The sequence below is a fragment of the Saccharopolyspora karakumensis genome (assembly GCF_004349225.1).
Lineage (GTDB): Bacteria > Actinomycetota > Actinomycetes > Mycobacteriales > Pseudonocardiaceae > Saccharopolyspora > Saccharopolyspora endophytica.
The window spans coordinates 1-56,192 of the sequence record NZ_SMLA01000032.1 but is presented as its reverse complement, the minus strand read 5'-3'; the positions used below and the strand labels follow the sequence as shown (position 1 = coordinate 56,192).

Annotated in this window: 54 protein-coding genes (1 of these 54 running past the window's edge); 29 read left to right on the top strand and 25 right to left on the bottom strand. The window is 70.0% G+C overall.

The window, feature by feature from the left end; all coding sequences use genetic code 11:
* The 4 genes in view from E1202_RS20020 to E1202_RS20005 are tightly spaced (each overlapping or abutting the next) and all read left to right on the top strand, a layout consistent with a single transcriptional unit that may run on beyond the window.
* A protein-coding gene (locus E1202_RS20020) for an extracellular solute-binding protein (RefSeq protein WP_132684683.1) crosses the window boundary here: on the top strand, positions 1–946 show its 3' portion. Its footprint begins 338 nt before the window's first position; 946 of the gene's 1,284 nt are visible here — the last part of the coding sequence; the start codon falls outside the window, past its left edge; it ends in the stop codon at positions 944–946.
* Complete coding sequence (locus tag E1202_RS20015; RefSeq protein ID WP_132684682.1) at positions 943–1,824, top strand: carbohydrate ABC transporter permease; 882 nt, start codon at positions 943–945, stop codon at positions 1,822–1,824. The genes E1202_RS20020 and E1202_RS20015 overlap by 4 nt, the downstream gene beginning before the upstream one ends.
* A complete protein-coding gene (locus E1202_RS20010; RefSeq protein WP_132684681.1) occupies positions 1,821–2,660 on the top strand; it encodes a carbohydrate ABC transporter permease in 840 nt (279 codons plus the stop codon). Before E1202_RS20015 ends, E1202_RS20010 begins: the two co-directional genes overlap by 4 nt.
* Positions 2,657–4,123, top strand: coding sequence for a beta-N-acetylhexosaminidase (locus tag E1202_RS20005; RefSeq protein ID WP_132684680.1), 1,467 nt, complete (start codon positions 2,657–2,659; stop codon positions 4,121–4,123). The genes E1202_RS20010 and E1202_RS20005 overlap by 4 nt, the downstream gene beginning before the upstream one ends.
* A gap of 52 nt (positions 4,124–4,175) precedes the next feature.
* Here E1202_RS20005 and E1202_RS20000 read toward each other — a convergent pair whose 3' ends face one another.
* Positions 4,176–5,624 carry an alanine/glycine:cation symporter family protein gene (locus E1202_RS20000; protein ID WP_132684679.1) on the bottom strand — a complete coding sequence of 483 codons (1,449 nt, stop codon included), beginning with the start codon at positions 5,622–5,624 and terminating at the stop codon, positions 4,176–4,178.
* Between the two features lie 181 nt (positions 5,625–5,805).
* On the bottom strand, positions 5,806–8,658 hold the full coding sequence (gene uvrA / locus E1202_RS19995) for an excinuclease ABC subunit UvrA (protein WP_132684678.1): 2,853 nt from the start codon (positions 8,656–8,658) through the stop codon (positions 5,806–5,808).
* Positions 8,659–9,009: 351 nt separating this feature from the next.
* On the opposite strand from uvrA, the gene E1202_RS19990 reads away from it, so the two are divergent.
* The 3 genes from E1202_RS19990 (at position 9,010) to ligD (ending at position 11,619) form a co-directional block, all read left to right on the top strand.
* On the top strand, positions 9,010–9,771 hold the full coding sequence (locus E1202_RS19990) for a maleylpyruvate isomerase family mycothiol-dependent enzyme (RefSeq protein ID WP_132684677.1): 762 nt from the start codon (positions 9,010–9,012) through the stop codon (positions 9,769–9,771).
* Positions 9,772–9,819: 48 nt separating this feature from the next.
* Complete coding sequence (locus tag E1202_RS19985; protein ID WP_132684676.1) at positions 9,820–10,497, top strand: MBL fold metallo-hydrolase; 678 nt, start codon at positions 9,820–9,822, stop codon at positions 10,495–10,497.
* 123 nt (positions 10,498–10,620) lie between these two features.
* Complete coding sequence (gene ligD / locus E1202_RS19980) at positions 10,621–11,619, top strand: non-homologous end-joining DNA ligase (protein WP_132684675.1); 999 nt, start codon at positions 10,621–10,623, stop codon at positions 11,617–11,619.
* 30 nt (positions 11,620–11,649) lie between these two features.
* Here ligD and E1202_RS19975 read toward each other — a convergent pair whose 3' ends face one another.
* Positions 11,650–11,862 (bottom strand): zinc finger protein, encoded by a 213-nt coding sequence (locus tag E1202_RS19975; RefSeq protein ID WP_235878687.1) that lies wholly within the window; start codon positions 11,860–11,862, stop codon positions 11,650–11,652.
* A 271-nt stretch (positions 11,863–12,133) separates the two neighbouring features.
* Here E1202_RS19975 and E1202_RS19970 point away from each other — a divergent pair, with 271 nt between their 5' ends.
* Together E1202_RS19970 and E1202_RS19965 are read left to right on the top strand one after the other, a co-directional pair.
* A complete protein-coding gene (locus E1202_RS19970; protein ID WP_132675242.1) occupies positions 12,134–12,991 on the top strand; it encodes a helix-turn-helix domain-containing protein in 858 nt (285 codons plus the stop codon).
* A 2-nt stretch (positions 12,992–12,993) separates the two neighbouring features.
* Positions 12,994–13,188, top strand: a complete 195-nt coding sequence (locus tag E1202_RS19965) for a DUF397 domain-containing protein (RefSeq protein WP_132684695.1) — start codon at positions 12,994–12,996, stop codon at positions 13,186–13,188.
* 84 nt (positions 13,189–13,272) lie between these two features.
* Here E1202_RS19965 and bla read toward each other — a convergent pair whose 3' ends face one another.
* From bla to E1202_RS19895, 14 genes are all read right to left on the bottom strand, one after another.
* On the bottom strand, positions 13,273–14,178 hold the full coding sequence (bla, locus tag E1202_RS19960; protein WP_132684673.1) for a class A beta-lactamase: 906 nt from the start codon (positions 14,176–14,178) through the stop codon (positions 13,273–13,275).
* 249 nt (positions 14,179–14,427) lie between these two features.
* Complete coding sequence (locus E1202_RS19955; protein WP_132684672.1) at positions 14,428–15,318, bottom strand: serine hydrolase; 891 nt, start codon at positions 15,316–15,318, stop codon at positions 14,428–14,430.
* The gene (locus E1202_RS19950) at positions 15,315–16,187 is read right to left on the bottom strand and encodes a LysR family transcriptional regulator (protein WP_132684671.1); all 873 of its coding nucleotides are present in this window, start codon (positions 16,185–16,187) and stop codon (positions 15,315–15,317) included. Before E1202_RS19950 ends, E1202_RS19955 begins: the two co-directional genes overlap by 4 nt.
* A 100-nt stretch (positions 16,188–16,287) precedes the next feature.
* Positions 16,288–17,439, bottom strand: coding sequence for a L,D-transpeptidase (locus tag E1202_RS19945; protein WP_132684670.1), 1,152 nt, complete (start codon positions 17,437–17,439; stop codon positions 16,288–16,290).
* A gap of 367 nt (positions 17,440–17,806) precedes the next feature.
* On the bottom strand, positions 17,807–18,943 hold the full coding sequence (locus E1202_RS19940; RefSeq protein WP_132684669.1) for an MCE family protein: 1,137 nt from the start codon (positions 18,941–18,943) through the stop codon (positions 17,807–17,809).
* Entirely contained in the window at positions 18,943–20,112 is a 1,170-nt protein-coding gene (locus tag E1202_RS19935) for an MCE family protein (RefSeq protein WP_132684668.1), read from the bottom strand. The genes E1202_RS19940 and E1202_RS19935 overlap by 1 nt, the downstream gene beginning before the upstream one ends.
* A complete protein-coding gene (locus tag E1202_RS19930) occupies positions 20,109–21,314 on the bottom strand; it encodes an MCE family protein (protein WP_132684667.1) in 1,206 nt (401 codons plus the stop codon). The genes E1202_RS19935 and E1202_RS19930 overlap by 4 nt, the downstream gene beginning before the upstream one ends.
* Positions 21,311–22,324 (bottom strand): MCE family protein, encoded by a 1,014-nt coding sequence (locus E1202_RS19925; protein ID WP_132684666.1) that lies wholly within the window; start codon positions 22,322–22,324, stop codon positions 21,311–21,313. Before E1202_RS19925 ends, E1202_RS19930 begins: the two co-directional genes overlap by 4 nt.
* The gene (locus E1202_RS19920) at positions 22,321–23,352 is read right to left on the bottom strand and encodes an MCE family protein (RefSeq protein ID WP_132684665.1); all 1,032 of its coding nucleotides are present in this window, start codon (positions 23,350–23,352) and stop codon (positions 22,321–22,323) included. Before E1202_RS19920 ends, E1202_RS19925 begins: the two co-directional genes overlap by 4 nt.
* Positions 23,349–24,695: an MCE family protein gene (locus E1202_RS19915; RefSeq protein ID WP_132684664.1), complete on the bottom strand. Its 1,347-nt coding sequence runs from the start codon at positions 24,693–24,695 to the stop codon at positions 23,349–23,351. Before E1202_RS19915 ends, E1202_RS19920 begins: the two co-directional genes overlap by 4 nt.
* The gene (locus tag E1202_RS19910; RefSeq protein WP_132675266.1) at positions 24,692–25,564 is read right to left on the bottom strand and encodes an MlaE family ABC transporter permease; all 873 of its coding nucleotides are present in this window, start codon (positions 25,562–25,564) and stop codon (positions 24,692–24,694) included. The genes E1202_RS19915 and E1202_RS19910 overlap by 4 nt, the downstream gene beginning before the upstream one ends.
* A gap of 1 nt (position 25,565) precedes the next feature.
* Positions 25,566–26,348, bottom strand: a complete 783-nt coding sequence (locus E1202_RS19905) for an MlaE family ABC transporter permease (protein WP_132684663.1) — start codon at positions 26,346–26,348, stop codon at positions 25,566–25,568.
* An 80-nt stretch (positions 26,349–26,428) separates the two neighbouring features.
* The gene (locus E1202_RS19900; RefSeq protein ID WP_132684662.1) at positions 26,429–27,313 is read right to left on the bottom strand and encodes a 3-oxoacyl-ACP reductase; all 885 of its coding nucleotides are present in this window, start codon (positions 27,311–27,313) and stop codon (positions 26,429–26,431) included.
* A gap of 7 nt (positions 27,314–27,320) precedes the next feature.
* Positions 27,321–28,415 carry a zinc-binding dehydrogenase gene (locus E1202_RS19895; RefSeq protein WP_132684661.1) on the bottom strand — a complete coding sequence of 365 codons (1,095 nt, stop codon included), beginning with the start codon at positions 28,413–28,415 and terminating at the stop codon, positions 27,321–27,323.
* 414 nt (positions 28,416–28,829) lie between these two features.
* On the opposite strand from E1202_RS19895, the gene E1202_RS19890 reads away from it, so the two are divergent.
* The 7 genes from E1202_RS19890 to E1202_RS19860 all read left to right on the top strand — a co-directional run bounded on the left by E1202_RS19890 (position 28,830) and on the right by E1202_RS19860 (position 35,887).
* Entirely contained in the window at positions 28,830–30,005 is a 1,176-nt protein-coding gene (locus E1202_RS19890) for an acyl-CoA dehydrogenase family protein (RefSeq protein ID WP_132684660.1), read from the top strand.
* A gap of 104 nt (positions 30,006–30,109) precedes the next feature.
* Complete coding sequence (locus E1202_RS19885) at positions 30,110–31,198, top strand: acyl-CoA dehydrogenase family protein (RefSeq protein ID WP_132684659.1); 1,089 nt, start codon at positions 30,110–30,112, stop codon at positions 31,196–31,198.
* The gene (locus E1202_RS19880) at positions 31,195–32,784 is read left to right on the top strand and encodes a long-chain-fatty-acid--CoA ligase (RefSeq protein WP_132684658.1); all 1,590 of its coding nucleotides are present in this window, start codon (positions 31,195–31,197) and stop codon (positions 32,782–32,784) included. The genes E1202_RS19885 and E1202_RS19880 overlap by 4 nt, the downstream gene beginning before the upstream one ends.
* A gap of 104 nt (positions 32,785–32,888) precedes the next feature.
* Complete coding sequence (locus E1202_RS19875; RefSeq protein WP_132684657.1) at positions 32,889–34,046, top strand: Rieske 2Fe-2S domain-containing protein; 1,158 nt, start codon at positions 32,889–32,891, stop codon at positions 34,044–34,046.
* Positions 34,043–34,342, top strand: coding sequence for a hypothetical protein (locus E1202_RS19870; protein ID WP_132684656.1), 300 nt, complete (start codon positions 34,043–34,045; stop codon positions 34,340–34,342). The genes E1202_RS19875 and E1202_RS19870 overlap by 4 nt, the downstream gene beginning before the upstream one ends.
* 107 nt (positions 34,343–34,449) lie before the next feature.
* Positions 34,450–35,076, top strand: a complete 627-nt coding sequence (kstR, locus tag E1202_RS19865; RefSeq protein WP_132684655.1) for a cholesterol catabolism transcriptional regulator KstR — start codon at positions 34,450–34,452, stop codon at positions 35,074–35,076.
* Positions 35,077–35,317: 241 nt separating this feature from the next.
* Entirely contained in the window at positions 35,318–35,887 is a 570-nt protein-coding gene (locus E1202_RS19860; RefSeq protein ID WP_132684654.1) for a TetR/AcrR family transcriptional regulator, read from the top strand.
* On the opposite strand, the gene E1202_RS19855 is transcribed toward E1202_RS19860, so the two are convergent.
* Positions 35,853–36,851: an ABC transporter ATP-binding protein gene (locus E1202_RS19855; protein WP_132684653.1), complete on the bottom strand. Its 999-nt coding sequence runs from the start codon at positions 36,849–36,851 to the stop codon at positions 35,853–35,855. The genes E1202_RS19860 and E1202_RS19855 overlap by 35 nt on opposite strands.
* Before the next feature lie 70 nt (positions 36,852–36,921).
* Entirely contained in the window at positions 36,922–37,683 is a 762-nt protein-coding gene (locus E1202_RS19850; protein WP_132684652.1) for a glucose 1-dehydrogenase, read from the bottom strand.
* A 169-nt stretch (positions 37,684–37,852) separates the two neighbouring features.
* On the opposite strand from E1202_RS19850, the gene E1202_RS19845 reads away from it, so the two are divergent.
* From E1202_RS19845 to E1202_RS19815, 7 genes are read left to right on the top strand one after another with little or no spacing between them, the layout of a single operon-like run.
* Positions 37,853–39,046: a cytochrome P450 gene (locus E1202_RS19845; protein ID WP_132684651.1), complete on the top strand. Its 1,194-nt coding sequence runs from the start codon at positions 37,853–37,855 to the stop codon at positions 39,044–39,046.
* A 2-nt stretch (positions 39,047–39,048) separates the two neighbouring features.
* Positions 39,049–39,828, top strand: coding sequence for an SDR family oxidoreductase (locus E1202_RS19840; protein WP_132684650.1), 780 nt, complete (start codon positions 39,049–39,051; stop codon positions 39,826–39,828).
* Positions 39,825–41,180, top strand: coding sequence for a cytochrome P450 (locus E1202_RS19835; RefSeq protein ID WP_132684649.1), 1,356 nt, complete (start codon positions 39,825–39,827; stop codon positions 41,178–41,180). The genes E1202_RS19840 and E1202_RS19835 overlap by 4 nt, the downstream gene beginning before the upstream one ends.
* Positions 41,180–41,374 (top strand): ferredoxin, encoded by a 195-nt coding sequence (locus E1202_RS19830; protein ID WP_132684648.1) that lies wholly within the window; start codon positions 41,180–41,182, stop codon positions 41,372–41,374. Before E1202_RS19835 ends, E1202_RS19830 begins: the two co-directional genes overlap by 1 nt.
* Before the next feature lies 1 nt (position 41,375).
* Complete coding sequence (locus E1202_RS19825) at positions 41,376–41,927, top strand: Cif family virulence factor (RefSeq protein ID WP_132684647.1); 552 nt, start codon at positions 41,376–41,378, stop codon at positions 41,925–41,927.
* A gap of 22 nt (positions 41,928–41,949) precedes the next feature.
* Entirely contained in the window at positions 41,950–42,138 is a 189-nt protein-coding gene (locus E1202_RS19820; RefSeq protein WP_132675301.1) for a ferredoxin, read from the top strand.
* Between the two features lie 4 nt (positions 42,139–42,142).
* The gene (locus E1202_RS19815) at positions 42,143–42,619 is read left to right on the top strand and encodes a nitroreductase family deazaflavin-dependent oxidoreductase (RefSeq protein ID WP_132684646.1); all 477 of its coding nucleotides are present in this window, start codon (positions 42,143–42,145) and stop codon (positions 42,617–42,619) included.
* 81 nt (positions 42,620–42,700) lie between these two features.
* Here E1202_RS19815 and E1202_RS19810 read toward each other — a convergent pair whose 3' ends face one another.
* The 5 genes from E1202_RS19810 to E1202_RS19790 all read right to left on the bottom strand — a co-directional run bounded on the left by E1202_RS19810 (position 42,701) and on the right by E1202_RS19790 (position 47,054).
* The gene (locus E1202_RS19810; protein ID WP_132684645.1) at positions 42,701–43,552 is read right to left on the bottom strand and encodes an LLM class F420-dependent oxidoreductase; all 852 of its coding nucleotides are present in this window, start codon (positions 43,550–43,552) and stop codon (positions 42,701–42,703) included.
* Positions 43,549–43,908 carry a carboxymuconolactone decarboxylase family protein gene (locus E1202_RS19805; protein ID WP_132684644.1) on the bottom strand — a complete coding sequence of 120 codons (360 nt, stop codon included), beginning with the start codon at positions 43,906–43,908 and terminating at the stop codon, positions 43,549–43,551. Before E1202_RS19805 ends, E1202_RS19810 begins: the two co-directional genes overlap by 4 nt.
* Positions 43,905–44,759, bottom strand: coding sequence for an NAD(P)-dependent oxidoreductase (locus tag E1202_RS19800; protein WP_132684643.1), 855 nt, complete (start codon positions 44,757–44,759; stop codon positions 43,905–43,907). The genes E1202_RS19805 and E1202_RS19800 overlap by 4 nt, the downstream gene beginning before the upstream one ends.
* On the bottom strand, positions 44,756–45,508 hold the full coding sequence (locus E1202_RS19795) for an SDR family oxidoreductase (protein ID WP_132684642.1): 753 nt from the start codon (positions 45,506–45,508) through the stop codon (positions 44,756–44,758). The genes E1202_RS19800 and E1202_RS19795 overlap by 4 nt, the downstream gene beginning before the upstream one ends.
* Positions 45,509–45,590: 82 nt before the next feature.
* The gene (locus E1202_RS19790) at positions 45,591–47,054 is read right to left on the bottom strand and encodes an aldehyde dehydrogenase (protein ID WP_132684641.1); all 1,464 of its coding nucleotides are present in this window, start codon (positions 47,052–47,054) and stop codon (positions 45,591–45,593) included.
* Positions 47,055–47,226: 172 nt separating this feature from the next.
* On the opposite strand from E1202_RS19790, the gene E1202_RS19785 reads away from it, so the two are divergent.
* The gene (locus tag E1202_RS19785) at positions 47,227–47,856 is read left to right on the top strand and encodes a PaaI family thioesterase (RefSeq protein WP_132684640.1); all 630 of its coding nucleotides are present in this window, start codon (positions 47,227–47,229) and stop codon (positions 47,854–47,856) included.
* 18 nt (positions 47,857–47,874) lie between these two features.
* Positions 47,875–48,903: a ferredoxin--NADP reductase gene (locus tag E1202_RS19780; protein WP_132684639.1), complete on the top strand. Its 1,029-nt coding sequence runs from the start codon at positions 47,875–47,877 to the stop codon at positions 48,901–48,903.
* Between the two features lie 55 nt (positions 48,904–48,958).
* On the opposite strand, the gene E1202_RS19775 is transcribed toward E1202_RS19780, so the two are convergent.
* On the bottom strand, positions 48,959–50,548 hold the full coding sequence (locus tag E1202_RS19775) for an FAD-binding protein (RefSeq protein WP_132684638.1): 1,590 nt from the start codon (positions 50,546–50,548) through the stop codon (positions 48,959–48,961).
* Between the two features lie 138 nt (positions 50,549–50,686).
* On the opposite strand from E1202_RS19775, the gene kstD reads away from it, so the two are divergent.
* From kstD to E1202_RS19755, 4 genes are all read left to right on the top strand, one after another.
* A complete protein-coding gene (kstD, locus tag E1202_RS19770; RefSeq protein WP_132684637.1) occupies positions 50,687–52,345 on the top strand; it encodes a 3-oxosteroid 1-dehydrogenase in 1,659 nt (552 codons plus the stop codon).
* Between the two features lie 61 nt (positions 52,346–52,406).
* Positions 52,407–53,210, top strand: a complete 804-nt coding sequence (locus E1202_RS19765; protein ID WP_132684636.1) for a crotonase/enoyl-CoA hydratase family protein — start codon at positions 52,407–52,409, stop codon at positions 53,208–53,210.
* Positions 53,211–53,326: 116 nt separating this feature from the next.
* Entirely contained in the window at positions 53,327–54,544 is a 1,218-nt protein-coding gene (locus E1202_RS19760) for a hypothetical protein (protein WP_132684635.1), read from the top strand.
* 13 nt (positions 54,545–54,557) lie between these two features.
* On the top strand, positions 54,558–56,192 hold a 1,635-nt coding region (locus tag E1202_RS19755; RefSeq protein WP_132684634.1), incomplete at its 3' end, for an acyl-CoA synthetase.

Sequence of the window (56,192 nt, the reverse complement as noted above, 5' to 3'; positions counted from 1 at the left end):
CGGGCTGGCCGACGTGACCGAGAAGCTGCCGCAGTGGCCCGAATCCGCTGACCTGTCCCCGTCCGCGCTGGACACCGCGCGAGTCGAGGGCAAGGTCTTCGGCGTGCCCTGGTACACGGGGGTGCGCGCGCTGTACTACCGCACCGACGTGTTCGACGAGCTCGGCCTGCAGCCACCGCGCACCACCGCCGAGCTGCTGGCCACCGCGCAGCGCATCCGCTCCGAACGTCCCGACCTCTACGGCATCGCCACCGGCGGCAAGTACCACTACGCGCTGATGCCGTTCATCTGGGCGGCGGGCGGCGACCTGGCTCGCCAGGAGGGGCAGCGCTGGGTGTCCACCATCGACAGCCCCGAAGCGCAGCGCGGCATCGAGACCTACGCCGAGATGATCACCAGCGGCGCGTGCCCTCCCGAGCAGTGCTCCGACATGACCGGCAGCCAGAGCGTGCAGGCGTTCGCCTCCGGCAAGGCCGCGATGGCCATCGGCGGCGACTTCAACCGCAAGGCCGTCGACGCGGGCGTGGGAGGCAAGTACGGCGTCGTGCCGCTGCCGGGCGAGGCGATCGGCTCCACCGCCCCGGCCTTCGCGGGCGGGAACCTGCTGTCGGTGCTCAAGTCCTCGCAGCGGGCGAGCCTGGCGCGCGAGTTCGTCCAGCTGCTCGCGGGCAAGGAGTACCAGCGCAAGATGTACGGCGCGATGGGCAACCTGCCGACGTTCATCGACGTCCAGGGCGAGGTGGCCGAGCACGACCCGCCCGCGGCTCCGTTCGTGATGACGCTGCGCGGCGGAACGCACTTCGTGCCCGCCACGGAGGCGTGGTCGAAGATCGACGCGCAGGGCGTGCTTCCCACGATGGTGCAGCAGATCGTGCGCGGAACCCCCGTCGCCGAGGCATCGGCGCAGGCGGCGGCGCAGATGAACGCCGCCTTCGAAGGCCGATGATGGCGCTGCTCTACCTGGCACCGGCGGCGCTGCTGCTCGTCGGCATGATGGGCTACCCGCTGTACCAGCTGGTGCAGATCTCGCTGTACGAGTACGGGCAGGCGCAGGCCTCCGGCGGTGCGCCGCTGGAGTTCCTGGGCGCGGGCAACTACCTCGCGCTGCTCGGCGACGGGCAGTTCTGGACGATCCTGCTGCAGACCTGCGTTTTCGCCGCGATCTGCGTGCTCGGCAGCCTCGTGGTCGGCATCGGTCTGGCGGTGCTGGCCACGAAGGTCTCGCCGCTGCCCCGGATCCTGCTGTTCCTGGCGGCCATCGGCGCCTGGGCCACGCCCGCGGTGGCCGGGTCGACGGTGTGGCTGTTCCTGTTCGACCAGGACTTCGGGCTGATCAACGAAGCGCTGACCGGCATCGGCATCAGCGGCGCCGAAGACATGTCGTGGACCTACGACAAGTACCTCGCCTTCGGCCTGGTGGCCGCCGAGGTGATCTGGTGCTCCTTCCCGTTCGTGCTGGTCACCACGTACGCGGGCCTCATCGGGATTCCGGGCGAGGTGGTGGAGGCGGCCGCGCTGGACGGGGCTTCGACGTGGCGGACCACGCGCAGCGTGCTGCTGCCGATGCTGCGACCGGTGCTGGTCATCGCCACCATCCAGTCGATCATCTGGGACTTCAAGGTGTTCACGCAGATCTACGTGATGACCAACGGCGGCGGCGTCGCCGGGCAGAACATGGTGCTCAACGTCTACGCCTACCAGGAGGCGTTCGCGGCCTCGAACTACGGACTGGGCTCGGCGATCGGCGTGGTGATGGCGGCGCTGCTGCTGGTGATCACTCTGCTGTACCTGCGGGCGCAGCGCGGGAACGGGGTTCTGGCATGAGACGTTCCCGCACCGTCGCCAACACCGCCGCGGTCGTGATCGCGGTGCTGGTGGCGTTTCCGCTGTACTGGATGGTGCTTTCGGCGTTCAAGCCGGAAGCCGAGCTCCAGTCCGCCGATCCGCGCCCCTGGACCACCGCGCCGACCCTGGACGGGTTCCGCCGGGTCCTCACCGTCGACGGGCTGGGCGGCTACTTCCTCAACAGCCTGCTCGTGGCGGGCGCGGTGGTGCTGCTGTCGCTGCTCATGTCGTTCCTGGCCGCCGTGGCGCTGACCCGGTTCCGGATCAAGGGCCGTGCCGTGCTGCTGCTCATGCTGCTGGTGGCGCAGATGGTCCCGGTGGAGGCCCTGACCATCCCGCTGTTCTTCCTGATGCGCCAAGTCGGTTCGGCGGCACCGGCTTTCGGGCTCAACCACCTGGGATCGCTGGTGCTGGTGCACCTGGCGTTCAGCCTGCCCCTGGCGATCTGGATGCTGCGCGGGTTCGTCGCCGCCGTTCCCGTCGAGCTGGAGGAGGCCGCCACGCTCGACGGCGCGAGCCGCACGCGGTTCGTCTGGCAGGTGCTGTTCCCGCTGGTGGCTCCGGGACTCGTTGCCACCAGCGTGTTGTCGTTCATCCACGCGTGGAACGACTTCCTGTTCGCCAAGACCTTCATCATCTCGGCGACGGAGAACCAGACGCTGCCGATGGCGATCCTGGTATTCTTCAGCCCGCAGGGCAACGACTGGGGCGCGATCATGGCAGGCTCCACGCTGATGACCATTCCGGTTCTGATCTTCTTCGTGCTCGTCCAGCGGAATCTGGTGTCGGGGCTCTCCGGCGCGGTGAAGGGATGAGCTTCCACTCGTTGCTGCCGCGTCCGCGGCGTGTCGAGTACGCCACCGGCCAGCTGCCGCTGGACATCCGCACCAGCGTCGGCGGTGAACCGAGCGTGGCGCGGTGGTTCCGCAGGCACGTCGGTGCCGCGACGGGACTTCCGCTGCCGCTGGCCGCCAAGCCCACCATCGAGTTCCGCATCGACCCCCACATCAGCGGCCACCGCCTGGAGATCAGCCCCGATCAGGCGCTGGTGACCGCCCAGCACACCGCCGCCGCGCACCACGCGGCGCAGACGCTGCGGCAGCTGCTCCCGCCGGACGCGTTCCGCCGCGCACCCGTCCACGACGAGCCGATCTCGTGGCCGTGCGGGGTGATCGAGGACCACCCCCGGTTCGGCTGGCGCGGCTGCCACCTCGACGTCGCCCGGCACTTCGTGGCCAAGCGGGAGGTCCTGCGCTTCGTCGACCTGCTGGCGATGCACAAGCTCAACGTCCTGCACCTGCACCTCACCGACGACCAGGGCTGGCGCATCGAGGTCCCGCAGTACCCGGAGCTGACCCGCATCGGTTCGTGGCGCGAGCGTTCCATGATCGGCCGCGGCGAGGTCCCGGAGTTCGACCGGCAGCCGCACGGCGGCTACTACACCAGCGAAGACCTGCTGGAGATCGTTTCCTACGCCGCCGAGCACCACATCACGGTGGTGCCCGAGATCGACGTCCCCGGGCACAGCCAGGCCGCCATCGCCGCCTACCCCGACCTGGGAACCGGTGGGCCCGTGGACGTGTGGGACTCGTGGGGCGTCAGCGACCGGATCCTGGCACCTCGGCGGGCGACCGTGGACTTCTTCCGCGACGTGCTGGACCACGTGATGTCCCTCTTCCCGTCGCCGGTGATCTGCCTCGGCGGCGACGAGGTCCCGGGGGCCACGCCGGCGCACGGCGCGCTGCTGCGGCGGTTGATGGAGCACGTGCGCAACCACGGCCGCCGCACCTCGGCGTGGGACGACGCCATGCACCTGGTCGCGCTGCCGACGGAGACGATCGTGCTGAGCTGGCAGGACGCGCAGGCGGTCGCCCGCGCCGCCGAAGCGGGCAACGACGTCGTGCTGTGCCCGGAAACGCACTTCTACCTGGACCACCGGCAGTCCGACGAGCCCGACGAGCCGATCCCGGTCGGGTTCCTCAACACCCTGGAGAACGTCTACGCCTACGAGCCGCCGACCGAAGGCGTTCTCGGTCTGCAGGCGCAGGTGTGGACCGAGCAGCTCGACTCCCCCGCCCGCATCGACTACGCCGCGTTCCCCCGGCTGTGCGCGTTCGCCGAGGTCGCCTGGAGCAGCGAGCGGGATCCGGCGGAGTTCCACCACCGCTTGGCACACCACCACATGCCGCGCCTGGACGCCTTCGGCGTCGAGTACCGGCCGCTCGACGGGCCCTACCCCTGGCAGCTGCGCCCCGGTGTCGAGGGGCGACCCCGCTGAAACGACGCGGGTGGGGTCCGGACCGATCCGAACCCCACCCGCTGCCCCTCCCCTAGGCTTCGGCCTTGACCGGCTCCCGGGGCTCCCAGCACTCGACGCCGGTCAGCTCCGGCAGGCGGTCCCGGGTGAAGACCGGGTCGAGGCCCTGCTTGCGCTGATCGTTGTAGTCGCGCAGGAGCTTCAGCGCGACCGCGCTCAGCGGAGCGATGGCGGCGAGGTTGACCAGCGCCATGACGCCCATCGTCGTGTCGGCGAGGTTCCAGATCAGGTCCGAGGATCCGATCGCGCCCAGGAACACCACGACCAGCACGCCCCACTTGTAGCCGGTCTGCATCGCCTGGCTGCGGGTCAGGAAGCCCACGTTGGACTCGCCGTAGTAGTAGTTGCCCAGCACCGAGGTGAACGCGACCAGCAGGATGATCAGCGTCATCAGGTGCAGCGACCAGTCGCCGAGGTTGGTCTGCAGCGCGGTCTGGGTCATCGAGGCGCCGCGGTCCTCGTCACCGAAGGTCGGGTTGGACAGCAGCACGATGAACGCCGTGGTCGAGCACACCAGCAGGGTGTCGACGTAGACGCCGAGGGTCTGCACGAGGCCCTGCTTGACCGGGTGGCTCACCGAGGCGGTGGCGCCTGCGTTCGGCGCCGAGCCCAGACCGGCCTCGTTGGAGAACATGCCGCGCCGCACGCCCTGCACGATCGCCGCACCGATGCCGCCGCCCGCGACAGCCTCGAAGCCGAAGGCGTGCGAGAAGATCTGCGCGATGACGCCCGGCAGCGCGTCGATGTTGAGCACCACGATGATCAGGCCGAGCAGCATGTAGAGACCGGCCATGAACGGCACCAGGAGCTCGGCGGTCTGCGCGATCCGGCGCACGCCACCGAAGATGATCAGCGCGGTCAGCGCGACCAGCGCCAGGCCCAGGACCGGCTGGATCCAGCCGTTCGAGCTCATGCCGGTGGCCTCGGCCGAGGTGACGACGGCGTCGACGATCGTGTTGGCCTGCACGGCGGTGAACACGAAGCCGAACGTCACCGTGATGACCACGGCGAAGAGCACGCCCATCCAGCGCGCCCGCAGGCCGTGCAGCATGTAGTAGGCCGGGCCGCCGCGGAAACCGGACTTGTCCCGCACCTTGTAGAGCTGCGCCAGGGTGGATTCCACGAAGCTGGCCGCGCCCACGACCAGACCCATCGCCCACATCCAGAACACCGCACCCGGGCCGCCCAGCGCGATCGCGGTGGCCACGCCGGCGATGTTGCCGGTTCCGATGCGGGCGGCGGCGGAGATCGCGAACGCCTGGAACGACGAGATCGCCTTCCCGCCGTCCTCGGCGATCTCGGCCTTGCCGCCCATCGCGCGGACCATCTCCGGGATCATCCGGATCTGCACGGCTTTCGAACGAACCGTGAAGTACAGGCTCAGCACCGCGAGCACGGGGATGATGATGTAAAGCCAGAACGTGTCGTTCAGCGCGACGATCGCGTCGTTGAGCGCTTCCACGGGCACTCCCTTTCCGCTTGTGGCGCGGGAAATCGCGTCAGCGGACGCCAGGAGTGCGGCGCCCGATGACGTTCACCGCGGGCAGTCCAAGCGCGGGCCGCCATGTGATGGCGACCCGCGCGTTGGCGGAAAGGTTACAAAGACGCTGAAATCGGGTCCCTGGTGGGTGCCCGACTGGCATTCAGCCCAGCACTTCGGCGAGGAACCGGCCGGTGTGGCTGTCCTCGATCTCCGCGATGTCCTCGGGCATGCCCTCGGCCAGCAGCAGACCGCCGCCGTTGCCGCCCTCGGGACCCATGTCCAGGATCCAGTCGGCGGTCTTGACGACGTCGAGGTTGTGCTCGATGACGATCACCGTGTTGCCCTTGTCGACCAGGCCGTTGATCACGCCGAGCAGCTTGCGGATGTCCTCGAAGTGCAGACCCGTGGTCGGCTCGTCGAGGATGTAGACCGTCTTGCCGGTGGAGCGCTTCTGCAACTCGCTGGCGAGCTTGACGCGCTGCGCCTCACCGCCCGACAGCGTCGGGGCCGGCTGTCCCAGCCGCACGTAGCCCAGGCCGACGTCCACCAGCGTCTTGAGGTGCCGGTGGATGGCGTTGATCGGCTCGAAGAACTCGGCGGCCTGCTCGATCGGCATGTCGAGGACCTCGGCGATCGTCTTGCCCTTGTAGTGCACCTCCAGGGTCTCCCGGTTGTACCGGGCGCCCTTGCACACCTCGCACGGGACGTAGACGTCGGGCAGGAAGTTCATCTCGATCTTCAGCGTGCCGTCGCCCGCGCACGACTCGCAGCGGCCGCCCTTGATGTTGAACGAGAACCGGCCCGGCTGGTAACCGCGCACCTTCGCCTCGGTGGTGGCCGCGAACAGCTTGCGGATGTGGTCGAACACGCCGGTGTAGGTGGCCGCGTTGGACCGCGGCGTGCGACCGATCGGCGACTGGTCGACCTGCACCAGCTTGTCGACGTGCTCCAGGCCCTTGACCCGGGTGTGCCTGCCCGGAACCTGCCGCGCACCGTTGAGCTTGTTCGCCAGCACCGACGCGAGGATGTCGTTGACCAGGGTCGACTTCCCCGAACCGGACACGCCGGTGACCGCGGTCAGCAGACCCAGCGGGAAGGAGACGTCGATCTTGCGCAGGTTGTGCTCGCGCGCGCCGACCACGGTCAGCTGCCGCTTGCGATCCGGCACCCGGCGCTCGGTCGGCACCGGGATCTCCTTGCGCCGCGCCAGGTACGCGCCGGTCAGCGACTCCTTGTTCTTCAGCAGCTCCTTGTAGGGACCGCTGTGCACGACCTTGCCGCCGTGCTCACCGGCGCCCGGGCCGATGTCGACCACCCAGTCGGCGCTGCGCACGGTGTCCTCGTCGTGCTCGACGACGATGAGCGTGTTGCCGAGGTCGCGCAGCCGGCTCAGCGTCTCCAGCAGGCGGTGGTTGTCGCGCTGGTGCAGCCCGATCGAGGGCTCGTCGAGCACGTAGAGCACACCGACCAGACCGGAACCGATCTGCGTGGCCAGCCGGATGCGCTGCGCCTCGCCGCCGGAGAGGGTGCCCGCCGCGCGGTCCAGCGACAGGTAGTCCAGGCCGACGTCGAGCAGGAAGCCCAGCCGGGCCTGGATCTCCTTGAGCACGGCCCCGGCGATCATCTGCTCGCGCGGCCCCAGGACCAGCGCGTTGAGGAACTCCGCGCAATCGGCCACGCTCAGCGCGCTGACGTCGGCGATGGAGAGCTCGTCGTGCTCGTTCTCCATGGTCACGGCCAGGATCTCGGGCTTGAGGCGGGTGCCGTCGCAGGCCGGGCACGGCACGTCGCGCATGTAGCCCTCGTACTTCTCGCGCGCGTAGTCCGACTCGGTCTGCTCCAGCCGCCGCTCCAGGAACGGGATGACGCCCTCGTAGCTGGCGTAGTAGGAGCGGGTGCGGCCGTAGCGGTTGCGGTAGCGCACGTGCACCTGGTCGTCGGTGCCGTGCAGCACCGCCTTCTTGACCTTGGTGGGCAGCTGCCGCCACGGGGTGTCCATCCGGAACCCGATGGCCTCCGACAGGGAGGTCAGCAACCGGGAGAAGTACTCGGCGGTGTGCCCGCCGGCCCACGGCGCGATCGCCCCGTCGCCCAGCGAGAGGTCCTCGTCGGGCACGACCAGCTCGGGGTCGACCTCCTTGCGGATGCCCAGGCCCGCGCACTCGGGGCAGGCGCCGTAGGGCGAGTTGAAGGAGAACGAGCGGGGTTCGAGCTCGTCGACGCCCAGCGCGTGCCCGTTCGGGCAGGCCAGGTTCTCGGAGAACTTGCGCTCGCGGGCGGGGTCGGACTCGTCGAGGTCGATGAACTCGACCAGCACCAGCCCGTCGGCCAGCCGCAGCGCGGTCTCCACCGAGTCGGTGAGCCGCTGCTTGGCGCTGGGCTTGACGGTGAGCCGGTCGATGACGACCGCGATGTCGTGCTTCTCCTGCTTCTTGAGCTTCGGCGGCTCGTCGAGCGGGTGCACGACGCCGTCCACGCGGGCGCGGGCGTAGCCGGAGGAGCGCAGCTGCTCGAACAGGTCGACGTACTCGCCCTTGCGGCCGCGCACCACCGGCGCCAGCACCTGGAACTTGGCCCGCTCGGGCATCTCCAGGACCTGGTCGACGATCTGCTGCGGGGTCTGCTTGCTGATCGCCTCACCGCAGGTCGGGCAGTGCGCCTTGCCGGCGCGGGCGTAGAGCAGCCGCAGGTAGTCGTAGACCTCGGTGATGGTGCCCACGGTGGACCGCGGGTTGCGGCTGGTGGACTTCTGGTCGATCGACACCGCCGGGGACAGGCCCTCGATGAAGTCCACGTCGGGCTTGTCCATCTGACCGAGGAACTGCCGGGCGTAGGCGGACAGCGACTCCACGTAGCGGCGCTGCCCCTCCGCGAAGATGGTGTCGAAGGCCAGGCTCGACTTGCCCGAGCCGGAAAGCCCGGTGAACACGATCAGGCTGTCCCGGGGCAGGTCGAGGTCGATCCCGCGCAGGTTGTGCTCACGGGCGCCGCGAACGACGAGGCGGTCAGCCACGGTGATCCCTTCGAAAAAGTTCTGGTGTTGCGCGAGCGCGCGCCGACTGCGAGCGGCCGCCTGCTTCAGGCAGCGGGACCGCCGGCGCGGCATCGGGTCGCGACGTTGCGACGTCCATGCTATTCGGGGCCACCGACAGTCTCGGACCGACGGCTTCCGGTGCGGAGCACCTTCCTCGGCCGTCACCCCAACGTGTGAGATGTTGCGTGATCCGGCGGTGGCTGCCCCCTCACGACGATACGCAAAGTCGCCCGCATGGGGCACTGTCCCCGATGTGTCCTGCACCTTTACGCTCGAGTCTTCACGTTCTCCGCAAATTCGACTCCCCTCTCCCCCACGTGAGGTAGAGCCATGGCTGACATCGTTCTCGGTACCGGCCGATGGTCCGCTGCCGGTCTGGCAGACGAGGTCGCGAACCGGCGAGCCGCCGTCCGGCACGCCACCGAGGTCCTGGTGCGCTCCGCGTCCGGCCTCGACGAGATCTCGGTCCGACAACCCAGCCTGCTGCCGGGCTGGAGCCGCTCGCACGTGCTCACCCACCTGGCCCGCAACGCCGACGCCTGCTGCAACCTCCTGCTGTGGGCTCGGACCGGCATCGAGCACCCGATGTACGCCAGCCGCGACGACCGCGACCAGGCCATCGAGGAAGGCGCCTCGCGCAGCCACCAGCTGCTGATGGAGGACCTGATCGCCTCCAGCGACCGGTTCGCCGTGGCGGCTCGGAACATGTCCGACTCCGACTGGACGGCCGAGGTCTCCCTCTCCGGCGGCGACGTCATCCCCGCGGTGCACGTGCTGCGGCTGCGGCTGCTGGAGGTCTGGGTGCACCTGGTCGACCTCGACCACGACGTCGACTTCACCGACATCCCCACCGCCGATGCCGAGATGGTGCTGGAGGACGTGGTCCAGTTCTTCGGCGGGCGACCGGACGTGCCCGCGCTCACGCTGGAGGTCGACTTCGGCGACCACCGCCGCGGCTGGGACCTGCGCGGCACCACGTCGCGACCGGCGGCCGTCTCCGGCGAACCCGGTCCGATGCTGGGCTGGCTGCTCGGCCGAACGGGCCCCGGTGAGCTGCGCGGCGACGCGCCCGAACTGCCCGAATGGCTGTGAGCCCGATCTTGCGGCCGATGCCCGGCCGCGGGCGTTAGGCTCACGGGCGTGGAGCTTCAAGCTGAGTACACCGGACACGTGGAGCCCGGCGGCGCGGCCGCGCGCCGGGACCTGGACGCGCTGACCATCACCAAGATCTCGGTCGGCCCGATGGACAACAACGCCTACCTGCTGGTGTGCAAGAGCACCGGGGACGCGTTGCTGGTGGACGCGGCCAACGACCCCGAACGGCTGAGCGACCTGCTCGGTCACGACGAGCGGCGTCCCCGGCTGCGCACCATCGTCACCACCCACCAGCACGGCGACCACTGGCAGGCGCTGGGCGCGGTGGCCGGCGCGACCGGCTGCTTCACCGCGGCGCACCCCGCCGACGCCGACGAGCTGCCGGTGCCGCCGGACCGCCTGGTCGAGCACGGCGACACCATCGCGGTCGGCGACTCGGAGCTGTCGGTGATCCACCTGCGCGGGCACACCCCGGGCTCGATCGCCCTGGTCTACCGGGACCCGGCGGGCCACTCGCACCTGTTCACGGGCGACTCGCTGTTCCCGGGCGGAGTGGGCCGCACCACCTCGCCGGAGGACTTCAAGTCGCTGGTCGACGACGTGGAGACCCGGGTGTTCGGCGAACTGCCGGACGACACCTGGTTCTACCCGGGCCACGGCGACGACTCCACCCTCGGCGCGGAGCGTCCCAAGCTCGCCGAGTGGCGCGAACGCGGCTGGTGATCGGCAGCGGGGGAAGTTCCCGGCGGGAGCTTCCCCCGGGCCCGGCGTCCGCGCCGATGTGACTGCGGTCGTCGGAGCCCCCGCCTACTCTGGCTCCCGGGAGCGCGAGCACCGGAGGTCGTCGTGAGCGAGGCCGTGAAGCTGGACATCGGGGGCACCGAGGTGTCGGTGTCGCATCCGGACAAGGTGTTCTTCAAGACCCGCGGTGAGACCAAGCTGGACCTCGTGGACTACTACCGGGCGGTGGCCGGTCCGCTCCTGAGCACCCTGGGCGGTCGCCCGCTGCTGATGGAGCGCCATCCCGACGGGGCGAGCGGCAAGTCGTTCTTCCAGAAGCGGGTTCCCGCCTCGGCGCCGGAGTGGCTGCGCACGACCGTGGTCGAAACGCCGAACGGGACGACCAGCCACGCCCTCGTGGCCGCCGATCTGGCGCACGTCCTCTGGGCGGTCAACATGGGTTGCCTGGGCTTCCACGTGTGGCCCTACCAGGCCGGGCAGCCGGAGATCATCGACGAGCTGCGCATCGATCTCGACCCCTCACCAGGGGTCGGTTTCGCCGAGGTGCGCGAGACCGCGGCGCTCACCCGCGACTTCCTCCGCGAGGACGGCATCGACGTGCGGCTGAAGACCTCCGGGTCACGCGGCCTGCACCTCTACGTCCCGCTGCGCCCCGAGTGGGACAGCTACCGGGTCCGGGCCGCAGCCGTGGCGCTGGCGCGCGAGCTCGAACGCCGCCACCCCGATCTGATCACCGCCCAGTGGTGGAAGGAGGAGCGGGGCCGGCGGGTCTTCGTCGACTTCAACCAGAACGCCCCGCACAAAACGGTTTTCGGCGCCTGGTGCGCCCGGCCCCGGGTGGGCGGGCAGGTCTCGACACCGATCGCGTGGGACGAGCTGGACGGCGTCGACCCGGACCAGCTGACCATCGCCACGGTTCCCGGCCGGCTCGCCGAGCGCGGTGACCCGTGGGCCGACACCCGGCCGCAATCGATCCAGCCGCTGCTGGAACGCTACGACCGGGACATCGCCGCCGGAGCGCAGGACGCGCCCTGGCCGCCGGTGTACCCGAAGCAGCCCAACGAGCCGCCCCGGGTGGCACCGAGCCGAGCCAAGCGCGACTGACCGAGAACCGTTTCCTTGCACCAGATTTCGCTAGACGGACATGCGCGGGACCTCGCGGACCGCCGCAGCCACCCGGTGAGCCTCGGAATGGCAGTCACCGCAGGTCTGCCACAGCCACGCCTCCTTGGTGGCGTCGGCCACCACCTCCTGGCTGCACAAGGTGCTGACCAGCATGCCGCTCGGGTAGGCGTTGCCCCACGGGCGCTTGTCCAGGCTCGCGTGCCGTCTTCCGTCCGCCGGCACCCAGTGAAACGGATACATCGTTGCGCACTTCCCCCTCTTGTCTGTTCCGGTCGGCGATTCCGCGTCGCGGAACGAAAATCGCGACGGAACCCTCCCGGCTCCGAAGCGACCTCGATCAAGACGAGACCAATGCTCATGGTCTCGGGACCACTGCGGCAATTCCCCGAACGGATGACGCCATTCAGCGCACACGGCTGTGCGTGATCGGGTAGTCACGCGAAGGCGGACCCAGGGTGCCGTGCGATGCCGCACCTGAAATAGGCTGTGGTGCATGAGCGAGACCACTCCGGCACCGCGGGCGTACGTTCTCGGTGCGGAAATCCGGGACGCGAGGTCGCGTTCCGGTCTCGGGCTGCGCCAATTAGCAGGACGTCTCGACGTTTCGCACTCCGTCGTGGTCCGCTGGGAGCGCGGTGAACGAGTGCCGTCGACCGAATCCGTGTCCGCCGTGTGCGCGGTGCTGGGCCTGTCGAGCCCGGCTCGCGATCGGCTGCTGCGGCTCACCCGCGAGGCGCAGGCCGAACCGCCCAACTCGGTGTCGGTCGGGTCAGTCGGTGAGGCCGATCAGCTCACCGCGCTGCTGGAGTTCGAGCGGATCGCCACGGCGATCACCGACGTCTCCCCGATCCTCATCCCCGGCCTGCTGCAGACCACCGACTACGCGCGCGCGATCATGGGCACCGGCATCCCGGAGCACGAGGTCTCCACCCGCGTGGCGGTCCGGCTCGGCCGGCGCGAGGTCATCACCCGCCACCAAGAACCCGTGCGGTACACGGCTTTCCTGCTCGAATCGGTGCTGCACCAGCCCATAGGCGGCAGGGCGGTGCTGATCGACCAGCTGCGGCACGTCCGCGACATGAGCGCCCGCGACAACATCGACATCCGGATCATCCCGCTGTCCGCGGGATGGACCCCCGCGCACGCCGGACCCTTCGTGCTCCTCGAGTTCGCCAAGGCATCTCCCGTCGTGCACCTCGAACACCACAGGTCCAGCGCGTTCCTGCGCGATCCCGGCGACGTGACGGCTTTCGTCAAGGCCGGGAAGGACCTGGGGCAATTCGCGATGAGCAGCGACGACTCGGTTCGCCTCGTCGACGAGATCATCCACCGAGAGGAGACAACACCGTGACGTTGCTGCAGTCGCCGATCGGTTGGCGCAAGTCCAGCCGGAGCAGCCAGGAGACCAATTGCGTCGAGGTCGGCCGCGTCATCGGCGGGGCCGCCGTGCGCGACACCAAGGACCGCGCCGGGGGCCTCTTAACCGCCAATTCCGCTCAGTGGCGCTATTTCGTCAGAGCGATCAAAACAGGTCGCTTCGACAGATAGGCCACCGCCTCGATTCGCCCTCTGGGGGACGAAAACCGGGAGCGTTCCGCCGCGGGCGGAGCGCTCCCGATGCGTGCTCGCCGGTCAGACCAGCCGCTCGGCCACCAGGCGGGCGGCGTCGGCCAGCAGCGCGTTGTTCGCGGTGTCGTGCTCGCGGGGACGGCCGGTGAGCAGCGAGATGACGATCGGCGCACCGGTGTCGGTCCAGGTCACGGCGATGTCGTTGGCCACTCCGTAGGCGCTGCCGCCGCCGGTCTTGTCCGCCGTGCGCCAGCTGCTCGGAACCCCGGCGCGGATCCGGGCGGCGCCGGTGGCGCTGCCGAGCATCCAGCCGGTGAGCCGGTCGCGTTCCGCCGGGCCGAGCACGTCTCCCAGCAGCAGGCGCTGCAGGCCGTCGCCCAGCGCCCTGGGCGTGGAGGTGTCGCGCTCGTCGCCGGGGATGGCGGTGTTGAGCTCGACCTCCCACCGGTCCAGGCGGGTCATCGGATCGCCGATGGCGCGGGCGAACTCCGTGATGGCCTGCGGGCCACCGAGTTCGCGCAGCATCAGGTTGGCGGCGGTGTTGTCGGAGTGCTGCACCGCGGCCGCGCACAGCTCGCCGACGGTCATGCCGGTGCCCACCCGGGTCTCGGTGATCGGCGAGTTCTTCACGAGCTGACCGGCGTCGTAGCGGATGACGCGGTCGAAGTAGCCGCCGGCGAGCCCGTGGGCGCGCAGCAGCGCCGCCGACGCGTAGACCTTGAAGGTCGAGCACAGCGCGACGCGCTCGTCGGCGCGGTGGGCGACGGTCCGCCCGGTGGCGACGTTGCGCGCGAACAACCCCAGGCGCGCGTCGTAGCGGCGTTCCAGCTCGGCCCACACGGGGTCCGGCCGGGGAGCCGGTACGACCGGCGTGGCGGACGGGGCGCTCGGCGCGCAAGCGGCCACCGGCGCGGCCAGCAACGCCGCCAGAACCGCCCGTCGACTCACGCGGATGTCATTGTGCTGCAACTGATTTCCCTCCAGTAGTACCGATTGCCCCAATCAAGCAGCCGACCGCTGATGGCGCCAATAAGAACTCGACCGGCTCCCGATAGCGCTTCGATATCGCCCCAGCGGAACCGCCGCCGAAGTCGCGAGAACTCCCGAAAAAATTCTTCAGACACCCCTTCCGGAGGGCCGCTCAGAGCAGGTCCGAGTCCGAATCGACCGGACGAACGGGAACCGGCGTCGGGGCGCAAGGAGATTCCCCGAACATCCCTAGAGGCGGCCGGAGCGCAGGTCCGTCACCGCGATCCGGGCGCACTCGGCGATCGCGGCGTCCACCCGCGGAAGCGACGGGTCGGCGCGCGCCGCGAGGGTGAACAGCGCCACCGCCACCGGTGCCTCGCCGTCGAACTCCACCACCGACACCTCGTTGCGTACGGCGCCGATCGTGCCCGTCTTCCCCGAGACCCGAACCCCCTGGAACGGGAATCCCGCCCGGACCCGGTGCATCCACGCCTGCTGGCCGAGCAGCCTGCGGACGAACGCGCACTGCTGCGGCGAGGCGACCGCGTCGGCCCAGATCAACTCCATCAGCCGCGTCATCTCGCGGGGCGTGGTGGCGCTGGCGTAGGACGGGTCGTAGGCGCGGACGGTGCGCGCCTCGTCGTTGTCGGCCAGCAGGGCGAACGCCTCGGAGGCGCTGGTGGCGCCCATCTCGCGGGCCAGCGCGGCGTGCGCGTCGGCGGTGCCGCCGACGACGCGGGTGCGCTCCAGGCCGAGGTCGGCGAGCGCGGCGGCCAGGGCGTCGAGGCCGATCGCACCCAGGATGACGTCCGCGGCGGCGTTGTCCGACACCGCGATCATCGAGGCCGCGAGGTCCCGCCAGGACATCCGCACCGGGTCCTGGAAGGTCGACACCCCGGTCGGACCGGGGGTGCAGGAACCGGGATCGAGCCGGATGGCCTCGCGCGGGTCGAGGGTTCCCGCGTCGAAGGCGCGGGCCAGCGCGACCAGCAGCGGGAGCTTGTAGACCGAGGCGGTGACCACGAGCTCGTCGGCGCCGAAGCCGAGTTCGTGATCACCTCCGCCGAGCCGCACCGCGTGCACCCAGCCCTGCGCGCCCGCGTCGGCGAGCACCTCCCGGATGCGCTGCGCGGCGTTCACGCCAGCTCCCGGAGCGCGGCTTCGAGCGCCTCGCACACGTCGGGCTGCGGAGCCGGGTCGGGCCAAACCACCCGGACCCGCAACGCGAGCTCGTCGCCTGCGGCGACGACGGCCACGCCGGGTGCGCGCACCTCGGGGTCGGTGCTGAGCGCGAACGCGCGTCCGGCGGCGACGGCGCCGAGCGCGTCGCGATCTCCGGGTGCGGGCAGGAACTCGGGGTCGAGGCCGCGTTCCCGGAGGGTGTCCACGAGCAGGTCGAAGGCCGCGGTGCCGTGGGCGCGCGGAGCGGTGGCGCAGACCAGCCCGCGCAGCGCGCGGAGCGAGGACTTCTCGGCCGCCGGGTGGTCGGCGGGCACGAGAAGTCGGCGCGGGATCTTGACCACCGACGAGGTCTGCAGGTCGCCGAGCAGCGCCGGGTGGTGCACGACCGCGCAGTCCAGCCGGCCGCCGGCCACGGCGTCGACCAGGTCGATGGTCGGGGCGGTGCTGACGATGACGGTGCGCGCCGACGGCTCCGGTGCCGCGTCGCGCAGGGCGGCGACCAGACCGGCGACCTGGCGATCTCCGAGGGCGGCGATGACGCCGATGCGCACCGCTCCCCTGTTCTCCCGCTGCCTGCGGGCCGCTTCGGCGAACTCGTCGGCCCCGGCGAGCAGCGTTCGCGCCCGGGGCAGCAGGTCGGCACCGGCGGTGGTCAGCCGCACGCCCCGAGACCCCCTGGTCAGCAGGGTGACGCCGAGCCGGTTCTCCAGCCGCTGCACTCCTTGGGACAGCGGTGGCTGGGTCATGCCGAGGCGGTCGGCGGCGTGCCCGAAGTGGCCTTCCTCGGCGACCGCGACGAAGAACCGGAGATGACGCAGGAGGTCCACACCACCGATCCAAGCACGAGGCCCGGAACGCGCTGCGCGCTCCGGACCTCGCCGACGTGCCGGTTCGCCTACCGCCGAACGACCACGACGACAGGAGTGCTCAGGGTGCGTGGTACAGGGCGCTGCCCTTGACGTACTCCTCCCACGGGACGGTCCAGTCCCAGATGTCGCCGTCGGCCGGGGTGAGCGGTCTGGTCGACCCGACGATCTCGACCGGGTCTCCGATCTGCGTGAACTCGAGGAACCACCTGCCGTCGGTGCTGGAGAGGTTGACGCAGCCGTGGGTGACGTTGCTCGACCCCTGCGCGCCCGTGCTCGCCGTGTTGGTGTGCACGTACTCGCCGTTGTTGGAGATCCGGACCGCGTTGGGCAGCACCTCGTCGTAGGCGCCCGCGGTTCCCCTGGCGGGTCCGCCCCAGCTCCAGGAGTTCATCCGCACCGAGTCGTGCCGCTCGGTGGCGACGTGGATGCCGTGCTGGGTCGGGTACGCCGGCTGCCCGTAGGAGGCGTCCATCTCCCTGATCTCCTTGCCGTCCTGGTAGACGGTGAAGGTGTGGGCGTTGACGTCGCCGACGGACCGCTGGTCGCGGCCGATGGTGAAGTTCGATTCGAAATTCTTGTCGCCCATCACCCCGGCGCCGGTGTCGATGCCGTAGAGGTCGGCGCGCACCTTCACCTTGGTGTCGGCCTTCCAGTAGTCCTTGGGCCGCCAGTTGACCTGGTCGTCGGAGTACCAGTTGAACGAGCCCTCGGTGGGCACGGAGGTTTCGATCTTCAGGCGGCGTTCGACGGCGGCGCGGTCCTTGACCGGCTTGTCGAAGTAGATCGAGACCGGCATCGCGATGCCGACGGTGTCTCCATCGCTGGGCCGGGTGCGCTCGACGTTGACGATGTCGGTCGGGGTGGCGGTGGTGAACGTCGAGTTCAGCGGCATCGACGGAACGCCGTCCTGGTCGTGGGCGACGGCGTGCACCTGGTAGGTCGTGCCGAAGGCCAGTGGTGAGTCGATCGTCCACTTGTGACCGCTGCGGGAGATCTTCCCCGGAACCGGTGCGCCGTTGGCCGTCACGTTGACCGAGGTCAGCACGCCGCGCTGCGCGGTGAGCTCCAGCGGTTCACTCGGTGACAGCGATGTCGTCCTGTCTGGAACCGAGGTCGTCACCGACGCCTCGGAAACGTCCGGCCCGCACGCCGTCAACGCGCACGCGACCAGGCTCGCGATGACTAGTTGGCACGCAACTGCCCCCCGCATACCGGCCTCCCCAAGAACCCTGCACCGTCTCGTTGGTAATCAGTAACTGTCCGTGCGGTGAGCGGGGTTCTCAACACGATCAAGCGGTGCGGGGTGGGCGATTCACGACTCGCCGAGGGATGTTGTTGACCAGCGAAGGCACAGTCCACGCTGATGAACGCTCCATCGAGTGGATTGAACGCAGCAGAAGCCCCATATCGGCTACCCGCAGTCGATTGCAAGCAGGACACACCAAGATCATGTAATTCGTTCGGTGGACATCATGTTGCGTCGTCAGAACCGGTGGCACGCATTGGGGTGAGACCATCGGTCTGTTTTGCCCGATATCGGCAGCTCAGGACGGTCTTCGCCCACGGCCCGCCGGTGGTCACGGGCCGGGCGGCGACACGGGCGCCGGGACCGGGTAGCGGATCGCGTGCTGCGATCCGCGCACCGCGGTGGGGCTGCCCTTGGGTTCGGTGCACGCGATGTCGTAGTTGGTGGGGCCGTCGGTGGTGTCGGACCCGTGCTTGCGCGGCGTGCCCTCGTACCCCGCGGTGCACGCCGGCGGGTTGAACATGTTGAGCACCAGACCGAGGTGACCGGTGCCGTCCGGTGAGAGCGTGTGGGTGAACGCCGAGATCATCGGCAGCGCGACCAGCGTCTGCTCCAGCGCGGGACCGCGCACGCTGGTCAGCTGCATGGTGGTGAGCAGGTTCGCGGCCACGATGCCGAAGTCGGTGCCCATCGAGCGCGTGAGCTCCTCCACCTCGGCGGCGGCGCCCGGCGCCTCCTGGATCGTCTTGCGCAGATCGGGGTCGGACTGCTTGAGCTGCCCGGAGATCTGCCGCAGCCCGGTGCTGAACTCGGTGAGGTTCTGCGCCTGCTCCTGCTGGGTGCGCAGGACGACGTCGCTGTTGTCCAGCAACCCCGTGGTCTGCGGCAGGTTCTGCTGCGCGGCGGTGGTGAACGAGCTGGTGGTGTCGAGCAGCTCCTGCAGGTGGGAGCCGGTTCCGTCGAAGGCGGTCCCGACCTCGGTGACCACCGTCCGCAGCTTGTCGGTCGGCACTCCCGCGACCAACCGGTCGACGTTGACCAGCAGCGATTCGGGCGCGGGCGGGATGGAGGTGCGCTCGATCGGGATCACCGAGCCCTCCTGGAGGTAGGGGCCGCCGCGGTGCTGCGGTTGCAGGTCGATGTACTGCTCGCCGACCGCCGAGCGGTTGGCCACCACGGCGCGGGCGTCCGCGGGGATCTGCGGTGCGCCGTCGTTGATGTGCAGGTCGGCGGCGATGCCCTCGCGGGACAGCCGCAGCGCGGTGACCCGGCCGACGGCCACGCCGCGGTAGCTGACCTCGGAGTTGGTGAACAGCCCGCCGGATTCGGGCAGCTGCACCGACACCGGGTAGCCGTTGGAGCCGAACAGCCGGTCCAGCCCGGCGTAGCGACCGCCGACGAAGCCCACGCCGACCACCGCGATGACCAGGAACAGCGCCAGCTGCACCTTCACCTTGCGCGCCATCATCAGGAACCTCCTCCGGACAGGCCCGGCAACAACCCGCCGTCCGGCTGCGTTCCGGGGATCGGCAGCGGCGGCAGCGCTGGCGCGCCGGGCGGCAGCGGGATGTTGGCACCGGACTGGCCGGAATCGGAGAGGCCCGGGATCGGGATCGGCGGCCCGGAGGACCGCGCGAAGTTCTCGTAGAGCGCGGACAGGTCCAGGTCGATGAGCACGTCGGTGTTCACGAAGTCGCCCTTGAGCGGGACCATCGCGTACTCCGGGAACGGGTAGGTCGACAGGAAGGCCATCGCCTTGGGCAGATCGGTGCCGGTCTTGGCGAGCTGCTGGAGCGTCGGCGCGAGCGCGTGCAAGTCGGCCACCAGGTCCTCGCGGCTGGCCTCGACGGTGCGGGTGGCCGTGCCGGAGAGCTTGTCCAGCGATTGCAGCATCCCGACCAGCTGACCCCGCTGGGCCTCGATCTCGCGCAGCCCCGGGGAGAGCCCGTCGAGGGCGGTGTTGATGTTGCCGGTCTGCTCGCGCAGGTTCGCCGAGAGCCGGTTGAGACCGTCGAGGGCCTTGGTGATCTCGCCGCGCTGGCCGTCGAGCCGGGTCACCACGTCGTTGACGTTGCCCAGCAGCGAGCGGATCTCCTCCTCGTTGCCGGTGAACGCCTTGTTGAGCTCCTGCACGATGGTCTGCAGCTGCTCGATGCCACCGCCGTTGAGCAGCAGCGACACCGCGCCGAGCACCTCTTCGATCTGCGGGTTGCGGTTGGTCCGGTCCAACGGGATCACCGCGCCGTCGGCGAGCTCACCGGCGGCGTTGTCGGGCGGTGGTGCGAGTTCGACGAACTTCTCCCCCAGCAGGCTCGACTGGCGCAGCCGCGCGTAGGCGTTGGCGGGCAACCGCACGTCGCCGTTGACCCGCAGGGTCACCATGGCGGTCGTGTTGTCGGCGCTGAGGTCGATGCGGTCGATGCGCCCGACCGCCACGTCGTTGACCTTCACGCTCGCCTGCGGCACCAGGTCCAGCACGTCGTGGAAGTGCACGGTCACCGCGTAGGGGTGGTCGCCGAGCTCGGCGCCACCGGGCAGCGGCGTGTTGTAGAGACCGGTGAAACCGGCTGGGCCGCAACCGGACACCAGCAGCAGCGACAGGGTTCCTGCCAGCAGCGCGCACCGTCTGGCCGTCATGGCGTCCCCGCCCCTCGCTTCATCGCGTCCACCAGCGGCAGCGGCACCGGGTTCTCGCCCTTGCCGAGCCGGTCCGGGACGTCGCCCGCACCGGTCTGGAGCTTGCCGAGCACGTCGGCGACCGACGGCAGCGGTGCCAGGCCCTCGACGACCGGGTTGAGCTTCTCGCAGGTGTCGCGCAGCGACTGCGGGATGGGCTCGGGAAGCGGCGTGACGTTGGCGATCAGCCTGCACACCAGCAGGATCGGCGGCTGCGCGAGCTCCTGCGGGTTCCAGCGGGAGGCCACGCTGCCCGAGGCCGAGTCGTAGGCGTTGATGAAGTTGGTCGTGGCCAGCGGCATCAGGTCCAGGACTTCGGCCAACGCTTCCCGCTGGTCGACCAGCGCCTGGGTGACGCCGGTGAGGTTGCGGACGTTGGAGGACATGTGGTCGCGGTTGTCGTGGACGAACCGCTGGACATCGTCGAGCGCGATCGCCAGCGAGTGCAGCGAGGTGCCCAGCTGCTCGCGCTCGGAGGCGAGGTAGCCGGTGGTGTCGGCCATCCGGCCGTAGAGCTCGCGGATCTGCTGGTCGCTCTGGGCCAGCGTGCCGGTGAACTGGTTGAGGTTGTCCACCGTGGCGAACAGGTCGTCCTGGTTCTCCGACAGGGTCGTGGAGAGCTCGCCGAGCCGCTTGATGGTGGTGTTGAGGTCCTGACCGTTGCCGTCCAGGGTGGCCGCGGTGGTGTTGAGGACGTCGTTGAGCGCGCCCTCGCGGTTGGCCCCGTCCGGGCCGAGCGCGGTGGACAGGGCGTTGACGCTCTTGTAGAGCTCGTCGAGCTCGGCGGGGGTCGCGGTGCGCTTGCGGTCGAGGACCGCGCCGGAGGCCATCACCTCGCCCTGCGTGTAGGCCGGGGTGAGCTGCACGTAGCGGTCGCTGACCAGGCTGGGCGCGACGACCACGGCGTTGGCGTCGGCGGGGATCCGCACCCCGTCGTCGACGTGCATGTCGACCCGCACCACCGGCCCTTCGGGCGTCACGGTGTCGATCTGGCCGACCTTGACGCCGAGCACCCGGACGCTGGAACCGGCGTAGAGGCCGACGGCCTTGTCGAAGTAGGCGGTGATGGTGGTGCCACCGGCCGACAGCGTCCACCACAGCGCTCCGGCGGTGACCAGGGCCAGCGCGCACAGCACGGCGATCATGCGGGTGAGCCTGCTCATCGGCCGCCTCCCTCGGGAACCGGGAGTTCGCACTCGGGGGTGTTGGTCTGGATCGGGCCCGCGTGGATCGGCGGCGGCAGCAGACCGCAGAAGTAGCCCTCGAACCAGCGGCCGTTGCTGATGGTGTTGTTGAAGCCCCGCACGTAGGGCTGGAGCGCTCCGATGGCCCTGTTCAGGTTGTCCTGGTTGCGCTTGAGCATCGCGGTGAGCTGGTCGAGCTGGTCGAGGGCGGGTTTCATCTGCTCCTGGTTGTCGGCCACCAGGCCGCGCAGCTGGTTCGAGAGGTTCTCGGTGCCCACCAGCAGTCCGCTGATCGCCTGCTTGCGGGCCTGCACCTCCGACAGCAGCAGGTTGCCGTCGGAGACGAGCTTGCTGACCTGCTGGTCGCGGTCGGCGACGATGCCCGAGACGTCACTGGCGTTGCGCATCAGGTCGGCGAGCTGCTGGTCCCGGGAGGCGATGGTCTGCGAGAGCTGGGACAGGCCGTTGACGGCCTGGTCCATGTGCTGCGGCGCGCCGCGCATGGTGTCGGACATGACCCGGAAGCTCTCGGCGAGCTTGCCGCTGTCGAGCTGCCCGGTGGTCTGGGTCAGCTGGTCGATGGCGTCGGGGATGTCGAACGGAGAACTGGTGTTGCCCACCGGGATCGGCTCGGACAGCTCCTCGTCACCGGCCGGCCGCAGGCCGACGAACTTCTCGCCGAGCAGCGTCTTGATCTGGATGTCGGCGCTGCTGCGGTCGCCGATCTCGCGTCCGTCCACTGTGAACGACACGAGTACGCGGTTGCCTTCCAGCGACACGTCGTCGACCTCGCCGACCTCGACCCCGGCGATCTGCACCTCGTTCCCCGGCTCCAGCCCGGCGGATTCGGCGAAGTAGGCCGAGTAGGAGTTGCCGGAGCCGATCAGCGGCAGGTCCTTGGCGGAGAACGCCGTCAGCGTCCCGACCACCATCAGCGCGATCGTGACGAGGCCGACGGTGACCTGGTTGCGGGCCCGTAGCGGTTTCATCGGCATCTCTCCGGCAACTGGGTCGTCGGCACGGGCAGGAGCGGGATGTTGATGTTGAGCTGGTCGATGCGGATGTTGCCGGTGACCTGGCACGAGTAGTAGTTGAACCAGCCGCCGTAGCTGACGGTCCGGGTCAGCCGGTCCAGCCGCCCCGGCATGGTCTGCAGCGTGTGGTCCAGCAGCGGCAGGTCCTTGTTGAGCAGCCCGGTGACGTCGCGCAGCGCCGCGATGTCCTGCTGCAGCGGTGGTCTGGCCTGCTCGACGAGCCCGGCGGTGGTGTTGGTCAGCTCGTCGAGGGCGCCGATGGCCTCGCCGACCGGCTCGCGCTGCTCGGCGAGCCCGGTGGTCAGCCGTTGCAGCGCGTCGATGAGCTCGGCCAGTTGCGGGCCGCGTTCGTTGACGTTGCCCAGCACGGCGTTGAGGTTGTCGATGACCTGACCGATGACCTCGTCCTTCTTCGCCAGCGTCCCGGTCAGCGACGCGGTGTGCGCCAGCAGGCTGTCGACGGTGCCGCCCTCGCCCTGCAGCACCTTCACCAGCTCGCCGGAGAGCTGGTTGACGTCCTCGGGGTTGAGGGCCTGGAACAGCGGTTTGAAGCCGTTGAACAGTGCGGTGAGGTTCAGCGCCGGGTGGGTGCGCTCCAGCGGGATCTCGTCGCCGGGCCGCAGCACGTCGGCCGGATCGCGCAGCGGCGCGTCCAGGGCGAGGTAGCGCTGGCCCGCGATGTTGCGGAACTTCACGGTGGCCTGGGCGTCGCGCGGCAGCTTCCGGGCGCTGTCGACGTCGAAGCGCACCAGGGCGTGGTCGTCGGCGTCGACTTCGAGCTCGGTGACCCGGCCGACCTTGACCCCGGCGATGCGCACGTCGTCGCCCTCGCCGAGTCCGGAGGCGTCGGCGAATCGCGCGGTGTACTCGTGGGCGTCGCCGGAGGAGTTGGCGGCGATGGTGGACACCAGGATCCCGGTCAGGGTCAGCGTGACCGCCACGAAGACGATCAGCTTGATCAGCGGTGCGGTGATCGACCTCATCGCACGGTCACCTCCGCGTTCCGGAACAGCGGCCCGACCAGCAGGCTCGTCCAGTCGGGGACGGCCTTGGGCTGGACCTGCAGACGAGGGGCCATCAGTGCGGCGAGCAGGTCGCGCTCCGGCTGGGAGTTGGCCACCGACGAGCTCGCCGACTGCGGCGAGGTCGACGCCGGCGCCCCGCCGGACTTCTTCCACGGGAACACCGCGTCGCGGTCCAGCGGCGGCTCGGGCTTGGTGGAGCCGTCGTTGAGCGGTCCACCCGGCGGGTACTGCGGGAACGTCTCCGGCGCCTCGACGAACGGGTAGCAGCGCGGACCGCGGTGCTCCAGGTTCTTCGGATCGTCCACACCGGGCAGGTACTTGCCGCGGCTGCCGGTGATCTCCAGGGTCATCCGCGCCATGTTCGGGGTGTCGGTCCCCTTGCCGAAGGTGAGATCGGCGTTCTTGGCACCGGCCTGGAACTGCTGGAGCATGCAGGGGTACTGCGGCGAGTACTTCGCCAGCAGCTCCAAAGTGGACCGCGAGGTGCCCGCCAGCCGGATGAAGTTGTTGCCGTTGGCCGACAGGAACCGGTCCATCTCGCCGCTGGCGCTGGTCAGCGCACCGGTCATCTGCTGGAGCTGACCGCGCTGCTCGACGACGGTCCGGCTGGTGGTGGTCAGGTCGTTGACCGCCTGCATCAGGTCGGGTGCCGCGTCGGCGTAGTTCTCGGCGACGTCGTCGACCCGGCTGATCACCGATTCCATCTTCGGCAGCGACGGGTCGAAGTCCTGCAGGTAGCGGTCGAGCTGCACCAGCGTGTCGCCGAGCTGCTCGCCGCGCCCTTCCAGCGCCTGGGAGACGGCGTTGAGGGTGGTGGAGACCTGCTGCGGTTGCACCGCCTGCAGCACCGGCATCAGGTCGCCGAGCACCTTCTCGACCTCCATCGCCGAGGCGCTGCGGTCCTGCGGTATGACGTCTCCCGCGCTCAACGTCGCCGAAGCCGCTTCCTCCGGGATGTCCAGGGCCACGTAGCGCTCGCCGAAGAGGGTTTTCGGCAGCAGCCGAGCGGAGGCGTTGGCCGGGATCATGCCCGCCTTCTCCGGTTGCAGCGCCAGCCTCAGGTCGGCGTGGCCGTTGCCCGCGTCGATGGCCCGCACCTCGCCGACCACGACACCGCGCACCTTGACGTCGGCGCCCGGCATCATCTGGTTGCCCGCGGTGTCGGCGCGCACGGTCACCGCGACGAACCGGGTGAACGCCTTGTTGTACATCCCGATCGTGCCCGCCAGGAACAGCCCGGCGACGACCAGGAACGCGATGCCCATCGCCTGGTAGCGGCGTCTGCTGCGCGCCTCGATCATCCGGCGATCCGAACCGTCGTGGTCGATCCCCAGATCGCCAGGCTGCAGAAGAAGTCGAGCACCGTCACCAGCACGATCGAGGTCCGCACCGCGCGACCGACGGCGATGCCCACCCCGGCCGGGCCGCCGCTGGCGGTGTAGCCGTAGTAGCAGTGGGTCAGGATCACCGCGACGCTGAAGACCATGACCTTGCCGAAGGACCACAGCACGTCCTCCGGAGGTAAGAACAGGTGGAAGTAGTGGTCGTAGGTGCCCGCCGACTGCCCGTAGACCCACACCGTGATCTGCCGCGACGCCAGGTAGGAACCCAGCAGCCCCACCACGTAGAGCGGGATGACGGCGGCGACGCCGGCCAGCACCCGGCTGGTCACCAGGTACGGAACGCTGCGCACACCCATGACTTCCAGCGCGTCGATCTCGTCGGAGATGCGCATCGCGCCGAGCTGCGCGGTGAACCCGCAGCCGACGGTGGCCGACAGCGCCAGACCGGCCGACAGCGGTGCCACCTCGCGGGTGTCGAAGTAGGCGGCGATGAATCCGGTGAGCGCGGCGGTCCCGAGCTGGTTCAGCGAGGAGTAGCCCTGGAGCCCGACGACCGCGCCGGTGGCCATGGTCATGCCGACCATCACACCGAGCGTGCCGCCGATGATGGCCAGCGCACCGCTGCCGAAGACGACCTCGGTGAGCAGCCGCATCGTCTCCTTGCGGTACTTGGTCAGCGTGACCGGCACCAGCGCCAGGGCGCGCACGTAGAACGAGAGCTGCCAGCCGAGGTTGGCCAGCACATCACCGGGCCGGGAGGCGGCCTTGGCGATGCGGCGCTGCACCGGGGCCGGTGTCGGCGGGGGTGTCGTTTCCAGGACTGCCATCTCACAAGCCCTTCGGCGGCACGAGTTGCAGGTAGATGCCCGTGACCAGCAGGTTGATCATGAACAGCAGCAGGAACGTGATGACCACGGCCTGGTTGACCGCGTCCCCGACGCCCTTGGGCCCGCCGGTGGGGTTGAGCCCCCGGTAGGCGGCGACGACTCCGGCGACGAACCCGTAGATGGCGGCCTTGATCTCGCTGACCCAGATGTCGGGGAGCGAGGCCAGCGCGTTGAAGCTGGCCAGGTAGGCGCCCGGAGTGCCGCCCTGCAGGATCACGTTGAAGAAGTAGCCGCCGAGCACGCCGACGACGCTGACCAGGCCGTTGAGCAGCAGCGACACCAGCACCGCGCCGAGCACCCTGGGCACGATCAGCCGGTGGATCGGCGAGATCCCCAGCACCTCCATGGCGTCGATCTCCTCGCGGATGGACCGGGCGCCGATGTCGGCGCACACCGCCGAACCACCCGCACCGGCCACCAGCAGCGCGGTGATCAGCGGGCTGGCCTGCTGCAGGATCGCCAGCGCGCTGGCCGCGCCGGTGAACGACTGGGCACCGATCTGCTGGGTCAGCGACCCCAGCTGCATCGCGATCACCGCGCCGAACGGGATGGCCACCATGGCCGTCGGCAGGATCGTGACGCTGGCGAAGAACCACGCCTGCTGGATCCACTCGCGCACCGCGAACGGCCGGCGCGGCGTGAGGCGCACGACCTCCCAGGCCAGCGTGGCGATCTTGCCCACGTGGCCGAGGGCCGTCGAGATTCCGGCGACCGGCGCGCTCATGGCCGCCGCTCCTGCATACCCATGCTTCCTCCCGGCCTCGTTGACGAGAAACGTGTGCGTACCGCCGTGCGCGATCCGCGTTAGGGGATCGAGAGCACGTCGTTGGCGGCGAACGAGCGCTCGGGATCGCGGTCGGCGAAGTAGCCGCCGAGGCCGTTCTCCAGGTCCTCCTGCGTCCAGAGCTCGCCGGGCGCGGCGAACTTCTGCTCGATGGTGGGCGGCGCGAGCAGGGCGACGGTGCCGCTGTGCACCACGAAGACCTGGCCGCTGATGTCCTTCGCGGACGGTCCGGCGAGGTAGACCACCAGCGGCGCGACGTGCTCGACCGACATCGGGTCCACGCCCTCGCCGGGGGCGTCGCCGAAGGTCTGCTCGGTCATCGCGGTGCGGGCGCGCGGGCAGATCGCGTTGGCGCGCACGCCCATCCGCGACATCGCGCGCGCCGTGGAGACGGTCAGCGCGGCGATGCCGCCCTTGGCCGCGGCGTAGTTGGGCTGTCCCGCGGAGCCGAGCAGGAACGCCTCGGAGGCGGTGTTGATGATGCTGCCGCACGTCGCGCCGGTGTCCTTGTACTCCTGGCGCCAGTGCGCGGTCGCGTTGCGGGAGAGCAGGAAGTGGCCGCGCAGGTGCACCCGCAGCACGTCGTCCCACTCCTGGTCGCTCATCTTGAACAGCATCCGGTCGCGCAGCAGGCCGGCGTTGTTGACCACCACGTGCAGCCCGCCGAGGCGTTCGGTGGCGGCGGCCATCATCTCGGCGGAGACGTCGGAGTCGGAGACGTCGCCGACGACCGCGACCGCCTTGGTACCGACCCCCTCGATCTCGGCGACCACGGCGTGCGCCGCGTCGGTGACGTCGTTGACCACGACGTTCGCCCCGGCCCTCGCGAGCGCGAGCGCTTCGGCCCGCCCCAGTCCCGCACCGGCTCCGGTGACGATCGCTACCTTTCCGTCCACACTCGACACGTGCGCCTCACCTCGGGTCGAAAGTGACGATCTGGCGCACCACCGAGTTGTCCCCGCTGCGCAGTGCGGCCAGCCCGTCGTTGATGTCCTCCAGCGGCAGCCGCCGGCTGATCATGCCTTCCAGGTCCAGCAATCCCGCCCGCCACAGCTCGACCATCCGGCCGGTGTCCCGGCGCGGATCGGCCGAGCCGTAGAAGGAGGGGACGATGTTCTTCTCGTTGATGAACAGCTCCTGGGCGGAGAACTCGACCTTCTGCTCCTCGCCGCCCGCCCCGACGATCACCGCGGTGCCACCGCGGCGTGCGGCGTCGTAGGCCGCGCGGATGGCCGTGGCCAGCCCCACGACCTCGAAGGCGTAGTCGAAACCGCGTCCGCCGGTGAGCTCTTGGCGAACCTCGGCCAGCCCGTCCGGCGTGGTGGCGTGCGTGGCGCCGAAGCGCAGCGCCGCCGCGTGCTTGGCCACCACCGGGTCGACCGCGACGATGCGCGAGGCACCGGCGATCCGCGCGCCCTGGACGACCGAGATCCCCACGCCCCCGCAGCCGATGACGACCACGGTGGAACCGGGCTCGACCCGCGCGGTGTTGAGCACCGCGCCGACGCCGGTGAGCACGCCGCAGCCGATCAGCGCGGCGGCCTCGTAGGGCACGTCGTCGTCGACCTCGACCGCGGCGTCGGCCGGGATCACGATCTCCTCGGCGAAGGTCCCGCACCCGGCGAAGCCGAAGGCGGACTCGCCGCCGACCTCGAAGCGGGGTGAGACGAAGGCGTTGACGGTGTGCACCTCGCAGAGGTGCGGCTGCCCGTTCAGGCAGACCGCGCAGCGGCTGCACGGCGGCACGAAGGAGAGCACCACCCGGTCGCCTTCGCGGAGGTGCGAGACCCGCTCACCTGCGGCGATCACGTCACCGGCGCCCTCATGCCCCATGATCCCGGGGGCGAGCGCGGGCAGTCCGCCGCTCATGGCCGACAGGTCGCTGTGGCAGATGCCCGACGCCCGGACCCGCACGCGCACCTCGTCGGGCCCCACCGCGGTGGTGGCCACGTCCGAGCGCACGTCGAGCTCGGGGTCGCCGATCTGCTTCAGCACGGCTGCCCTCATCGGCACGCTCCTCACCGGATCGCTCCCGCCACGGTGCGGGGTGGTGTTAGCCAACACACACTAGAATGTGTTCTCGCTCAGTATCAAGTGCCGCGTTCAGATGTGCTGATTCCGCTGAACATTCAGCCACTGAGCCAGTTCTCACAAATGAAAACTCGTTCTAGCGAATGGGGCCTTTCGGTCACATTCGGGTCACGGGATCGCGAGCGCGTCACCCCTCGGGCCTTCAACGAGCGAAGCCGGAGCCCGGTCACTGCTCCATTCGGACGCGACCTCGGGATGCGCTCCTTGCTTTTAGAACACGTTACACCTTTGATGGCGAGACGATGACCGCCTGGCCTCGACCGGATCGTGACCGCCGGTCTATGATTTTAGAAACGTGTTTCACAAGCGCGTACCACCCCGGGAGGATGCATGCGCATCGCCTACACGCCCGAGCACGAGAAGCTGCGGGAGGAGTTGCGCGCCTACTTCGCCGATCTGATGACGCCCGAGCTTCGCCAGGAGCTGTCGCAGGGCGATTACGGCGACGGCGGCGCCTACGAGCAGCTGGTGCGGCAGATGGGGGCCGACGGCTGGCTGGCACTGGGCTGGCCCGAGGAGTACGGCGGGCAGAACCGCAGCATGCTGGAACAGCTGATCTTCACCGACGAGGCGGCCATCGCCGGCGCCCCGGTCCCGTTCCTCACGCTCAACAGCATCGCGCCGACCATCATGCGGTTCGGCACCGACGAGCAGAAGTCCCACTTCCTGCCCAAGATCGCGGCCGGCGAGATCCACTTCGCCATCGGCTACTCCGAACCCGAAGCCGGCACCGATCTCGCCTCGCTGCGCACCACCGCCGTGCGCGACGGCGAGGACTACGTGATCAACGGCCAGAAGATGTGGACCAGCCTCATCCAGTACGCCGACTACGTCTGGCTGGCCTGCCGCACCGACCCCGACGCGCGCAAGCACCGCGGGCTCAGCGTGCTCGTCGTGCCCACCTCCTCCCCCGGCTTCTCCTGGACCCCGGTGCACACCGTGTCCGGGCCGACGACCAGCGCCACCTACTACTCCGACGTGCGAGTTCCGACGTCGTCGCTGGTGGGGACCGAGAACGAGGGCTGGCCGCTGGTGACCAACCAGCTCAACCACGAGCGCGTTGCGCTCACCTCCGCCGCCCCGCTGCAGCTGGCGCTGTCGGAGGTCCGGGACTGGGCGGCGCAGACCCGGTTGTCCGACGGGCGGCGGGTGATCGACCAGGAGTGGGTGCAGCAGCACCTCGCGCGGGTGCACGCCGGCGCGGAGTTCCTGAAGCTGATGAACTGGAAGATCGCCACCACCGCCGAGAAGCACCCCGCCCCGGCCGCGGCGTCGGCGACGAAGGTCTTCGGCACCGAGTTCGCCACCGAGGCCTACCGGCTGCTCATGGAGGTGCTGGGCACCTCGGGCTACGTCCGCTCCGGGTCGAAGGGCGCAGTGCTGGCCGGGCGGATCGAGCGGATGCACCGCTCGGCGCTGATCCTCACCTTCGGCGGCGGCACGAACGAGGTGCAGCGCGACATCATCGCCGCCGTCGGCCTCGGCCTTCCCCCCGCGAAGCGTTGACCCGCGGCGGTTCTGATCCGAACGGACCGGGCACGAAGGACTTCGCTCGCGGACGGTTCGGACCACGACCGCCCGGTCCCGCACACCAGCTCCCAGGAGGCGACATGGATTTCACCTTGACCGAGGCCCAGGAGGACCTGGCCGGGCTGGTCGGGCGCATCCTCGGCGACAAGGTCACCAACGAACGGCTGCGCGAGATCGACGCGCAGGACGACCGCTTCGACCGCGCGCTGTGGACCGAGCTGGCCAAGGCCGACGTGCTCACCGCGGCGCTGCCCGACGGCGGTTTCGGGCTGCTGGAGCAGTGCAGCGTGCTGATCGAGATCGGCCGCGCGGTGGCCCCCGTGCCCTACCTGCCGTCGATCACCATGGGCGCCACGACGCTCGCCGAGTTCGGCACCGACGAGCACCGGCAGCGCTGGGTCGAACCCGCCGCCCGCGGCGAGGTCGTGCTCACCGCGGCGCTGTCCGAGGACGGCGGCGCGGCCCCGGACTCCCCCGTCACCCGCGCCGAGCTCGACGGCGATCAGTGGGTGCTCACCGGCACCAAGGTCACCGTGCCCGCCGGCCCCATCGCCGACCTCGTGCTCGTCCCGGCCAGCACCGCCGACGGGCCGCGGATCTTCCTGGTCCGGCCCGGCGAACCCGGTGCGCGGATGCAGCGCCAGGAGATCGTCGACGGCGACAGCGAGGGGTGGCTGGAGCTGTCCGGCGTCCGCATCAGCAACGCCGACGTGCTCGGATCCGAAGCGCTGCACCAGCTCGTCGTCCGCGCGACGATCGGCGTGTGCGCGGTGCAGGTCGGCGTGCTCTCCGGCGCGCTGGAGCGCACCAGCGCCTACGCCGGGGAGCGGGTGCAGTTCGGCCGCCCGATCGGCACCTTCCAGGCCGTGGCGCAGCGGCTGGCCGACGGCTTCATCGACGTGGAGGCCGCCCGGCTGACCCTCTGGCAGGCCGCCTGGATGGCCTCTGAAGGCATGCCGTGCGCGGAAGAGGCCGCCACCGCGAAGTTCTGGGCCGCCGAAGCCGGGCACCGGTTGGCGCACACCGCGGTTCACGTGCACGGCGGCGTCGGCATCGACGTCGACCACGAGCTGCACCGCTACTTCGTGACCGCCAAGCGCGGCGAGTTCGCGCTGGGCGGAGCGACCGCGCAGCTGCGCCGGATCGGCGCGGGCCTGGCGGCGCGATGAGCTCCGCGCTGTCGCGGCCGGAGGTGATGCCGACGGTCACCGAACTGCTGCTGGCCAGGGCCGACGACGGCCGGCCGGGACTGCGCGCCGAGGACGGCGAGTGGACCTGGGCCGAGCACGTCCGGCACAGCGCGCGGCGAGCCGCGCTGCTGCGCGAACTGCTGCCCTCCGACGGGCCGCCGCACATCGGCGTGCTGCTGGACAACGTCCCGGAGTTCTCCTTCCTCCTCGGCGGTGCCGCGCTGTCGGGTTCGGTGGTCGTCGGCCTCAACCCGACCCGCAGGGGTGCGGCGCTGGAGCGCGACATCCGCCTGGCCGACTGCCGGATCGTGCTCACCGACGCCGCCTACGCGCCGCTGCTGGAGGACCTGGACCTCGACGGGATCGAGGTCGTCACGCTGGATTCCTGGCACCGCGAGCTCGACCGGCACGTCGGTGCGCCCCTGAACCCGGTGCCCGCCCACGGCGACGACCTGCTGGTCCTGGTGTTCACCTCGGGCACCGGTGGCGATCCGAAGGCTGTGCGCTGCACCCACGCCAAGATCGCCTACCCGGGCCGGATGCTGGCCGAGCGCTTCGGGCTCGGCGGCGAGGACGTCGCCTACATCTCGATGCCGCTGTTCCACTCCAACGCCCTCATGGCGGGTTGGTCGGTCGGACTGGCGGCGGGCGCGGCCCTGGCGCTGCGGCCGAAGTTCTCGGCCTCCGGATTCCTGCCGGACGTGCGCCGCTACGGCGCGACCTACGCCAACTACGTCGGCACCCCGCTGTCCTACGTGCTGGCGACTCCCGCGAGACCGGACGACGCCGACAACCCGCTGCGCGTTGTCTACGGCAACGAGGGCAACCAGCGCGACATCGCTCGTTTCGCGGAGCGCTTCGGCTGCCACGTCGTCGACGGTTTCGGCTCCTCGGAGGGCGGCATCGCGGTCACCCGGACCCCGGACACCCCTCCCGGCGCGTTGGGCAAGGCCACCGACGGGGTCGCGGTGTTCGACCCGGACACCGGGAAGCCCTGCCCTGCGGCGGAGTTCGACGACTCCGGCCTGCTGCTCAACGGCGAGGCGGCGATCGGCGAGCTGGTCAACACCACCGGGCCCGGCTGGTTCGCCGGCTACTACGGGGCACCGGAGGCCGACGCGGAGCGGATGCGCGACGGCATGTACTGGAGCGGCGACCTCGGCTACCTCGACGCGAACGGGTTCTGCTACTTCGCGGGGCGTTCGAGCGACTGGCTCCGGGTGGGCGGCGAGAACCTGGGCGCAGCGCCGATCGAGCGAATCCTGCTGCGCCACCCCCAGATCCAGGAGGCCGCGGTCTACGCGGGACCGGCGGAGGTGGGTGACTCGGTGATGGCGGCGATCACCACCACCGACGGGTTCGACCCGGCGTCGCTGGACGACTTCCTGACGGCGCAGGCGGATCTGGGCCCCAAGCAGTGGCCGAGCTACGTCCGGCTGGTGGCCGAGCTGCCCCGGACCTCCACGCACAAGGTGCTCAAGCGCGAGCTCGCCGCCGAGGGCGTTCGGACGCGCGATCCGGTGTGGCGCCCCGTCGAGGGCACCTACCACCCTCAAAATCTATAACTTGTTCTAATTTCCTCCAATCGAGCAACACCTACAGATGGCGTGGCCGACCCCTATTCCTATAACCTGTTTCACATACAACACGTAACTGATGGAGGGACGCGATGAGCGGGACGGAGCGTGAGCACGGGGTGCGCACGATCGATGCCGGTGCCCCGCCACAACGGTTCGCCCGGGGGTGGCACTGCCTGGGCCCCGTCGAGGAGTTCCAGGACGGCAAGCCGCACGCGGTGCACGCGTTCGGCACCAAGCTCGTGGTCTTCGCCGACAGCAAGGGCGAGCTGCACGTGCTCGACGGCTACTGCAGGCACATGGGCGGCGACCTCACCCAGGGCGAGATCAAGGGCGACTCGGTGGCCTGCCCCTTCCACGACTGGCGCTGGGGTGGCAACGGCCGCTGCACCTCCATCCCCTACGCCAAGCGGGTTCCCGGCCGCGCCCGGACGCGCTCGTGGCTGACGCTGCAGGAGAACAAGCAGCTGTTCGTCTACCACGACCCGCAGGGCAACCGGCCTCCGGCGGAGGTCACGATCCCGCGGATCGACGAGGTCTTCACCGACGAGTGGTCGAACTGGACCTGGGACCGCGTGCAGATCGACAACTCCAACTGCCGCGAGATCATCGACAACGTCGTGGACATGGCGCACTTCTTCTACGTGCACTTCGCCTTCCCGACGTACTTCAAGAACATCTTCGAGGGCCACGTCGCCACCCAGCACCTGCACTCGCGCGGACGTCCCGACGTGGGCGCCTCGCAGGGCAACTACGCCGGTGACGACACCACGCTGCGCTCGGAGGCCAGCTACTACGGGCCGTCGTACATGATCAACCGGCTGTGGACCGAGTTCAAGGGCACGCCGATCGACGCCTACCTCATCAACTGCCACTACCCGATCTCGCCGACGAGCTTCGTCCTCCAGTGGGGCGTTTCGGTCAAGAAGCTGCCCGGCCTCGACGACGAGCAGGCCGACATGGTGGCGGGCAAGTTCGCCAAGTCCTTCGGCGTGGGGTTCCTCCAGGACGTGGAGATCTGGCGGAACAAGTCGCGGATCGACAACCCGCTCCTGGTCGAGGAGGACGGGCCGGTCTACCAGCTCCGCCGCTGGTACGACCAGTTCTACGTGGACGCCGAGGACGTCAGCGAGGAGATGACCTCCCGCTTCGAGTTCGAGGTGGACACGACGCGGGCCGTGCAGGCGTGGGAGGCCGAGGTCGCCGAGAACCTGGCCCGCCGCGAGGCGGAGGGAGCCCGCACGTCATGACGGCCGCCCGCACCGACGTCCCGGCCAGCACGGCCGCCGATCAGCGGCTCTACCTGGAGGGAGGCCTGCGCCCGCTGCCCTGCACCACGTGCGGGGTGCGGGTGCTGGTCAAGAAGCTCAGCCCCGAGCAGACCAGCATCCAGTGGACCACCTCGACCGGCGACTGCCCGGAGATCGCCGCCCGCATCGCCGAGGGCGCGCACCCGGCGCTGGTGGACACCTGCCCCCGGTTGCGCGCCACCATCGAGCACGCGCTCCGCGAAGGCGTTCTGGAAGTTCCCGAAATCAAGGAGTGATTTCCGAGAACACAGGTGGAACGGGTTACCGATCACACCGTGTTAACGTGATCTTGCGGTTGGCGCGCCAACGCCTTTCCGCCGATGCGCTAGGGGGCGTTGCGCCGATGAGTTCTGCCGCCAACCGGAACGGCCAGGGCGGACACGCGCTCAACGCGATGGCCGATGACGAGCTCACCGCCACCGCCCAGCGCGACCGCCGCAAGCGGATCCTCGACGCGACCGTCGCCCTGGCCGACAAGGGCGGTTTCGACGCGGTGCAGATGCGCGCCGTCGCCGAGCGCGCCGACGTCGCGCTGGGCACGCTGTACCGCTACTTCCCGTCCAAGGTCCACCTGCTGGTGGCGAGTCTCGTGCGCGAGCTCGAGCGGATCCAGGAGCGCCTGGACCGCGCGCCGATCCGCGGCGATTCGCCCTACGAGCGGCTGCTCTTCGTGCTCAGCCGGCTCACCAGGGCCTTCCAGCGCAACCCGAACCTCTCCGAGGCGGTCACCCGCGCGCTGATGTCGGCGGACGCCTCGGCGGCCACCGAGGCCGACCTCGCCAACCGCATGATGGAGGCCATGTTCATCGCGGTGATGAGCGACGGCGAGCCCAGCGAGGAGCAGGTGGCCGTGGCCCGCGTGATCGGCGACGTCTGGCTGTCCAACCTCGTCGCCTGGGTAACCCGCAGAGCCTCCGCCACAGACGTCGCCAACCGCCTCGAACTCACAGTAAGACTACTCCTCCGATAAATCCCAACGAGGCAGAACACGTTATCGTTTGGGGAGGAAGAACAACGCAAGCGGCGAAAGCCGCTCTCTCTTTCACCACCCTCGCAACCGGCACCGCCGCGGGTTCTTCAGCGGCTTCGTGGCGAGCACGCCGCGACGCCGTGTATCGGACATACATCAGGAGCGGCGCACGGAGTCCACGGAGCCGCTCAGGTTCCGCCACCTGCACCGCCACGCAAAGAGACCACGTTAGGCTCACCGCATGTCCGAGCCCGTCCGTCAGTTCGTGGAAGGCAAACGCGCCGAGACCGTTCGCCGGTTGCTCGACGCCACGCTCGAAGAGCTGGAGGAGCGCGGCTTCGGAGCGCTGACCGTGCGGTCGGTGGCCGAACGCGCCGAGGTCTCCCGCGCCACCGCCTACTCCTACTTCTCCTCCAAGGAACACCTGGTCACAGCCGTGTTCTGGAAGCGCGTCCAGGCGTTGCCGCCCAGCGGGCAGGACCGCACCGGCAAGCCCGGCGCGGACGTCGCGCAGGTGGTGGACACGATCGCTCGGATGCTGGCTTCCGAACCGGCCCTGGTGCGGGCCTGCACCACGGCGCTGCTGGCCGATCAGCAGGAGGTCAAGCGGCTGCGCGACGAGATCGGCCGTGAGGTCTACCGGCGGCTGAACGACGCCGTCGGCGAGGCCGATCCGTCGGCGCTGGAGGCGGTGATGACGGCGTTCGTGGGTTCGCTGGTGCTGGCGGGCAGCGGGTACCTGCCGATGGACAGGATGGCCTCGCACCTGGCGGGCATCACCGACCGGGTGTTGCCGCCGGCTGATCGTTGATGCTGCGCAGCACGCTGTCGCGGGCGGCGGGCGGTAGCTGGTCGAGCATGCCCATGACGCGGTTCTTCCGCCGCTGCACGGCCTGACGCTCCGGGAGCCCGGCGCTGACGGGCAGCTGCGGCGGCACGCCGACGACGCGCTGCTCGGCGGCCATCTGCCCGCTGGCCAGCCACTGGCGCTCGCGGTCGATGCTCGCCTGGTCCTTCTCCTCGCTCATCCCGATCGGACCGGTCTTGTCGCCGCTGAGGAACTGCGCCACCACCGGGTCCTCGCTGGTGAGCAGGACTTCGCGCGGTCCGAACAGGACGAGTTCGCGGCGGAAGAGCATGCCCAGGTTGTCCGGCACGGTCCGGGCCAGGTTGATGTTGTGGGTGACGATCAGGATCGTGGCGTCCAGGTGCGCGTTGATGTCGATGAGCAGCTGCGAGAGGTAGGCGGTGCGCACCGGGTCGAGCCCGGAGTCGGGTTCGTCGCAGAGGATGATCTGCGGGTCGAGCACGAGCGCGCGGGCGAGGCCTGCGCGCTTGCGCATCCCGCCGGAGATCTCCCCCGGCAGCTTGTCCTCGGCTCCGGACAGGCCGACCATCTCCATGCGTTCGAGCACGATGCGGCGGATCTCGGCCTCGGTCTTGCGGGTGTGCTCGCGCAGCGGGAAGGCGACGTTGTCGAACAGGTCCATGGACCCGAACAGCGCCCCGTCCTGGAACAGCACGCCGAAGAGCTTGCGGATCTCGTAGAGCTCGTGCTCGCTGCACGAGCAGATGTCCACGCCGTTGACCAGGCAGCGCCCGTTCTCCGGCTTGAGCAGCCCGATCATGGACTTGAGGAACACCGACTTGCCGGTCCCGGACGGGCCCAGCAGCGCCGAGACCTCGCCCTGCGGCAGGGTGAATCCCACGTCCCGCCAGATCGTCTGCGGCCCGAAGGACTTGCTCAACCCCTCGATCACGACTTCAGCGCCCACACCCACTCCTCACGTCGACGTCGCAGGATTCACCAGGCGAGCATCGGAACCGCTTTCGCGGCACCGCGTTTCAGCGCCGGTAGTAGGCGTGGGTGGCGGTGGCTCCACCGTCGGCCACGAATTCGGCGCCCGTGCAGTAGGTGCTCTCCTCGCCGGCGAGGAAGACCACGAGTCCGACGATGTCCTCGGGCTGGCCGATGCGGCCGAGCGGGACCATCTCGCCGATCGGGCTGAGGTCGGTTCCCTCGCCGGTGAACTCCCGGGTCATGCCGGTGTCGAACATGCCGGGGTGCACGGAGTTGACGCGGATGTTGCGCGGCCCGAGCTCCATGGCCGCGGCCTTGGTCATGCCCCGGATGGCGAACTTGCTCGCCGTGTAGGCGATCAGGTGCGGCATGCCGCCGAGGCCTTCGACGGAGGAGAAGTTGACGATCGAACCGCCACCGGCCTCGGTGAGCGCGGGTGCCGCGGCGCGCATTCCGAGGAAGGTGCCGAACTGGTTGACCCGCACGATGCGCTCGTAGTCGGCCAGCGAGGTGTCCTCCAGCGCGGAGAACATGAGCACACCGGCGTTGTTGACCAGGATGTCGAGCCGACCGAAGCCGTCGGCGGCCTGGGCGACGGCGGCGCTCCAGTCGTCCTCCTCGGTGACGTCGAGGTGCGCGTAGCTCGCGGATTCGCCGAGCTCGTCGGCGAGTTCCTTGCCCGGTGCGTCGAGGATGTCGGCGATGACCACCGAGGCGCCTTCGGCTACGAAGCCGCGCGCGATGGCCGCGCCCTGCCCCCGCGCCGCGCCCGTGACCAGTGCGACCTTTCCCGCGAGCCGTCCCATGCGCCGCCCTCCCTGCCGAGCCGAAGCCGTCCGCATGCGAGACTAGAACACGTTCTCGACAAAAGGGAACCCACCTCGCAGCGCAGCCTTGAAAGCGGATGAACTTGTTCTCGATTCAGCCCTCGGCGGGCTTGCCGGACCGAGCCGAGCCGTACTAGCGTCTGGACACATGTCCAGTGGTGTCGTGTTCAGCCCGTACGACTACGCCGTGCACGCCGACCCCTACCCGACCTACGCGCGGCTGCGCGACGAAGCGCCGGTCTACCACAACGCCGAGCTCGATTTCTGGGCGCTGTCGCGGTATTCCGACGTCGCCGCGCTGTTCCGCGACAACACCCGGCTGTCCAACGCCAACGGAGTCACGCTGGATCCGGCGGCGTGGGGTCCCTACGCGCACAAGACGATGTCGTTCCTCGCGCTCGACGACCCCCGGCACAACCGGCTTCGCTCGCTGGTCTCCCGCGGCTTCACCCCGCGCCGGGTGCGCGACCTGCAACCCCGCATCCTCGAACTCGCCCGCCGCCACCTGCATCCTGCGCTGGAGTCAGGCGAGTTCGACTTCGTGGCCGACTTCGCGGGCAAGTTCCCGATGGATGTGATCTCCGAGCTGATCGGCGTCCCGGAAGCCGACCGGGACCGCTTGCGGGAACTCGCCGACACGCTGGTGCACCGCGAGGAAGGCGTTTTCGACGTCCCGCAGACGGCGATGGAAGCCGCGCTGCACCTGGTCGCCTACTACTCCGACCTGCTCGCCGAGCGCCGCCGGAAACGCGCCGACGACCTCACCTCGGCACTGCTGGACGCGGAGATCGACGGCGACCGGCTCAGCGACGAGGAGATCATCGCGTTCCTGGTGCTGATGGTCGTCGCCGGCAACGAGACGACCACCAAGCTGCTGGCCAACGCCGCCTACTGGGCTCATCGCAATCCCGAGGAGCAGGCCAAGCCCTTGATCGACCCCGGGCGCGTGACCGACTGGATCGAGGAGACGCTGCGCTACGACACCTCGACCCAGGTCATCGCGCGCACCGCCACCGAAGAGATCCGGCTGCACGAGACCACGATCCCCACCGGTGCTCGGGTGCTGCTGATGCCCGGATCGGCCAACCGCGACCCGCGCGCCTTCGACGACGCCGACCGCTACGACCTCGACCGCAGTGCGGACACCAAGATCGTCAGCTTCGGCGGCGGAACCCACTTCTGCCTCGGCGCGCACCTCGCGCGGCTGGAGGCGCGGATCGCGCTGACCGAGTTCGTCGAGCTGGTCAAGTCCTACGACGTCGACACCGACCGCGCGCAGCGGGTGCACTCCAGCAACGTGCGCGGCTTCGCGACCCTGCCCGTCCGCGTGGAAAGCAGGTAGCCATGCCCAGGTTCGAACCGAACCCGCAACGCCGACCCACCGCGATCGCCGGTGCGTCGGCCGGGATCGGCGCGGCCACCGCCCAGGCCCTGGCCGCCTCCGGTCACCCGGTGGCGCTCGGCGCGCGCCGCGTCGACAAGTGCCGGGAGCTGGCGGAGAAGATCCGCGCCGACGGCGGCCAGGCCGTCGCCGTGCCGCTGGACGTCACCGACGAGGACTCGGTGACGGCGTTCGTGACCAGGACGACCGAGGAGCTCGGCGACATCGAGGTCCTGGTCTACGGAGCGGGCGATCTCGACGCCGACCTGGTGCACGAGATGGAGGGGGCGCGCTTCCAGGGCCAGCTCGACGTGCACCTCGGCGGAGCTCACCGCCTCACCTCGCGGATCGTGCCCGGGATGGTCGACCGGCGGCGCGGTGACGTGGTGTTCATCGGCTCCGACGTGGTCCCCAAGCCCCGGCCCCGGATGGGCGCCTACGTGCCGGCCAAGGCCGGGCTGGAGGCGATGGCCCGGACGATGCGCATGGAGCTGGAGGGCACCGGGGTGCGCGCCAGCATCGTGCGGCCCGGCCCCACCTTCACCTCGATGGGCATGCAGTGGGACGAGAAGACCACCGAGGCCGTGCTCAACGACTGGGTGAAGTGGGGCCTGGCGCGGCACCCGTACTTCCTGCGCGGGTCCGACATCGCCGACGCCGTGCACCACGTGATCTCCGCGCCGCGCGGCGTGCACCTGAGCTTGATCGAGGTCGAACCCGAAGCACCGCTGGAGGAGAGATGACGCTGCTCGCGCCGAAACAGGTCTCCGGTGGCCAGGACGAGCACGGCCACCTCGAAGAGCTGCGCACCGACCCGATCGCGCTGATGCGCCGGGTCCGCGAGGAGTGCGGTGACGTCGGCACCTTCGACCTGGCCGGGCGGCGGGTGGTGCTGCTGTCGGGAGCCGAGGCCAACGAGTTCTTCTTCCGCGCCTCCGACGACGACCTGGACCAGGCCGCCGCGTACCCGTTCATGACGCCGATCTTCGGGCAGGGCGTGGTGTTCGACGCCCCGCCGGAGCGGCGCAAGGAGATGCTGCACAACCAGGCGCTGCGCGGCGAGCAGATGCGCGGCCACGCCCAGACCATCGACGCCGAGATCGCCCGCATGGTGGCCGGGTGGGGCGATGAGGGCGAGATCGACCTGCTGGACTTCTTCGCCGAGCTGACGATCTACACGTCCTCGGCGTGCCTGATCGGCAAGCGGTTCCGCGACCAGCTCGACCACCGCTTCGCCGAGCTCTACCACGAGCTGGAGCGCGGCACCGACGCGCTGGCCTACGTCGACCCCTACGCGCCGATCGAGAGCTTCCGGCGTCGGGACGAGGCGCGGGCCGGCCTGGTGCGGCTGGTGCAGGAGATCATGGACGGCCGGGCCGCCGCCGGCACACCGCCGCGCGACGAGCGGGACATGCTCGACGTGCTGATGTCGGTCAAGGACGAGGCCGGTGAGCTGCGGTTCAACGCCGACGAGATCACCGGGATGTTCATCTCGATGATGTTCGCCGGGCACCACACCAGCTCCGGCACGGCCGCGTGGACGCTCATCGAGCTGCTCCGCAACCCGGGCGTGAGGGACGGGGTCGTCTCCGAGCTCGACGAGCTCTACTCCGACGGTTCGGAGGTGAGCTTCCGCTCGTTGCGGGCGATCCCGCGGCTGGAGGGCGCGATCAAGGAGGCGCTGCGGCTGCACCCGCCGCTGATCCTGCTGCTGCGCGTCGCTCAGGACGACTTCGAGGTGCGCGGGCAGCGGATCGAGCGCGGTGACTTCGTGGCCGCCACTCCCGCGATCTCCAACCGGATCCCGGAGGACTTCCCCGAGCCCGATTCCTTCCACCCGGAGCGCTACGCCGAACCGCGCCAGGAGGACCTGGTCAACCGCTGGACGTGGATCCCCTTCGGAGCCGGGCGGCACCGGTGCGTGGGGGCGGCGTTCGCGATGATGCAGCTCAAGGCGATCTTCTCGGTCCTGCTGCGGGACTTCGGCTTCGAGCTCGCGCAGCCTCCGGAGTCCTACCGCAACGACCACTCGAAGATGGTCGTCCAGCTCGCCCAGCCGTGCCGGGTGACCTACCGACGCCGGAAGGAGACCTGATGCGAGTCGTGTGCGATCTCGACCTGTGCCAGGGCCACGCGATGTGCGAGGTGGAGGCGCCGGAGGTGTTCTCGGTCCCCAAGCGCGGCAAGGTCGACGTGCTGATCGACGAGCCGCCGGCGGATCTGCGCGCCGAGGTGGAACGTGCCGTTCGGGAGTGCCCGACGCAGGCCCTGAGCATCGAGGAGGCTTGACATGCCCGCATACCCTCGGGAAGAACTGGAACGCATGGTCCAGCACTGGCTGGACGAGAACGAGCGCTGCGAAGGGCTCGGCGACTGGAAGCCGCTCGCGCAGCTCTACACCGAAGACGCCACCTACGGCTGGAACACCGGGCCCGACGAGGACTTCATGACGGTGGGGCGCGACGAGATCCGCGACATCGCCCTCGGCGTGGAGATGGAGGGCCTGCACGGCTGGAGCTACCCGTACCAGCGGGTGCTCATCGACGACGTCAAGGGCGAGGTGATCGGGTTGTGGAAGCAGATCGCCGACGCGAAGCGGCCCGACGGCAGTCCGTACCAGGTCGCCGGCATCGGCGGCAGCTGGTTCCGCTACGGCGGGAACATGCGGTGGTCGTGGCAGCGGGACTTCTTCGACTTCGGCAACGCCGCGCACCTCTTCCTGGAGATGATCAGAGCGGACGTGCTCTCGCCCGGGATGAAGCAGCGCATGGAGGTCGCCGCGTCTGGCCTGCCGCAGCCCGGCCACTACCGCAAGGGCACGGCGCCGGTCGAGCTGTGGTGACCTGCGAGCAACGGGAGGAACGATGAAGATCGTGGTCGACTTCGACCTGTGCGAGGCCAACGGCATGTGCGAGGCCGTCGCACCGGACGTCTTCGAGATCGACGATGACGACAACCTCAACATCATCGCCGAACCCACGCCCGAACTGCGGGATTCGATCGAGCAGGCCGTGCACTCCTGCCCGAAGGCCGCCCTGTCGCTGGAAGACTGAGACCATGCCGAAAGAACGTCCTCCGCAGCTGGATTCGCCGATCGTGGGCAAGGTCATCAAGGTGGCTTCGCGGGCCAACACCCGGTTGTACCGCGCCACCGGCGGGCGGCTGGGCGGCAACTGGCGCATCGGCGCCGGCTTCCGCAAGAGCGTCCCGATCTGCCTGCTGACCACCACCGGCCGTCGCAGCGGCCGGCCCCGGACCGCTCCCCTGCTGCACATGCCCGACGGCGACCGGGTCGTCCTGGTCGCCTCGCAGGGCGGCCTGCCCCAGCACCCGGCCTGGTACCACAACCTCAGGGCGAACCCGGAGGTCACGGTCCAGGTCAAGCGCGACGTCCGCCGCATGCGCGCCCGCACGGCGAGCCCGGAGGAGCGGGCCGAGCTCTGGCCCCGCCTGCTGGAGGTCTACGCGGACTTCGACGACTACCAGTCCTGGACCGAACGCGAGATCCCGGTGGTCATCTGCGAACCCGCCTGACCGGCCACCTTCGAGTTCCGCGCGAGGATTCGAGTCGAAAGTTCTGGACTCCCCTCTCGCGCGAATTCGAAGAACCAAGTCCTATCGGGTGATGTTGAGCTTGCCTGCGAGCCGGTGGAAGTACTCCGCGACCCACTGCTCGCCCTTCTCGGGGAACCCGAAGAGGACTTCGGTCACTCCGAGCTCCTCCCAGCGGGCCAGCGCGTCGAAGTCGGGCTTGCCCGACAGCGCCACGATCTGGGGCCGGCCCTCGCGGCCCGCTTCCTTCCAGGTGCGCTGGAGGAGGGCGACCTTCTCGTCGATCTCGCCCTCGGTGGGGGTGGTGATCCAGCCGTCGGCGGAGCGGGCGATCCAGCTGAAGGTCTTCTCCGTGCCGCCGGCACCGATGAGCACCGGTGGCCGCGGCTGCTGGACCGGCTTGGGCCAGGCCCAGCTGGGGCCGAAATCGACGTGCTCACCGTGGTATTCGGCTTCCTGCTGGGACCACAGCCGCTCCATGGCCTCCAGGTACTCGCGCAGCACGGTGCGGCGCTTGGCCTTGGGCACGCCGTGGTGGGTCAGCTCGTCGATGTTCCAGCCGAACCCGGATCCCAGGCTCACCCGCCCGCCGGAGAGGTGGTCCAGCGTGGCGATGGTCTTGGCGAGGGTGATCGGGTCGTGCTCCACCGGCAGCGCCACGGCGGTGGCGAGCCGGATCCGCGAGGTCACCGCCGCGACCGTCGACAGCGCCACCCACGGGTCCAGGGTCCGCAGGTAGCGGTCGTCGGGGAGTTCCCCGGTGCCGGTGCCCGGGTGCGCGGCCTCGCGCTTGACCGGGATGTGGGTGTGCTCGGGCACCCAGTAGGAGTCGAAACCCGCCTCTTCAGCGGCTTTCGCTGCGACCGCGGGGGCGAGACCGCGGTCGCTGGTGAACTGCACGATTCCGTACTTCATGAGCGGTCCTTTTCGCCGAGGATCTTCTCGATGCGCATGGTGAACTTCGTGCCCAGCGGCCAGCCGACGTAATGGGTCAGGAACAAGCCGATCTCGCGCAGCTGATCGGCGTCCAGCTCCTCGTTGCCCAGCGCCGCCCGCACCTGGATGTCGGCGACGTCGTCGAGCCCCTGAGCGGCCAGCGCGCCCAGCAGCAGCAACCGCCGATCGCGCAGGCTCAGCCCGGGCCGGGACCAGATCTCGGCGAAGAGGTGGTCGACGGTGACGGCGAAGAAGTCGCCCGGCCCGTCGGAGACCTCCCAGCCGTAGACCTCGCCCATCTTGGCCAGGCCGCGTTGTCGCTGCTCGTCGCTCATGCGTCCTCCTTCGCCACGCCGAGTCCGGCCGCCAGGTCGCGCAGCGCCCGCTCCCCCAGCGGCAGCTCCACGCCGAGCCGCTCACCGAGCCGCAGGGCCAGCGCGAGGTCCTTCTCGCCGAGTTCGCTGACGTTGCGCAAGATCGGGTACCAGTTGTCCGACGGGTCCAGCGGCGCGGTGTCGCCGCGCAGCATGATCGCTCCGGGCCCGCCGGTGATGGCGTCGGTGTGCCGCACGATCTCGCCGAGCTCGCGCAGGTCGATCCCGGAGGCTTCGGCGAGCCGCTGGGCCTCGGCGGCGGCGGTGAAGGCCACGAAGTGCAGCAGGTTGCGGGCCAGCTTGCAGCGGGTTCCCGCACCGACCTCGCCGGCGTGCACGACGAGTCCGGCCCAGTGCCCGAAAACGGCTTCGCAGCGCCTGAACGCGTCCTCCGAGCCGCCGACCATGACGGCCAGGTCCGCCCGGTCGGCACCGACCGCACCGCCGCTCACCGGCGCGTCGACCAACGAAACCCGGTGCAGCGCAGCGAGTTCCGCGAGCCGGGGCGCGGTGTCCTCGCCGATCGTGGAGTGGATGGCCAGGACCGTCCCCTCGGCGGCCCCGGCGAGCAGCCCGTCCGGACCGCACACCACCTCCTCGACCTGCGCGTCGTCGCGCACCATCACCGAGATGACGTCGGCCTGGCGGGCGACCTCCTTCGGCGAGGTGGCCGCCCGCGCTCCGCCTTCGACGAACGTCGCGACGACCTCCGGGCGGACGTCGTGGACGACGAGCCCGTCCGGCCAGGTCAGCAGCTTGCGGGCCATCGGCGCACCGATCTGCCCGAGCCCGATGAATCCGACCGCGCTCACGAGCGGATCACCTGCCCGCCGTCGACGTTGAAGATCTGCCCGGTGACCCAGCCCGCTTCCTCCGACAGCAGGAACAGGCACATCCCCACCAGGTCCTCGGGCTGCCCCATGCGCTTGAGCGCCATGCCCTTGACGATCGCCTTGACCACCTCCGGCGGGGTGGTCTCGCGGGTGGCTTCGGTGTCGATCGGTCCGGGCGCGATGGCGTTGATCCGCACTCCCATGCCGCCGATCTCGTGCGCGAGCTGCTGGGTGAGCCCGTTGACCGCGACCTTGGCCAGCCCGTAGAACCCGGAGTAGACCCAGGCGGCCGTCGAGGACTGGTTGACGATGGAACCGCCGCCGCCTTCCTGCATGTGCGGCACGCACGCCCTGGTGCACAGCAGCGCGCCGTCCATGTTCACGCTCAGGAACTTCTTGTAGTAGTCCCAGTCCACCGTGCACAGCAGGTCCAGCTTCATGCCGCCGTAGAGGGCGGCGTTGTTCACCAGGTGGTCGATGCCGCCGAACCGCTCGACGGCGAAAGCCGCCATCGCGGCGGTGGATTCCGGCGAGGAGACGTCGACCTCCACGAACGCGGCGGTGCCGCCCTCGGCGTTAATCTCCTCGGCGACCTTCTCGCCGGAGGTGGTGTTGAGGTCGGCGACCACGACGCTCGCGCCCTCGTCCGCCAACGCCCGCGCGTAGGCCTCACCGATGCCCTGCGCGGCCCCGGTGACCACGGCGACCTTGCCTTCGAAACGCCCCATTGCGTCCTCCTGGGAATTGTTGAGGAATCGCTCGCTCGGCGGTGCGGGTGGCCGAGACCCCGAAGGGGAACGACTCCCGGCTCTAGGCCGGTTCGGCGATCAGCTTCGTCTCCAGGTACTCCTCGAACCCGGCCACGCCCATCTCGCGGCCGATGCCCGACTGCTTGTAGCCGCCGAACGGGGCGTCCGCGCCGTACCAGACGCCGCCGTTGATGCCGACCGTCCCGGTGCGGATGCGCGCCGCCACTGCGCGCGCCCGCTCCAGGTCCTGGCCGTGCACCGCGCCGGAGAGCCCGTAGGGCGAATCGTTGGCGATGCGCACGGCGTCGTCGTCGCCGTCGTGCGGCAGGAGCACCAGCACCGGACCGAAGATCTCCTCGCGCGCCACCCGGGATTCGTTGCTCAGCCCGGCGATCAGCGTCGGTTCGACGAAGAAGCCGCGGTCGCGCTCGGCGCGGCCACCGCCGCACGCGAACTCGCCGCCCTCTTCCGCGGCGAGGGTCAGGTAGCTCTCCACCCGGTCGCGCTGGCGGGCGGAGATCAGCGGGCCGCACACGGTTCCGGGGTCATCGGGGTCTCCGACGCCGATGCCGCGCAGCGCCTTGGCCGTCAGCGCCACCGCCTCGTCGTAGTGGGCGCGGGGCACCAGCAGGCGCGTGGTCAGCGCGCAGCCCTGCCCGGCGTGGGTGCAGACGGTGAAGGCCGCGAGTCCGCAGGCCGCGCCCAGGTCGGCGTCGTCGAGCACGACGAACGCCGATTTCCCGCCCAGCTCGAGGAAATTCCGCTTGATCCCGGGAGCACCGGCGGCCATCACGGCGCGCCCGGTGGCGGTCGATCCGGTGAACGACACGAGGTCGACCCGGGCGTCGGAGGACAGCTGCGCGCCCAGGGCGTGGTCGTCGGAGGTGACGATGTTGACCACGCCGGGCGGGATGTCGGTCTCGTTCAGCAGGATCTCGCCGACCGCGGCCGCGCACCACGGGGTGTCCGGCGCGGGTTTGAGGACCACGGTGTTGCCTGCGGCCAGCGCCGGTCCGAGCTTGGCGAGGTTGATCTGGTGCGGGAAGTTCCACGGCGTGATCGCCCCGACGACGCCGACGGCTTCGCGCCGGGTCCAGCGCCTGCTGGGCATCCCCATCGGTTCGGCGACGCCGAGGTCGCGGGTCCACTCGTATCCGGCGGCGACGCCGGCGAAGTGGGCGACGTCGGCGATCGGTGCGTCGAGCTGGGCGCCGTGGGTGAGGAAGCGCGGTGCGCCGACCTCGGCGATGGTGAGTTCGCGCAGCTCGTCGGCGTGCTCGCGCAGGGACCGGCTGAGCTGTTCGAGGCAGTGGACGCGCAGGTCGAGATCGCGCGACCACTCGGTTTCGTCGAAGGCCCTGCGTGCCGCGCCGATCGCGCGGTCCATGTCTGCGGCGGTGGCGTTGGCCGCTGTGCCGAGCACCTCTTCGGTGGCGGGGTTGGCGGTTTCGAAACGCCGCCCTGATCCGGGGGCGGGTTCGCCGTCGACCAGCAGGGGCGACGCCTTGTCGGTCCAGACGCTCATCGGCAACACATCCGGTTTATAGACACCTGTCAAGACTAAGGTCCACGTTTCCGGCCCACAAGGTCCTCGACCAATAGAACCGGTTTCCCCCTCTCTGCGAAGCTCCCGTTGACACAGCATAATCGAGCCATAGAACATGTTCTAGATATTCGGCGCACGAGGGGACCACCGGATGACCGACGAGAGACCATGCACGACCTCCCCACCGGCGGCGGGACACGCCCCGGTCCTCCCGGCGATCCCGGCCGAGACGACCCTGCTGGCAGCGCGGATCCGCGAGCTCGTCGAGGCCGGCGTGCACACCGACGTCGCAGCCGAGGACCTGCGCGCCGCCGCCGAGCACGTCACCGCGGCCACCGCGCTGCTGCGCGAGCGCACCCGCGAGGAACCGCTGCTGCTGTCCTACCTGGACGGCAACCAGGTCAGCGTGCACAACCCGGTCGAGGGCCCCGGCAACCCGCTCGCGCCGCCCATGGTGGGCTTGGAGATCGACGAATCCGGTGCGACCTCCTCGACCGCGCTGCTCGGCGCGGCCTACGAGGGACCGCCCGGGCGGGTGCACGGCGGTTGGGTGGCCTCTCTGCTCGACCACGCCGTGGGCCGGGCGGTGGCGGTGGCCGGTCATCCGGCGATGACGGTGTCGCTGACCGTGGACTACCGGCGCGGCACCCCGCACGGCGTGCCGCTGACCATCAACGCCCGGTTCACCGGCAAGGAAAGCCGCAAGGTCTTCGCCACCGCCGAGATCGTCGCCGACGGCGAGACCACCGCCGAGGCCAGCGCGATCCTGGTGACCTACTGACCAGCGAGGAGACTTGCGATGCCTGAGTTCCACCGGCTGCGGGTGGCCGAGGTCGTCGAGGAGACGGCCGACGCCCGCTCAGTGGTCTTCGACGTCGACACCACCCGGCTGCCCTACCGGCCGGGCCAGTTCCTGACGCTGCGGATCCCCAGCGACCGGTGCGGCTCGGTGGCGCGCGCCTACTCCTTGTCGAGCTCACCGATCACCGACGCACGGCTGGCCGTCACGGTCAAGCGCACCGAGGACGGCTACGCCTCGAACTGGATCTGCGACAACGTCGCCGCGGGCACCGAGCTCGACGTGCTGGACCCTGCCGGGGTGTTCACCCCGAAGTCGCTGGAGGACGACCTGCTGCTGTTCGCGGCGGGCAGCGGCATCACGCCGATCATGTCGATCCTGAAGTCGGCACTGGCCACCGGGAGAGGCCGGGTCGTGCTCGTCTACGCCAACCGCGACGAGAAGTCGGTCATCTTCGCCCGCGAGCTCACCGAGCTCACCGCAGCGCACCCCGGACGCCTGCTGGTGCTGCACTGGCTGGAATCCGTGCAGGGCCTGCCGAACCAGGACGCCTTGCAGTCGCTGGCCGGCGCGTTCCCGGAGCACGACGCGTTCATCTGCGGGCCGAAGCCGTTCATGGACGCCACCCGGAAGGCGCTGCGCGAAGCGGGGTTCCCGAAGTCCGCCATCCACCTGGAGCGCTTCGCCTCGCTGGCCGGGAACCCCTTCGACACCGCGACCCCCGCCGAACCCGCGGGCGAGGAGGCCCAGCCGGAGGACTCGGTGGTCGAGGTGACGATCGACGGCGAGGACCACACGTTCACCTGGCCCGCCGACAAGCGGCTGCTCGACCTCCTCAAGGACAACGGCGTCCAGGCCCCCTCGTCCTGCGCCGAGGGCATCTGCGCGGCCTGCGAGTGCCGGGTGACCGAGGGCGAGGTCACGATGGTCAACAACCAGGTCCTCGAGCAGGAGGACCTGGACGAGGGCTACGTCCTGGCCTGCCAGTCCCTGCCCAAGACCCCCAAGGTCAAGGTCGACTACGACTGACGGCACGGCCGCGGGGTGGGGCGATCACGGCGGTGGTCGCCCCACCCGGACCGGGTCAGGACGCCGTGGCGGCGGAGCGGCCCGCTCGGCGGCCGGAGTAGACGCAGTCGGCGATGGACAGGCCGCTGACGTAGGACTCCGAGCAGATGCCGGAGGCGTTGCGCCCGGCCGCGTACAGGCCGGGGATCGTCGTCCCGTCCTCACGGGTGACCAGGCCCGATTCCTCCTCGACGGTGAGACCGCCGAGGGTGATCATCGGGCAGGGGTAGCCCATCTGCGAGCGCAGCGAGCAGTCGAAGGCGTAGTACGGCCCGCTGTCGATGGCCTGCACGTACTCGGCGGCCTTGCCCCACTCGTCCTCGCCGCCCGCGCGGGCCACCTCGTTGTAGGCGAAAACGGTGCGCTGCAGCGCGTCTTCGGCGATCCGGGCCTTGCCCGCGAGCTCGGCGATGCTGTCGGCCTTGTGGTGGGCGGAGCGGAACAGGACCTCCATCTGCAAGCGCTGGAACCACAGCGTCTGGCTGGGCAGCTGCTTCTTCGCCTCGTCGAGGATGCGCTGGTCGAGGACCAGGTAGGCGTGGCCGTCGTGCTCGTTGACCATGCGGTCGCCGACCTTGGCGCCGTACATGAGCTCGTTGACGAACCGCTCCCCAGCCCGGTCCACCAGCACGCCCTTGACCATCCCCAGCGGCGGGTTGATGAACCGCCACGCCGACACCCGGTGCATGCGCGCGGTCGCGCCGCCGACGCTCTCGCCGAGCCGGATGCCGCTGCCGTCGTCGCCGATGGTGCCGATCGCCGAACCCTTGCGGTAGTTCGGGGCGTGCTCGGCGAGCATCTGGCGGTTGAACGCGAATCCCCCGGCGGCGAGCACGACCCCGTTCTTCGCCCGCACCCGCTTGACGACGGCGTGGCGCTGCTCGATCCGCCGGATCGGCTTGTCCAGCTGCTTGCCCAACGGCCGGTAGTAGATGTTGAGCTTGCGGTTCCAGGTCGACAGCAGCCGGTGCGCGGTGCGCGCCAGACCAGGCCTGACCTGCCTGCACTCGGCGCCGACGACGCGTCCGGAGTCGTCGGTGAGCAGTTCGGTGACCGAGGTCTGGGTCCACACCCGCACACCGCGCCTGCGCGCCGAGGCGTCGAGGTTCTCGGTCATGCCCTTGCCCGAGGTCCCCTTGCCGTGGACCCGGTGCCCGCGCGGCGCGGGCTTGGCCTTGTCGCGGTAGGGCGGGGTGATCTCGTTGCCGGAGTAGTACAGGTAGTGGTCGTTGGTCGGGTACGACGTCTTGTAGGGGCAGAAGCTGGAGTCGAACGGAACCCCGTGCGATTCCAGCCATTCCAGGTTGGCGACGCTGTCCTCGCAGAACCTGCGCAGGGTTTCGTCGGACACCGCGCCCTCGGTCTCCAGGCGCAGGTACTCCAGCATGTCCTCGACGGAGTCCTCGAAACCGGCCGCCTCCTGGTGCGAGGTGCCGCCTCCGGCGTAGACGATGCCGCCGCTGATCGAGGTGGCCCCGCCACCGGTGAAGCGGTCCAGCGCGAGCACCGACGCGCCGTTGTCGACGGCTTCGATCGCCGCGCAGGCACCTGCTCCGCCGAAGCCGACGACGAGGACGTCGACCTCCTCGTCCCACTGCCCAGACATCCGCACCCCTCCAGACACATGCAACAAGTTCTCACTGTCGCGCCGCCGTTGTGACAACGGAAATCGCGTCGAACCGTAGCATCGGAGCCGTCAAAACTATAACCTGTTTCAGTATCGCGAGGCCCACATGGAGGTGCCATGACAGAAGCGACCTTCGATGTCGTCGTGGTCGGCTCCGGCGCCGCCGGGATGACCGCCGCGCTCACCGCGGCGGACCGGGGGTTGTCGGTGCTGGTCGTGGAGAAGGACCGCTACTTCGGCGGCTCCACGGCGCGCTCCGGCGGCGCCGTCTGGGCCCCGCACAACGAGGTGCTGCGGCGCGCGAACTCCGAGGACAGCCCGGAGAAGGCCGCGACCTACCTGCAGCACCTGATCGGCGACGAGATCTCCGCCGACCGGCGCGAAGCGCTGCTGTCGCACGGACCCGACATGGTCTCGCTGGTGCTGCGCCGGACCCCGCTGAAGCTGAAGTGGATTCCCGGCTACTCCGACTACTACCCGGAGACCCCCGGCGGCATCCCCCGCGGCCGCACGCTGGAACCCGAGCCGTTCAACGGCAAGCTGCTCGGCGACGAGCTGGCCAACCTGCAACCCCCGTACCTGCCCGCTCCGGCCGGGATCACGGTGACCGCGGCCGAGTACAAGTGGATGAACCTCATCGCCCGCCACCCGCGCGGCATGTTCACCTCCGCCAAGGTCGGTCTGCGCCGGGTGGTCTCGCTGGCCACCAAGCGCCCGCTGCTCGCGCTGGGCCAGGCGCTGGCCGCCGGACTGCGCGCCGGGCTGCTGCGCGCGGACGTGCCGGTGTGGCTCAACAGCCCGCTGACCGAGCTGCACGTCGAGGAAGGCGCGGTCACCGGTGTGCGCGTGCGGCGCGGCGACGAGGAGGTGCTCGTCCGCGCCCGGCGCGGCGTGATCATGGCGGCGGGTGGTTTCGAGAAGAACGAGCGGATGCGCAAGCAGTTCCAGCGCGAGCCGATCGGCGTCGACTGGACCGTGGGCGCCGAGTCCAACACCGGCGACGGCATCGAGGCCGGTCAACGGCTCGGCGCGGACGTGGACCTGATGGACGACGCGTGGTGGGGCCCGTCGATCCCGCTCCCCCGCGGCCCGTACTTCTGCCTGTCCGAGCGCAACCTGCCCGGCTGCATCCTGGTCAACGCCGCGGGTCAGCGGTACGTCAACGAGGCGACGCCGTACGTCGACGCGGTGCACGCGATGTACCGCGGGCACGAGACCGGGGTGTCGCACATCCCGTCGTGGCTGGTCGCCGACCAGCGCTACCGCAACAACTACACCTTCGCCGGACTGCCGCCGCGCCAGCGCTTCCCGGGTCGCTGGTACAAGGCCGGGATCGTGCACACCGCCCGGACCCTCGAGGAGCTGGCGGCCAAGATCGAGGTGCCCGCCGACCGGCTGCGCGCGACCGTGCAGCGGTTCAACCACTTCGCCGAGAAGGGCACCGACGAGGACTTCCGCCGCGGCGAGAGCGCTTACGACCGGTACTACGGAGACCCGCGGTTGCCCAACCCGAGCCTGGCCCCGCTGGAGGTCGCGCCGTTCCACGCGATCAAGATCGTGCCCGGTGACCTGGGCACGAAGGGCGGGTTGCGCACCGACGCCCGCGCCCGGGTGCTGCGGGAGGACGGCTCGACCATCCCCGGCCTCTACGCCGCGGGCAACGCGAGCGCGGCGGTGATGGGCTCCACCTACGCGGGCGCCGGAGCGACGATCGGCCCGGCCATGACCTTCGGCTACGTGGCCGCCTTGGACCTCGCGGCCAGAGCCGAGAACTGACCGGACGCAAGGGTTGTCGAACACGGGCGGTCCAAGCAGGACCGCCCCCTAAGGAGGCGGGATGACCGCGACGGAGACCGAGCAGCCGCATTGCCTCGTGGAGCAGCGCGGGGGCGTGCTGGTGGTGACCATGAACCGCCCGAGCGCCAAGAACGCGCTGTCCGGCGAGATGATCAAGATCATGATCGAGGCGTGGGACCGGGTCGACCACGACCCCTCGATCCGGGCCTGCGTGCTCACCGGTGCGGGCGGCGCCTTCTGCGCGGGTGCGGACCTCAAGAGCATGAGCAACAACCACCCCGGTGACCAGCACGCGCAGGGCTCGTTCAACCCGGCCAAGATCGAGGGCCTGCTCAAGGGCCGGCGGCTGACCAAGCCGCTGATCGCCGCGGTGGAGGGTCCCGCCATCGCGGGCGGCACCGAGATCCTGCAGGCCACCGACATCCGCGTCGCCGGCGAGAGCGCGCGCTTCGGCGTCTCCGAACCGCGCTGGGGCCTGTTCCCGCTGGGCGGCTCGGCCGTGCGGCTGACCCGGCAGATCCCCTACACGGTGGCCGCCGACCTGCTGCTGACCGGACGTCACATCAAGGCCCCCGAGGCCAAGGAGCTCGGTCTGATCGGCCACGTCGTGCCGGACGGAACCGCGCTGGACAAGGCCCTCGAACTGGGCGAGATGATCGCCGCCAACGGCCCGCTGGCCGTGCAGGCGATCCTGCGCACCATCCGGGAGACCGAGGCGATCCCCGAAGAGGAGGCCTTCGCCATCGAGGCCCAGCACGGCATCGGCGTCTTCATGAGCGAGGACGCCAAGGAGGGCCCGAAGGCCTTCGCGGAGAAGCGCAAACCCGACTTCCGGGGCAAGTGAGCCGACGAGGGGCGTCTGAAATCCGGGGCGCCCCTCATGATCGGTTCAGCAGCACCGGGAGGCGACATCCGTCGTTGCAGAGTTCACACGTCCCCGCACTGGCGCGAGGTGCACGTATGCAGAGTCGCTACGCATCGCTGACCCGACCCCGGCTGGCCGCGCTGCTGCCGGAGCTGCTGCTGGCCGGGCAGTTGATCGACCGATCGGCGATGGCCTGGTGCATCTCATCGTTCGGCCGCGAGGAGATGACCCGCATCGCCATCGAGGAGTGGATGGCGGCCAGCCCGGTCTACACCCGTCGGATGCAGCGGGCGCTGGACTACTCCGGCGACGACGTGGTCACCATCTTCAAGGGGCTGCAGCTCGACATCGGTGCCCCGCCGCAGTTCATGGACTTCCGCTACACCGTGCACGACCCGTGGTACGGCGAGTTCCACCTCGACCACTGCGGTGCGCTGATGGACGTCGAGCCGATGGGCGAGCGCTACGTGCGCGCGATGTGCCACGACATCGAAGACCCCACCTTCGACGCCACGGCCGTGGCCACCAACCCGAAGGCGCAGGTACGGCCGCTGCACCGACCTCCGCGGACGCCCGCCGACCGGCAACCGCACTGCGCGTGGACGGTGATCATCGACGACGCGCATCCGCCGGTATCCCCCAGCCAGGACTGCCTGGCGCTGCGGGAATCCCGGGCCGCGAACCTGGAGCTGTCGGCCATCGACCCGGCCGAGGACGGGCGCGGTGACTACACCGGGCCGCTGCTCAGCGACCTGGACTTCGCCGATTTCAGCACCTCGGCGCTGGTGCGCATGGCCGACGAGGTGTGCCTGCAGATGCACCTGCTCAACCTCGGTTTCGTCCGCGCGGTGGCGAGGCGGACCGATGATCCGCGGGAGATCTGCACCAAGCAGCTGGTGGGCATCGCCGGGCTGGCCGCCGAGCGGATCCACCGGGCGCTGGACCTGCCCGGTGGCGTCGAGGGAGCGTTGCGGGTGCTGGAGCTGCACCCGCTGCTCAACCCGGCGAACTACGTCGTGGCGTCCCGGGACTCCGAGTCGATCACCGTGCGGCCCGGCCCGGCGCACGCCGACGGCGCGTGGATCTCGTTGTGCGGGCCCGGTTCCACCGCCCCGCTGCAGGCCGTGGTGCGCGCGGTCGACCCCCGGATGGACGTGGTGGTCGAGGGCACCGAGGACTCCTGGACCGCGCGCGTCATCTCCGGCGGAGAACCCGCCGCCGAGTTCGACGAGGTGGCCGTGACCCGGATCAGCACCGGGTCGCACTTCACCTTCCAGCCCCGAAAATCCATTCCGATCATGCCAGTTCGGTGAGGAGCGGCTCCAGATGACGGCAACGAGCTTCAACCTGTCCGCGGTCTTCCAGACGGTCGCCGAGGCGGTCCCGGACCAGGAGGTCCTGGTCCGGGGCGAGCAGCGGTTCAGCTACGCCGATCTCAACGCGCGCGTGGACGGGGTCGCGCACTACCTGACCCGGCAGGGCTTCGGCTGCCACACCCCGCGCGAACGGCTCCCCGGGCACGAGTCCGGGCAGCACCACGTCGGTCTCTACCTGCACAACGGCAACGAGTACCTGGAGGCTCTGATCGGCGCGCTGCGCGCCCGTGCGGTGCCGTTCAACGTCAACTACCGGTACGTGGCCGAGGAGCTGCTGTACCTGTTCCAGGACGCCGGCGCCGAGGCGCTGGTCTTCCACTCCGCGTTCGCCCCCCAGGTCGCCGAGATCCGGGACCGGTTACCGGGTGTGCGCCTGCTGATCCAGGTCGACGACGACAGCGGCCACCCGCTGCTGCCGGGCGCCGTGCCGTACGAGTCCATCGTGGGCACACCGGCTCCCGAGGTGCTGCCGCACCCCTGCGGCGACGACCTGTACCTGCTCTACACCGGTGGCACCACCGGGATGCCCAAGGGCGTGATGTGGCGGCAGCACGACGCCTACGTCGGTGCCATGGGCGGCACGCCGTTCGGCAGCTCCGAGCCCTACCGCTCCTACGAGCAGATCGCCGAGGCCGCCAGGCAGGGCGGCGGCGGGATGCGGCTGATCATGACCGCGCCGTTCATGCACGGCGCGGCGCAGTGGTCGACCTTCCACATGATCACCCAGGGCGGGGCGATCGTGCTGCCCTGCGACGCGAGAACCCTGGACTGGCCGGACGTCCTGCGCACCGTGCAGCGGGAGCGGGTGGTCAGCATCCCGGTCGTCGGCGATGCGATGGCCCGGCCGATGGTCGCCGAGCTCGAACGCGGCGACTACGACCTCTCCGGCGTGTTCGCGGTGCAGAACGGCGGGGCCCCGCTGACCCCGACGGTGCGGGCGCGGTTGCAGGCGCAGCTGCCGAACGTGCTGTTCGTCGACACCGTCGGCTCGTCGGAGACCGGCATCCAGATGAGCCAGGTCGCCGACGGCAGCGGCACCGAGACCGGGGTTTTCACCCCGGACGGCGACACCGCGGTCCTCGACGACGACCTCACCCGCGAGCTCTCCCCCGGCGAGGGCCAGGGCTGGCTCGCCCGCCACGGCCTGGTGCCGCTGGGCTACCTCGGCGACGCCGACAAGACCGCCCGCACGTTCCCGGTCATCGACGGCCGGCGCTTCAGCGTCCCCGGGGATCGTGCGATCCGCCTGGAGGACGGCCGGATCCAGCTGCTCGGGCGGCAGAGCATCACCATCAACTCCGGCGGGGAGAAGATCTTCGTCGAGGAGGTCGAACGCGCCATCGCCGCTCACCCGGCCATCGCCGACGTCGTCGTCACCGGACGCCCCTCGGAGCGCTGGGGCAGCGAAGTGGTGGCCATCGTGGAACTCCTGGAGGACCACGAGGCCTCGGACGAGGCCCTCCTCGCCGAAGCCGCTCACCACGTGGCCCGCTACAAGCTCCCCAAGGCCATCATCAGGGTCCCCCAGATCCAACGCTCCCCCAGCGGCAAGGCCGACTACCGCTGGGGGAGCGTTGGATCTGGG

What these genes read in the sequence shown, in the direction of transcription:
- E1202_RS20015 (WP_132684682.1), top strand. Translation starts at nt 943, where the DNA reads ATGATGGCGCTGCTCTACCTGGCACCGGCGGCGCTGCTGCTCGTCGGC.
- E1202_RS20010 (WP_132684681.1), top strand. Translation starts at nt 1,821, where the DNA reads ATGAGACGTTCCCGCACCGTCGCCAACACCGCCGCGGTCGTGATCGCG.
- E1202_RS20005 (WP_132684680.1), top strand. Translation starts at nt 2,657, where the DNA reads ATGAGCTTCCACTCGTTGCTGCCGCGTCCGCGGCGTGTCGAGTACGCC.
- E1202_RS19990 (WP_132684677.1), top strand. Translation starts at nt 9,010, where the DNA reads ATGGCTGACATCGTTCTCGGTACCGGCCGATGGTCCGCTGCCGGTCTG.
- E1202_RS19970 (WP_132675242.1), top strand. Translation starts at nt 12,134, where the DNA reads ATGAGCGAGACCACTCCGGCACCGCGGGCGTACGTTCTCGGTGCGGAA.
- E1202_RS19945 (WP_132684670.1), bottom strand. Translation starts at nt 17,439, where the DNA reads ATGCGGGGGGCAGTTGCGTGCCAACTAGTCATCGCGAGCCTGGTCGCG.
- E1202_RS19940 (WP_132684669.1), bottom strand. Translation starts at nt 18,943, where the DNA reads ATGATGGCGCGCAAGGTGAAGGTGCAGCTGGCGCTGTTCCTGGTCATC.
- E1202_RS19935 (WP_132684668.1), bottom strand. Translation starts at nt 20,112, where the DNA reads ATGACGGCCAGACGGTGCGCGCTGCTGGCAGGAACCCTGTCGCTGCTG.
- E1202_RS19930 (WP_132684667.1), bottom strand. Translation starts at nt 21,314, where the DNA reads ATGAGCAGGCTCACCCGCATGATCGCCGTGCTGTGCGCGCTGGCCCTG.
- E1202_RS19925 (WP_132684666.1), bottom strand. Translation starts at nt 22,324, where the DNA reads ATGAAACCGCTACGGGCCCGCAACCAGGTCACCGTCGGCCTCGTCACG.
- E1202_RS19920 (WP_132684665.1), bottom strand. Translation starts at nt 23,352, where the DNA reads ATGAGGTCGATCACCGCACCGCTGATCAAGCTGATCGTCTTCGTGGCG.
- E1202_RS19915 (WP_132684664.1), bottom strand. Translation starts at nt 24,695, where the DNA reads ATGATCGAGGCGCGCAGCAGACGCCGCTACCAGGCGATGGGCATCGCG.
- E1202_RS19910 (WP_132675266.1), bottom strand. Translation starts at nt 25,564, where the DNA reads ATGGCAGTCCTGGAAACGACACCCCCGCCGACACCGGCCCCGGTGCAG.
- E1202_RS19905 (WP_132684663.1), bottom strand. Translation starts at nt 26,348, where the DNA reads ATGAGCGCGCCGGTCGCCGGAATCTCGACGGCCCTCGGCCACGTGGGC.
- E1202_RS19895 (WP_132684661.1), bottom strand. Translation starts at nt 28,415, where the DNA reads ATGAGGGCAGCCGTGCTGAAGCAGATCGGCGACCCCGAGCTCGACGTG.
- E1202_RS19890 (WP_132684660.1), top strand. Translation starts at nt 28,830, where the DNA reads ATGCGCATCGCCTACACGCCCGAGCACGAGAAGCTGCGGGAGGAGTTG.
- E1202_RS19885 (WP_132684659.1), top strand. Translation starts at nt 30,110, where the DNA reads ATGGATTTCACCTTGACCGAGGCCCAGGAGGACCTGGCCGGGCTGGTC.
- E1202_RS19880 (WP_132684658.1), top strand. Translation starts at nt 31,195, where the DNA reads ATGAGCTCCGCGCTGTCGCGGCCGGAGGTGATGCCGACGGTCACCGAA.
- E1202_RS19875 (WP_132684657.1), top strand. Translation starts at nt 32,889, where the DNA reads ATGAGCGGGACGGAGCGTGAGCACGGGGTGCGCACGATCGATGCCGGT.
- E1202_RS19870 (WP_132684656.1), top strand. Translation starts at nt 34,043, where the DNA reads ATGACGGCCGCCCGCACCGACGTCCCGGCCAGCACGGCCGCCGATCAG.
- kstR (WP_132684655.1), top strand. Translation starts at nt 34,450, where the DNA reads ATGAGTTCTGCCGCCAACCGGAACGGCCAGGGCGGACACGCGCTCAAC.
- E1202_RS19860 (WP_132684654.1), top strand. Translation starts at nt 35,318, where the DNA reads ATGTCCGAGCCCGTCCGTCAGTTCGTGGAAGGCAAACGCGCCGAGACC.
- E1202_RS19850 (WP_132684652.1), bottom strand. Translation starts at nt 37,683, where the DNA reads ATGGGACGGCTCGCGGGAAAGGTCGCACTGGTCACGGGCGCGGCGCGG.
- E1202_RS19845 (WP_132684651.1), top strand. Translation starts at nt 37,853, where the DNA reads ATGTCCAGTGGTGTCGTGTTCAGCCCGTACGACTACGCCGTGCACGCC.
- E1202_RS19840 (WP_132684650.1), top strand. Translation starts at nt 39,049, where the DNA reads ATGCCCAGGTTCGAACCGAACCCGCAACGCCGACCCACCGCGATCGCC.
- E1202_RS19835 (WP_132684649.1), top strand. Translation starts at nt 39,825, where the DNA reads ATGACGCTGCTCGCGCCGAAACAGGTCTCCGGTGGCCAGGACGAGCAC.
- E1202_RS19830 (WP_132684648.1), top strand. Translation starts at nt 41,180, where the DNA reads ATGCGAGTCGTGTGCGATCTCGACCTGTGCCAGGGCCACGCGATGTGC.
- E1202_RS19825 (WP_132684647.1), top strand. Translation starts at nt 41,376, where the DNA reads ATGCCCGCATACCCTCGGGAAGAACTGGAACGCATGGTCCAGCACTGG.
- E1202_RS19820 (WP_132675301.1), top strand. Translation starts at nt 41,950, where the DNA reads ATGAAGATCGTGGTCGACTTCGACCTGTGCGAGGCCAACGGCATGTGC.
- E1202_RS19815 (WP_132684646.1), top strand. Translation starts at nt 42,143, where the DNA reads ATGCCGAAAGAACGTCCTCCGCAGCTGGATTCGCCGATCGTGGGCAAG.
- E1202_RS19810 (WP_132684645.1), bottom strand. Translation starts at nt 43,552, where the DNA reads ATGAAGTACGGAATCGTGCAGTTCACCAGCGACCGCGGTCTCGCCCCC.
- E1202_RS19805 (WP_132684644.1), bottom strand. Translation starts at nt 43,908, where the DNA reads ATGAGCGACGAGCAGCGACAACGCGGCCTGGCCAAGATGGGCGAGGTC.
- E1202_RS19795 (WP_132684642.1), bottom strand. Translation starts at nt 45,508, where the DNA reads ATGGGGCGTTTCGAAGGCAAGGTCGCCGTGGTCACCGGGGCCGCGCAG.
- E1202_RS19790 (WP_132684641.1), bottom strand. Translation starts at nt 47,054, where the DNA reads ATGAGCGTCTGGACCGACAAGGCGTCGCCCCTGCTGGTCGACGGCGAA.
- E1202_RS19785 (WP_132684640.1), top strand. Translation starts at nt 47,227, where the DNA reads ATGACCGACGAGAGACCATGCACGACCTCCCCACCGGCGGCGGGACAC.
- E1202_RS19780 (WP_132684639.1), top strand. Translation starts at nt 47,875, where the DNA reads ATGCCTGAGTTCCACCGGCTGCGGGTGGCCGAGGTCGTCGAGGAGACG.
- E1202_RS19775 (WP_132684638.1), bottom strand. Translation starts at nt 50,548, where the DNA reads ATGTCTGGGCAGTGGGACGAGGAGGTCGACGTCCTCGTCGTCGGCTTC.
- kstD (WP_132684637.1), top strand. Translation starts at nt 50,687, where the DNA reads ATGACAGAAGCGACCTTCGATGTCGTCGTGGTCGGCTCCGGCGCCGCC.
- E1202_RS19765 (WP_132684636.1), top strand. Translation starts at nt 52,407, where the DNA reads ATGACCGCGACGGAGACCGAGCAGCCGCATTGCCTCGTGGAGCAGCGC.
- E1202_RS19760 (WP_132684635.1), top strand. Translation starts at nt 53,327, where the DNA reads ATGCAGAGTCGCTACGCATCGCTGACCCGACCCCGGCTGGCCGCGCTG.